Annotated in this window: 43 protein-coding genes (1 of these 43 cut by a window edge); 24 read left to right on the forward strand and 19 right to left on the reverse strand. The window is 71.9% G+C overall.

Going from position 1 to position 57,671, the window contains the following annotated elements:
- Positions 1-7,547: the 5' portion of an amino acid adenylation domain-containing protein gene (locus tag ACIO3P_RS23910; RefSeq protein WP_401852095.1), read on the reverse strand. The gene continues 1,951 nt to the left of window position 1, outside the view; 7,547 of the gene's 9,498 nt are visible here — the first part of the coding sequence; it begins with the start codon at positions 7,545-7,547; the stop codon falls past the left edge of the window.
- Entirely contained in the window at positions 7,544-11,566 is a 4,023-nt protein-coding gene (locus tag ACIO3P_RS23915; RefSeq protein ID WP_401852096.1) for an amino acid adenylation domain-containing protein, read from the reverse strand. Before ACIO3P_RS23915 ends, ACIO3P_RS23910 begins: the two co-directional genes overlap by 4 nt.
- Before the next feature lie 659 nt (positions 11,567-12,225).
- On the opposite strand from ACIO3P_RS23915, the gene ACIO3P_RS23920 reads away from it, so the two are divergent.
- Positions 12,226-13,434 (forward strand): low temperature requirement protein A, encoded by a 1,209-nt coding sequence (locus tag ACIO3P_RS23920; protein ID WP_401789998.1) that lies wholly within the window; start codon positions 12,226-12,228, stop codon positions 13,432-13,434.
- Here the strand turns inward: ACIO3P_RS23920 and ACIO3P_RS23925 are convergent.
- The 3 genes from ACIO3P_RS23925 to ACIO3P_RS23935 are packed head-to-tail and all read right to left on the reverse strand — an operon-like array spanning position 13,431 to position 16,035.
- Complete coding sequence (locus ACIO3P_RS23925) at positions 13,431-14,246, reverse strand: amino acid ABC transporter ATP-binding protein (RefSeq protein WP_329825415.1); 816 nt, start codon at positions 14,244-14,246, stop codon at positions 13,431-13,433. The genes ACIO3P_RS23920 and ACIO3P_RS23925 overlap by 4 nt on opposite strands.
- The gene (locus ACIO3P_RS23930; protein WP_401852098.1) at positions 14,243-15,163 is read right to left on the reverse strand and encodes an amino acid ABC transporter permease; all 921 of its coding nucleotides are present in this window, start codon (positions 15,161-15,163) and stop codon (positions 14,243-14,245) included. The genes ACIO3P_RS23925 and ACIO3P_RS23930 overlap by 4 nt, the downstream gene beginning before the upstream one ends.
- Positions 15,160-16,035: an ABC transporter substrate-binding protein gene (locus tag ACIO3P_RS23935; RefSeq protein WP_401852100.1), complete on the reverse strand. Its 876-nt coding sequence runs from the start codon at positions 16,033-16,035 to the stop codon at positions 15,160-15,162. The genes ACIO3P_RS23930 and ACIO3P_RS23935 overlap by 4 nt, the downstream gene beginning before the upstream one ends.
- Before the next feature lie 123 nt (positions 16,036-16,158).
- Between ACIO3P_RS23935 and ACIO3P_RS23940 the strand changes: the two genes are divergently transcribed.
- From ACIO3P_RS23940 to ACIO3P_RS23960, 5 genes are all read left to right on the forward strand, one after another.
- Positions 16,159-16,689 (forward strand): DinB family protein, encoded by a 531-nt coding sequence (locus ACIO3P_RS23940; RefSeq protein WP_401852103.1) that lies wholly within the window; start codon positions 16,159-16,161, stop codon positions 16,687-16,689.
- Positions 16,690-17,106: 417 nt separating this feature from the next.
- Complete coding sequence (locus ACIO3P_RS23945) at positions 17,107-18,060, forward strand: hypothetical protein (RefSeq protein WP_401852106.1); 954 nt, start codon at positions 17,107-17,109, stop codon at positions 18,058-18,060.
- A gap of 238 nt (positions 18,061-18,298) precedes the next feature.
- Positions 18,299-19,285, forward strand: a complete 987-nt coding sequence (locus tag ACIO3P_RS23950) for a sugar phosphate isomerase/epimerase family protein (RefSeq protein ID WP_401790006.1) — start codon at positions 18,299-18,301, stop codon at positions 19,283-19,285.
- A 37-nt stretch (positions 19,286-19,322) separates the two neighbouring features.
- Positions 19,323-22,622: a PQQ-dependent sugar dehydrogenase gene (locus ACIO3P_RS23955; RefSeq protein WP_401852108.1), complete on the forward strand. Its 3,300-nt coding sequence runs from the start codon at positions 19,323-19,325 to the stop codon at positions 22,620-22,622.
- 119 nt (positions 22,623-22,741) lie between these two features.
- Positions 22,742-23,914, forward strand: a complete 1,173-nt coding sequence (locus ACIO3P_RS23960; protein WP_401790008.1) for an ROK family protein — start codon at positions 22,742-22,744, stop codon at positions 23,912-23,914.
- A gap of 36 nt (positions 23,915-23,950) precedes the next feature.
- Here ACIO3P_RS23960 and ACIO3P_RS23965 read toward each other — a convergent pair whose 3' ends face one another.
- Complete coding sequence (locus tag ACIO3P_RS23965; RefSeq protein ID WP_329825853.1) at positions 23,951-25,417, reverse strand: cation:dicarboxylate symporter family transporter; 1,467 nt, start codon at positions 25,415-25,417, stop codon at positions 23,951-23,953.
- 424 nt (positions 25,418-25,841) lie between these two features.
- Here ACIO3P_RS23965 and ACIO3P_RS23970 point away from each other — a divergent pair, with 424 nt between their 5' ends.
- The 3 genes from ACIO3P_RS23970 (at position 25,842) to ACIO3P_RS23980 (ending at position 29,321) form a co-directional block, all read left to right on the forward strand.
- Positions 25,842-27,077: a Clp protease N-terminal domain-containing protein gene (locus ACIO3P_RS23970; RefSeq protein ID WP_401852109.1), complete on the forward strand. Its 1,236-nt coding sequence runs from the start codon at positions 25,842-25,844 to the stop codon at positions 27,075-27,077.
- An 80-nt stretch (positions 27,078-27,157) separates the two neighbouring features.
- Positions 27,158-28,663 carry a sensor histidine kinase gene (locus ACIO3P_RS23975; protein ID WP_401852111.1) on the forward strand — a complete coding sequence of 502 codons (1,506 nt, stop codon included), beginning with the start codon at positions 27,158-27,160 and terminating at the stop codon, positions 28,661-28,663.
- Between the two features lie 4 nt (positions 28,664-28,667).
- On the forward strand, positions 28,668-29,321 hold the full coding sequence (locus ACIO3P_RS23980) for a response regulator transcription factor (RefSeq protein WP_329825425.1): 654 nt from the start codon (positions 28,668-28,670) through the stop codon (positions 29,319-29,321).
- 43 nt (positions 29,322-29,364) lie between these two features.
- Here ACIO3P_RS23980 and ACIO3P_RS23985 read toward each other — a convergent pair whose 3' ends face one another.
- The 4 genes from ACIO3P_RS23985 to ACIO3P_RS24000 are packed head-to-tail and all read right to left on the reverse strand — an operon-like array spanning position 29,365 to position 32,929.
- Positions 29,365-30,399: a zinc-binding dehydrogenase gene (locus tag ACIO3P_RS23985; RefSeq protein WP_401852113.1), complete on the reverse strand. Its 1,035-nt coding sequence runs from the start codon at positions 30,397-30,399 to the stop codon at positions 29,365-29,367.
- Positions 30,400-30,415: 16 nt separating this feature from the next.
- A complete protein-coding gene (locus ACIO3P_RS23990) occupies positions 30,416-31,186 on the reverse strand; it encodes an SDR family oxidoreductase (protein ID WP_329825427.1) in 771 nt (256 codons plus the stop codon).
- 40 nt (positions 31,187-31,226) lie between these two features.
- Positions 31,227-32,297, reverse strand: a complete 1,071-nt coding sequence (locus ACIO3P_RS23995; RefSeq protein WP_329825428.1) for a D-2-hydroxyacid dehydrogenase — start codon at positions 32,295-32,297, stop codon at positions 31,227-31,229.
- Positions 32,294-32,929 (reverse strand): RraA family protein, encoded by a 636-nt coding sequence (locus ACIO3P_RS24000; RefSeq protein WP_329825429.1) that lies wholly within the window; start codon positions 32,927-32,929, stop codon positions 32,294-32,296. Before ACIO3P_RS24000 ends, ACIO3P_RS23995 begins: the two co-directional genes overlap by 4 nt.
- Positions 32,930-33,628: 699 nt before the next feature.
- Between ACIO3P_RS24000 and ACIO3P_RS24005 the strand changes: the two genes are divergently transcribed.
- The 11 genes from ACIO3P_RS24005 (at position 33,629) to ACIO3P_RS24055 (ending at position 43,506) form a co-directional block, all read left to right on the forward strand.
- On the forward strand, positions 33,629-35,005 hold the full coding sequence (locus ACIO3P_RS24005) for an MFS transporter (protein ID WP_401852115.1): 1,377 nt from the start codon (positions 33,629-33,631) through the stop codon (positions 35,003-35,005).
- 55 nt (positions 35,006-35,060) lie between these two features.
- The gene (locus ACIO3P_RS24010; RefSeq protein WP_329825431.1) at positions 35,061-35,867 is read left to right on the forward strand and encodes a 5-oxoprolinase subunit PxpA; all 807 of its coding nucleotides are present in this window, start codon (positions 35,061-35,063) and stop codon (positions 35,865-35,867) included.
- 21 nt (positions 35,868-35,888) lie between these two features.
- Entirely contained in the window at positions 35,889-36,626 is a 738-nt protein-coding gene (locus ACIO3P_RS24015; RefSeq protein WP_329825432.1) for a carboxyltransferase domain-containing protein, read from the forward strand.
- Positions 36,623-37,627, forward strand: coding sequence for an allophanate hydrolase (locus ACIO3P_RS24020; protein ID WP_329825433.1), 1,005 nt, complete (start codon positions 36,623-36,625; stop codon positions 37,625-37,627). The genes ACIO3P_RS24015 and ACIO3P_RS24020 overlap by 4 nt, the downstream gene beginning before the upstream one ends.
- A gap of 88 nt (positions 37,628-37,715) precedes the next feature.
- Positions 37,716-38,510, forward strand: a complete 795-nt coding sequence (locus tag ACIO3P_RS24025) for an SDR family oxidoreductase (RefSeq protein ID WP_401790022.1) — start codon at positions 37,716-37,718, stop codon at positions 38,508-38,510.
- A gap of 26 nt (positions 38,511-38,536) precedes the next feature.
- Positions 38,537-39,706, forward strand: a complete 1,170-nt coding sequence (locus tag ACIO3P_RS24030) for a pyridoxal phosphate-dependent aminotransferase (protein ID WP_401852117.1) — start codon at positions 38,537-38,539, stop codon at positions 39,704-39,706.
- A 33-nt stretch (positions 39,707-39,739) separates the two neighbouring features.
- On the forward strand, positions 39,740-40,321 hold the full coding sequence (locus tag ACIO3P_RS24035; protein ID WP_329825436.1) for a helix-turn-helix domain-containing protein: 582 nt from the start codon (positions 39,740-39,742) through the stop codon (positions 40,319-40,321).
- 99 nt (positions 40,322-40,420) lie between these two features.
- A complete protein-coding gene (locus tag ACIO3P_RS24040) occupies positions 40,421-41,233 on the forward strand; it encodes an SAM-dependent methyltransferase (protein ID WP_401790026.1) in 813 nt (270 codons plus the stop codon).
- Positions 41,234-41,413: 180 nt separating this feature from the next.
- Positions 41,414-41,578, forward strand: a complete 165-nt coding sequence (locus ACIO3P_RS24045; protein WP_329825873.1) for a hypothetical protein — start codon at positions 41,414-41,416, stop codon at positions 41,576-41,578.
- 282 nt (positions 41,579-41,860) lie between these two features.
- Positions 41,861-42,082 carry a hypothetical protein gene (locus tag ACIO3P_RS24050; RefSeq protein WP_329825438.1) on the forward strand — a complete coding sequence of 74 codons (222 nt, stop codon included), beginning with the start codon at positions 41,861-41,863 and terminating at the stop codon, positions 42,080-42,082.
- A 116-nt stretch (positions 42,083-42,198) separates the two neighbouring features.
- Positions 42,199-43,506, forward strand: a complete 1,308-nt coding sequence (locus ACIO3P_RS24055) for an SPFH domain-containing protein (protein ID WP_401790027.1) — start codon at positions 42,199-42,201, stop codon at positions 43,504-43,506.
- Between the two features lie 35 nt (positions 43,507-43,541).
- Here ACIO3P_RS24055 and ACIO3P_RS24060 read toward each other — a convergent pair whose 3' ends face one another.
- The 7 genes from ACIO3P_RS24060 to ACIO3P_RS24090 all read right to left on the reverse strand — a co-directional run bounded on the left by ACIO3P_RS24060 (position 43,542) and on the right by ACIO3P_RS24090 (position 49,328).
- On the reverse strand, positions 43,542-43,907 hold the full coding sequence (locus tag ACIO3P_RS24060; protein WP_401852119.1) for an ArsR/SmtB family transcription factor: 366 nt from the start codon (positions 43,905-43,907) through the stop codon (positions 43,542-43,544).
- Positions 43,904-44,395, reverse strand: coding sequence for an SRPBCC family protein (locus tag ACIO3P_RS24065; RefSeq protein WP_329825441.1), 492 nt, complete (start codon positions 44,393-44,395; stop codon positions 43,904-43,906). The genes ACIO3P_RS24060 and ACIO3P_RS24065 overlap by 4 nt, the downstream gene beginning before the upstream one ends.
- A gap of 160 nt (positions 44,396-44,555) precedes the next feature.
- The gene (locus tag ACIO3P_RS24070; protein ID WP_329825442.1) at positions 44,556-44,714 is read right to left on the reverse strand and encodes a hypothetical protein; all 159 of its coding nucleotides are present in this window, start codon (positions 44,712-44,714) and stop codon (positions 44,556-44,558) included.
- Positions 44,715-44,775: 61 nt separating this feature from the next.
- Positions 44,776-45,741 carry a cytochrome c oxidase assembly protein gene (locus ACIO3P_RS24075; protein ID WP_401852121.1) on the reverse strand — a complete coding sequence of 322 codons (966 nt, stop codon included), beginning with the start codon at positions 45,739-45,741 and terminating at the stop codon, positions 44,776-44,778.
- 379 nt (positions 45,742-46,120) lie between these two features.
- Positions 46,121-47,146 carry a 6-phosphofructokinase gene (locus tag ACIO3P_RS24080; protein ID WP_401852124.1) on the reverse strand — a complete coding sequence of 342 codons (1,026 nt, stop codon included), beginning with the start codon at positions 47,144-47,146 and terminating at the stop codon, positions 46,121-46,123.
- Positions 47,147-47,311: 165 nt separating this feature from the next.
- Positions 47,312-48,040 (reverse strand): glutamine amidotransferase, encoded by a 729-nt coding sequence (locus ACIO3P_RS24085; protein ID WP_329825445.1) that lies wholly within the window; start codon positions 48,038-48,040, stop codon positions 47,312-47,314.
- 49 nt (positions 48,041-48,089) lie between these two features.
- Positions 48,090-49,328, reverse strand: a complete 1,239-nt coding sequence (locus ACIO3P_RS24090) for a MurT ligase domain-containing protein (RefSeq protein ID WP_329825446.1) — start codon at positions 49,326-49,328, stop codon at positions 48,090-48,092.
- A gap of 115 nt (positions 49,329-49,443) precedes the next feature.
- Between ACIO3P_RS24090 and def the strand changes: the two genes are divergently transcribed.
- Positions 49,444-50,001 (forward strand): peptide deformylase, encoded by a 558-nt coding sequence (def, locus tag ACIO3P_RS24095; protein ID WP_401852126.1) that lies wholly within the window; start codon positions 49,444-49,446, stop codon positions 49,999-50,001.
- A gap of 70 nt (positions 50,002-50,071) precedes the next feature.
- Here the strand turns inward: def and ACIO3P_RS24100 are convergent, their stop codons facing one another.
- Positions 50,072-50,716 (reverse strand): TetR family transcriptional regulator, encoded by a 645-nt coding sequence (locus ACIO3P_RS24100; protein ID WP_329825448.1) that lies wholly within the window; start codon positions 50,714-50,716, stop codon positions 50,072-50,074.
- A gap of 178 nt (positions 50,717-50,894) precedes the next feature.
- Between ACIO3P_RS24100 and ACIO3P_RS24105 the strand changes: the two genes are divergently transcribed.
- Positions 50,895-52,148 (forward strand): acyl-CoA dehydrogenase family protein, encoded by a 1,254-nt coding sequence (locus ACIO3P_RS24105; protein ID WP_401852128.1) that lies wholly within the window; start codon positions 50,895-50,897, stop codon positions 52,146-52,148.
- A 55-nt stretch (positions 52,149-52,203) separates the two neighbouring features.
- Here ACIO3P_RS24105 and ACIO3P_RS24110 read toward each other — a convergent pair whose 3' ends face one another.
- Positions 52,204-52,692, reverse strand: coding sequence for a glutathione peroxidase (locus tag ACIO3P_RS24110; RefSeq protein WP_329825450.1), 489 nt, complete (start codon positions 52,690-52,692; stop codon positions 52,204-52,206).
- A gap of 85 nt (positions 52,693-52,777) precedes the next feature.
- Between ACIO3P_RS24110 and ACIO3P_RS24115 the strand changes: the two genes are divergently transcribed.
- Together ACIO3P_RS24115 and ACIO3P_RS24120 are read left to right on the forward strand one after the other, a co-directional pair.
- Positions 52,778-53,020 (forward strand): DUF6011 domain-containing protein, encoded by a 243-nt coding sequence (locus ACIO3P_RS24115; RefSeq protein WP_401790036.1) that lies wholly within the window; start codon positions 52,778-52,780, stop codon positions 53,018-53,020.
- 305 nt (positions 53,021-53,325) lie between these two features.
- Entirely contained in the window at positions 53,326-57,630 is a 4,305-nt protein-coding gene (locus ACIO3P_RS24120) for a discoidin domain-containing protein (RefSeq protein ID WP_401852130.1), read from the forward strand.
- Positions 57,631-57,671 lie beyond the last annotated feature (41 nt).

Consider the following 57,671-nt stretch of genomic DNA (forward strand, 5'->3'; position numbering starts at 1 on the left):
GCCCAGTCGGCCGGTTCCGCGCTCGGGAGATCCAGCCACCGCCCGGCCGGCGCACCCTCCTGCGGAGCCACCTCCACCGCCCCGGCCAGCAGGTTCGCCTCCGGCCGCCGTACGGGACCGTCCACCGGCCGCGCCCCGTACGACAGCCACCACGGACGCAACCGCGGCGTCCCCGGCGCCTCCGCGACCGCCCGCAGCAGGGCGGCCGGTGTGTCGAGGCAGGCCCAGCGGGCGCGCTCCAGTGTGTCGGAGCCGACCGGCCCTTCGAGCCCGAGCGGCAGTGTGTGCAGCCAGTCGATGCCGTCGCGGCCCGCCTCCGCCAGGGCGTCGAGGAGCGTGCGCAGGGACGCGGGGTCGGCCGGGTCGACCTCGAACCCACCGTCGTCCCGCCGCGCGAACCCACCGGCGGCGACGACCGGCACCACCCGGGCGTGGCCGGCCTCGAAGGCCCGGATCGTCTCCGCCCGTACCGGACCGTCCGTCATCACCACCAAAAGCCGGGAGGTGCGCGCCGCGGTCGTGGTGGCGGCGTGGCGCAGCCGCACCCACTGGGGCTGGTGCAGCCAGGCGGCCTCCGGAAGCCGTCGCGGCCCCTCCTCGACCGCCGGGCCGCTCCCGTCGGTCGGGTGGGTGGCCCGCGCGAAGTCGTACTCCGCCGTCGCGAAGGCGGGCGGCGGGAAGTCCCACGGTGCCTGCGCGGGGCCCGCGGGCCAGTCGACCGGCCGCCCGGCCGTCCACGCCTCGGCCAGCTCCCGCGCCGTACGGCCGGTCGCCGGGAGCGGGTCCCCGGCCGGGTCCACCGCGACCGGGACCGCCGTACGCAGCCACGCCACGGCCTCGGCGGCGTCCTGGCAGACCGCCGCGATCCGCCAGCGGCGCGCGGGCCGGCCCGCCTGCACATGGCGCAGGACCTCTCCGTACGCCTCGGGGTGGTCCGTCAGATAACCGGCGATGCGGGCGGCGTCGGCGCGCAGCGCGCTCTCGCTGCTGCTCGACAGCGTCAGACAGGGCGTGATGGGGGGCGAGGCCGGCCCGAACGCACCGTCCCGCCCGGCCGCTTCGAGGATCACATGGGCGTTGGTGCCGCCGATGCCGAAGCTGCTCACCGCCGCCACCCGGTCCCGCCCGGCGGGCCAGGGCCGTGCCTCGGCCGGGATGTGGAACGGCGTCGGATCCGGGCCGATCCGCGGATTGAGGGCGCGGAAGTCGGAGTGCGGCGGGATGAGACAGTGATGGACGGCGAGGGTGGCCCGGATCAGCCCGACCACCCCGGCCGCCGCGCCGAGATGCCCGATCTGGCTCTTGACCGAACTCAGGGCGCAGCGGCCGGACTCCGTGACGTCGAGGGCCTGGCGCAGGGCGCCTACCTCGACCGGGTCGCCCAGCGTGGTGCCGGTGCCGTGGGCCTCGACATGGCCGAGGTCGGCCCCGGTCCGGCCGGCGCGGCGCAGCGCCGCCCGGATCACCTCACGCTGGCCGGTGAGGGAGGGAGCGCTGTAACTGAGCTTCTCGGAACCGTCGTTGTTGAGGGCGGAGCCGGTGATCACCGAGTAGACCGTGTCGCCGTCGCGCTCGGCCAGGCTGAGCGGTTTGAGCACCACCACCCCGACCCCGCTGGCGCCGACGGTGCCGCTCGCGTCGTCGCTGAAGGGCCGGCAGTGGCCGTCCGCCGAGAAGATGTGCTGCGGCCGGTAGCGGTAGCCGTCGGTCAGCTCCAGGTCGATCAGCACACCGCCCGCCAGCATCACGTCGGCGTCGCCCTGGCGCAGCAGACCGGCCGCGAGATGGACGGCGACCAGGGAGCTGGCGCAGGCGGCCTGGGCGGTGAACGCGGGTCCCGTCAGGCCGAGATGGTAGGCGGCCTTGGTGGCGAGGAAGTCCTTCTCGTGGTGCAGGGCGAGCTGGAAGCCGTCGGGCAGGAGCGCCGGGTCGGCCTCGCGCAGCATGGCCTGGAAGTACGTGTTCTCCCCGGCGCCGGCGACCAGCCCCACGCGCAGGGCGGACGGATCGGCGATGCCCGCGTGGGCCAGCGCGTCGGCGCAGCTCATCAGCAGATGGCGCTGCTGGGGGTCCATCAGCCTGGCCTCCTGCCGGCTGAGGGAGAAGTGATCGGGGTCGAAGGCGAGCGGGCCGTCCAGTTGGCTGCGCGCGCCGACGACACCGTCGGGGGCGTCGAAGTACTCGATCCCGCTGCCGCCCGTCCGCACCATCTCCCAGAACGCGCCGAGATCGGCGGCGCCCGGCAGCCGTACCGCCATGCCGACGACGGCGATGGGCTCACCGGCCGTGGCCCCGGGCCGAGATGTGGCGGGGTCGGTGGCGGGTGTCCGGCCGTCGAGGAAACGGGCCAGCGCGCGGAGGGTGACATGTTCGAAGAGGTCGGCGACGGTGAGGCGCAGGCCCAGTTCGGTGGTGCAGCGCAGATGGAAGCGCATCAGACCGAGGCTCGACGCCCCGGCGTCGAAGAAGGTCTGGTCGGAGCGGATCGGTGAGCCCGTCGCCGCCTCGAACGCCGCGGCCAGCCGTGCCTCCAGCCGTGTTTCCGGCCACGCTTCCAGTCGTGCTTCCGGCCGCGCCTCCCGCCGTGCTTCCGGCCCCGAAGGACCGCCCGCCACCGTCTCCGGGGGTACGGTCGCGATGCCGCCCGGTCCTTCGCTGTCGCGGGGCAGCTCCTCGCCGGGGGCGCGCAGGGCGCCCTCGCGGTCGAGCTTGCCGCTGGGGGTACGGGGCAGGGCGTCCAGCCGGCGGAAGCGGTCGATCCGTACATGCGGCGGCAGCAGCGGCGCGAGATGCGCCGTGAGCGCCCGGACGGTCGGTGTCCCGACCGGCGGTGTCCGGGGCATCGGTGTCCGGGGCGTCGGTGTGTCGGCCGTGGGCGCCTGGCCGCGGAACTGCAGGCATGCCACCAGGCGTTCGCCGTCGCGTACCACCACGGCCTGGACGATCTCCGGGTGGCGCAGCAGGGCCGCCTCGACCTCGCCCAGCTCCAGCCGGTGGCCGCTCAGCTTGATCTGCCGGTCGTCCCGGCCCCGGTAGTGCAGCAGGCCCTCCCGGTCGAAGGAGGCGCGGTCGCCGCTGCGGTAGAAGAGGCCGAGGCCGGGCACCTCCACGAACCGTGTCTCGTTGAGCGCCGGGTCGCCGAGGTAGCAGCGGGTGGCCATCGTGCCGCCGATCAGCAGATCGCCGGTGTGTCCGGGCGGAACCGGCTCGCCCGTCCCGTCCACCACCCGCAGCACGGCGCCCGCCACCGGCCGCCCGATGGCGGGGCGCTCCGGCCAGTGCGCCGGGTCGCCGTCGAGGCGGAGCGCGCTCACCACGTGTGTCTCGGTGGGACCGTAGTGGTTGAACAGCCGGGCGCCCGGCATCCCCGCGAACCACCGTCGGATGGCGTCGGTGCACACGAGTTGCTCGCCCGCGGTCACCACCTCGCGCAGCCGCGTGGGGTACCGGCCGAGGTGGATGGCGTGTTCGGCGAGGAGTTGCAGCGCCACGTACGGCATGAAGACGCGTTCCGCGCCGGACGACTCCAGTTGGGCGAGGAGGGCCGGCGGATCCTGCCGCCAGGCGGGCCGTACGAGATGCAGACGGCCGCCGCCGCAGAGCGTCCCGAAGATCTCCTGGAAGGAGACGTCGAAGGAGAGCATGGAGAACTGCTGGGTGACGGCGGACCCCGCGAGACCGCCGGACTCCGCCTGCCACTGGAGCAGGTTGCACAGCGTACGGTCGGAGACCCGCACCCCCTTCGGGACGCCGGTGGAGCCCGAGGTGAACAGGGTGTAGAGCGGCCGGGCGCCGTGGTGCGGTGGTACGGGCGGGGCCGTGGCCGTGGACAGGGCGACGGTGTGCCGTGCGATGCCACCCGGGTCGACGGTGTCGAACGCGGCCTCCCCGCCCGGCGGGAGCAGGACGCACAGCGGGCGCACCCGCTCCAGGATCCCCCGCAGCAGGGCCGGCGGATAGGACGGGTCGAGCGGTACGACGGTCAGGTTGAGCCGGGCCAGGGCCAGGAGCGCCACCACATGCTCGACGGAGGGTTCGAGGTGGAGCGCGACATGGCAGGGGGCGTCGTCCTCCTCCGGCAGCCGATGGGCGGCGCGCAGCTCGGCCGCGAGGGCCGCCGCGTAGGTGTCGAGTTCGGCGTAACTGACGTCGCGCCCACCGTCGTTGAGGGCGGGCGCGGCGGGCGCCCTGGCGACCTGCCGTGCGAACCCCTCCGCCACCGTCGTCCAGGTCAGGGGCGCCGTCGCCCCGAGGCCCGGCTCGGGCAGGGTGCGGCGGTACGGTGCGGCCAGTTCGGCCGGGGTCGTGGCGGCCCCCTCGGCGAGCAGGTCCAGACCCCGGGTGAACAGGTCGGCCAGCGCCGCCACTTCTGCCGCCTCGAAGTGGTCGTCGGCGTACTCCCACAGGCAGTCGAGACCGTCCGCGCGCTCGACCACGGAGAGGGTCATCGGGCACTTGGCCTCGGCGGGCGCCGACCACACGGGCCGGGAGTCGCACCCCGGCAGGGCCAGCGCGCTGAAATCGGTGTTCTCCAGCACGAAGAGGAAGTCGAACGGTGACGTGCCGACGCCGCCCGTACCGACGCCGCCCGTACGGCCGCTCGCCGTCCCCGGGCCGCTCTCCCGGTCGGCCAGGACATCCGCCAGCGCCACGTCCTGCCGCTCCAGCACCGCCCGCGCAGCGGCGCCCAGGCGTGCCACCTGCGCCCGCAGACCGGCGCGGGGCGCTACGGTCAGCGGCAGCAGAACGGTGTTGGCGAACATCCCCACACTGTCCTCGAACTCCCGCACCGGCCGGTTGGCCACCGGGCCGGCGAGGCGTGGCCGGGTCATGCCCGTCACTCCGTACAGCGAGCACGCGAAGACGCCGTACATCAACTCGAAGCGGGTCAGACCGAGTTCGGCGCAGAGCCGGTCCACGGAGGCGCGGCGTCCCGCGTCGAGCGAGGTGTGCAGCAGCCGCCCGGGGGAGAAGGGGTGGGCGGTGGGCGGTACGGACTGCTGTTCCGCAGTCCCCGCCGGGCCCGCGTAGTGGTCGCGCAGCGCGCGGCGCTGCTCCCGGTAGGCGGGGGCGGCGAACCAGTCGTTCTGCCAGACGGCGTAGTCGAGCGGGGTGGGCGCCCCGGACTCGGGGAGCGGCGCGGGAAGCGGCGCGGGCTCCGCCGGTGTCGGTGTGTCCGCGTCCCGGAGCGCGTCGGCGTAACCGGCGGACAGGTCGGCCAGCAGGACGTTGAGGGACCAGCCGTCGACCGCGATGTGGTGCAGATGGAGCAGAAGCACCCCGCCGCCGTCCGAAGGCAGCCAGCACGCCCGGAACATCCGGGGTTCCGCCGGCTCGAAGGGGTGGCCGAAGAACGCGTCGGTGAACGCATCGACGAAGGCGTCGGTGAAGGCCACGGCGCCCGCCTCGTCGCGGGCCGCGCCGGGACCCGGTTCGCTCCACGGGTCGTACGGCTCGCCCACCACCTGGCGCAGCCCCTCGGGCGCCGCCTCGAAGGCGGTACGCAGCGCCGGGTGACGCTCGACCAGCCCGCGCAGCGCGCGGCGCAGGGCGACCGCGTCGACCGTACCGTCCAGCCGGAACGCCTGGCCCACGTGGTAGGCCCGGGATCCGGGGAAGCGCTGTTGCAGGAACCACAGGCGCTGCTGCTCGCTGGTGGCGGGCGCGGTCCGGGCTCCGGAGGGGGCGGCGGGCACCGGATAGGGCGAACCACCCGCGCCCCCGGCGGCCGGTACCTCCTCCATGCCGTCGGCCGCGCCGTCAGCCATGTCCCCGACCGCCTCGGCGATCCCGGCGAGGTCCGCGTCGAGCACGGCCCGCTGGGGCAGTTCACGGCCCCAGCGCCGCCGTACCTCGAAGCGGAGCCGCAGGGCCTTGAGCGAGTCGCCGCCGAGGGCGATCCAGCGGTCGTCGAGCCGTACGTCCGGTACGCCGAGGATCTCCGAGGCCAGGTCCAGCACCTCACGCTGCCGGGCGGTGGTGACCACGGCCGGATCCTCGCCGCCGTCAGGACGCCAGGGCGGTGTGCCGCGGCGCAGCAGCGCCGCCCGGTCGACCTTGCCGTTGGCGTTGCGGGGGAGGGCGTCGACCCGGTGGAGGTGGTGCGGGCGCATGTAGGCGGGCAGCCCGGCCGCGAGATGACGGTCGAACTCCTCGAAGGACAGCCCCTGTTCGCACACCACGTACGCCAGCAGCTCGTTCGGCCCGTACTCCCCGTCGCGCCGGGTGCACACATACGCCTGGCGCACGGCGGGGTGCGCCACGATCCGCCGCTCCACCTCGCCGGGCTCGATCCGGAAACCACGGACCTTCACCTGGCGGTCGGCGCGCCCGATGTACTCGATGACACCGTCGGCGTCCGCGCGCACGAGGTCACCGGTGCGGTAGTGGCGGGTACGGCCGCCGTCGTGCCAGGGAAGCCGGACGAAGCGGCGCTCCGTCTCCTCGGGGAGACGGCGGTACCCGGCCGCCAACCCGGCGCCGGACAAGAGGAGTTCGGCCGTCTCGCCGGGCTCTGCCGTCCGCTCGGTGCCGGGAACCACCAGCAGGGTCCCGGTCTCCGGCAGCGCCCGCCCGATCGGTACGCGGTCCCCGGCGAAGTCACGCGGGATGGCATGGCACAGGGCGAACGTGGTCGCCTCCGTCGGCCCGTAGACGTTGTGGAGCCGGGTCGCGCTCGACGCGTTGTGCTCGTACCAGCGGCGTATCAGGGCCGCGTTGAGCTGCTCGCCGCCCACCAGGACCTGACCGACCCCGGAGAAGCAGTCGGGCACCGTGTCGACCACCGCGTTGAACAGCGCCGTCGTGACGAACACCGTGTCGATGCGCTCGCGCTCCAGCGCCGCCGCCAGCTCGTGCGGGGTACGCACGGCCTCGTCGCCCAGGATCACGGAGCAGCCGCCGGTCAGCAGCGGCACCCACACCTCGAAACTCATCGCGTCGAAGGCCGGGTTGGCGAGCGCGGCGAAGCGCGCGCCCTCGGCCGTACGGATGTAGCCGGGCATCGCCAGGCGCAGGATGCCCGCGTCCCGTACCTCGACCCCCTTGGGAACACCGGTCGTTCCCGAGGTGTAGAAGAGGAAGGAGACCGGTGCGTCCGCGAAGGGGGCCTCCGGCAGCTCCTGTTCGCCCAGGGCCCCCGTCTCCGTGGCGAGGAGCCCGGCGACGGACAGTGGGCGCACCGGGTCCGGATGCGCGTCAGGGGCGTCCGGAGGCGTCCCGTCGTGGATCACCGCCACAGCGGCCGAGTCGGTCAGGATGTGACGGCGCCGCTCCGGCGGGCTCTGCAGGTCGAGCGGTACGACGCGGGCGCCGAGGCGCAGGACGCCGAGCATGGCGCACACCTGCCGCCAGGAGCGGGGCAGCGCGAGGGCCACCGCCTCGCCGGGGCGGACACCGGCCCGGCGCAGCCCCTCGGCCACCGCCCGTCCGGCGGCGGCGAGTTCACCGTAGTCGAGGCGTCGCTCCCCGTCGGCCACGGCGACGGCGCGCGGGGTGCGCAGCGCCTGCTCGTACACCGCCCGCGCCAGGCCGGTTCCCGGTCTCATCGTGCCTCCAGCGCGACGGAGGCGAGCCGGGTCAGCTCCGCGGTGATCAGCTCGGCCACCCGGGGCACCTCGTCGCTCTCCAGCATGTCCCAGTGGCCGCACTCCACCGGCTCCGTCAACAGCCCCTGCCCGGCCCGTCGTTGCCAGAACTCGCGCACCTCGGCCCCGTCCTCGGCGTCCTCGCCGTCCGCGGTGGCCTGGACGAACACCAGCCGGGCCGCCGACGGCGGCGGCAGATAGTCGCGGGCGGTCATCCGGTTGTGGTTGTAGATACGGAAGTACCGGTCGATCTGGTCGTCCTCGATGCCCGGGTACATCCCGTTGAACCGGACGAGCTTCTCCCGGAACTCGGCCGCGTCCACCGGCTCGATCGCCGTGCGTCGCGCCGTGTCCTCCGTGCCGTGGGTGTCGAGCAGGACCACACTCACCCTGGTGTGTCCGGCCTCCGCCAGCCGCCGCCCCATCTCGTGGGCGACCAGACCGCCGTACGAGAGCCCGCACAGGACCAGGGACTCGCCGGGCCGTGGGTCGACGCGTTTCAGATACTCCTCCGCCATGGCCTCGACGCTCGGCAGCGGCAGCTCGCCCGCGTTGATGCCGGGGGACTGGATGCCCTGGACCCCGACCGCGGCGGGCAGCGCGGCGGCCAGCGACAGGTAGCAGAACGCGGTCCCGCCCGCCGGATGGACACAGACCACCCGCCGCTCCCCGTCCCCCGCGCGGAACTCGATGAGGTGATCGTCCGGGCCGCCGGGACCCGGCCGCCCCGTGGCGCCCTTCCGCACCCGCTCGGCCAGCGCCTCGACGGTCGGATGCAGCAGGATGTCCCGGATCGGCAGCTCCTCGCCGAACTCCTCGTGGATCGCGTGGGCCACCTTGATGGCGGAGATCGACGTGCCGCCCAGGTCGAAGAAGTTGTCGGTGATGCCGATACGGGGATGGAGCAGCAGCCGGCTCCAGATCCGGTGGAGCGCCATCTCGACCTGGTCGCGCGGGGTGGCCGTGTTGACCTGGGACGGCCGCGCGGCCCGGGAGTGCTCCAGCAGCGCCGTACGGTCCAGCTTGCCGCTCCGGTTCAGCGGCAGGGACGGGAGTTCCGCGAACGCGGACGGGATCATGTAGTCGGGCAGCCGCTCCGCGAGCGCCGCCCGCCACATGTGCGGCGGCCGGGGCTCGGCGTCGCCCCGGCCGATGCCCGCCACCAGACGCGGCTCCCCGGGGCCGCTACGGTCGACGAGCACGGCCGCCTCCCGCACGCCGGGCAGCGCCAGCAGCGCCGCCTCCACCTCGCCGGGTTCGATCCGGAAGCCCCGCAGCTTGATCTGGTCGTCCACCCGGCCCGCGTAGGTGGCGTTGCCGTCCGGCAGCCACCGGGCCAGGTCGCCCGTACGGTACATCCGCTCCCCGGGGACGAAGGGGTCGGGCACGAACCGTTCCGCCGTCAGGTCCGGCCGGTGCGCGTACCCCTGGGCCAGGCTGGCCCCCGCGACGCAGACCTCGCCCGCCACCCCCGGCGGCACCGGCCGCAGCCGCTCGTCCAGCAGATAGAGCCGGGTGCCGGGCAGCGGCCTGCCGATCGGGCAGGGCCGCTCCAGCGGCCGGAAGTCGGTGTACGCGGTGGTGTAGAGGGTGGCCTCGGTCGGCCCGTAGCCGTAACAGATCCGCAGCGCGGGCAGGATCTGCCGCATCCGGTACAGCGCCGTCTCGGGCAGGGACTCCACCCCCGTCAGCAACTGCCGCAGGGCCAGCCCCGCCAGGCGCTCCTGCGGATCCTCGTCGATCCACTTGACGTACGCCGGGGGCAGGAACGCCTGGGTGACGCGGTGCTCCCGCAGCCAGCCCATCAGCGCCCGCGGGTCGCCGCGCAGTTCGTCGGGGACCAGATGGAGTACGGCGCCGGTCGTGAGCGGCAGGAGAAGCTCGTGCACCGAGGCGTCGAAGCCGATGCTCGACCAGGCCGACGCCGCCTCGCCGGGGGCGTCCCCGAACCGGGCCAGCCACTGGTCGAACAGGTTGGTCACCGAGCCGTGCGTCACCACGACCCCCTTGGGGCGGCCGGTCGAGCCGGAGGTGTAGATGACATACGCCGGATCCGACGGGCGGACCGCGACCCCGGGGGCGTCGTCACGTCCGCCCTCCGCCTCGACCTCCGTCAGGGAACACCACCGCTCCGGCGGTGCGGCGAGGTCGCTCAGCACCAGCGCGGGTACGGCGTCCTCCACCATGGCCGCCAGCCGCTCGGCGGGCTGGCCGGGGTCGAGCGGCAGATAGGCGGCGCCCGCCGTGAGGATGCCGAGCACCCCCACCACCAGCTCCGCCGACCGCCCGGCGTGCAGGCCCACCACCTGGCCGGGTCCGGCGCCGCGGGCGATCAGAGCGTGGGCCAGCCGGTTGACGCGCCGCTCCAGCGCGGCGTAGTCCAGCCGCGCCCCCTCGGCCACCACGGCGGCGCCGGCGGGGCGGTGGCGGACCTGGGCCTCGAAGCGCTCGACGAGGGAGGGCGCGGGGCCGGCCGGGCCGTCCTCCCCGGTGCTCCAGCCGGCCAGCAGCTCCCGCTCCTCCCGCGCGTCCATGAGGGCGAGGTCCGCGATCTCACGGTCGGGCCGCTCGGCCATCTGCGCCAGCACCCGGGGCAGGTAGCGCGCGTACCGCTCGACCGTCCCCTGGTCGAACAGGGCGCTCGCGTAGTCCAGATCGCCGACGATCCGGCCGTCCTCCTCCGTCAGCGCCAGCACCAGGTCGAACTTGGCGGGCGCGTACGGGATGTCCAGCGGCTCCGTCTCGACGCCGGGCAGCTCCAGCAGGCCCCTCAGCGACGGCACCCAGGCGAACATGGTCTGGAAGAGCGGCGAGTACGCGGGGCTGCGCGGCGGGTTGACCAGCTCCACCACCCGCTCGAACGGCAGGTCGCAGTGGCGCAGGGCGCCGCGGAGCGCGCCGCGCACCCGGTGCAGCATGGCCGCGCCCGTCGGGGTGCCCGAGAGGTCGACCCGTATTGCGAGGGTGTTGACGAAGAAGCCCATCAGCCCGGCGACATCGCCGCGCCGGCGGTTCGCCGTCGGCGCGCCGACAACGATGTCGGACTGCCGGGTCAGATGCGCGAGCACCACGGACCAGCCGGTCAGCAGGGTCGCGTACAGAGTGACGCCCTGCCGCTGCGCGAGGTCCTTCAGGGCCGCCGTGAGCTCCGCGTCGAGGTGGACCCGTACCCGGCCGCCCCGGTGGTCCTGCGCGGGAGGGCGCGGCCGGTCGGTCGGCAGCTCCAGCAGGGGCGGGGCGTCGGCCAGCGTCTCGGCCCAGTAGGCGCTCTGCGCGGCGTACTCCTGCGCGGCGCCGGGCTCCTCGCCGTCCAGCCACCGCCGCTGCCAGGCGGTGTGGTCGGCGTACCGCGAGGTCAGCGGGGACAGTACGGCGTCGGCGCCCCCGGCACCCTCGCCGCGTACGAAAGCCGTGTAGAGCAGGCCCAGTTCGCGGAGCATGATGTCCCGGGACGCCCCGTCGAACACGATGTGATGCACTGTGATGAGCAGGACGTGGTGGTCCTCGCCCAGTACCAGCAGCCGGCCACGGGCCAGCGGGCCCCGGCCGAGATCGAACGGCGCGGCGCACTCCTCGTACCGCCGCGCGGCGAGCCGTTCCTCCGCGTCCGGATGCCCCGTCAGATCCTCCACCACGAGGGCGAACCCCGTGTCCGGCGGGTCGATCCGCTGGTGCGGCTCGCCGCCCGCGGGGACGATCCGGGTACGCAGCGTCTCGTGCCGGGCGACCAGCGCGTCGAGCGCCCGCCGCAGTACGGTACGGTCCAGCGGCCCCCGCAGGGAGAAGGCCACCGGCTCGTTGTACGCCTCGCCGCCCCCCTCCGTCTGCGCCAGTACCCACAACCGCTGCTGCGTCGCGGACAGCGGCGCGGGCGTCCCCCTCTCCGGGTACGCCTCGTCGCCGCCGGGCGTCCGGGGCGGGCGCTGCCGCGCCGTGGCCGTGGTGGGGGAGGTGTGCGAGGAGCTGCGTATCGCCGACAAGATCAGCCCTTTCCCCTGGGGGAAGCTCAATGGGGGAGTTGAGATCGCGCGGTTGGGTGGGTGGGACGGGCACGGCGGACGTCGTCGTCACGCGGGGGAGCGCTTCGCGCCTCCGCGGTGCGTCAACGCACCGGCGGTCGCTCCCTGTTCATGCCCGTGCCCGTGTGAGTGTCGGTGTGCGTACGATGGCGGTGTCGTCAGTGCTGGTGTGCGTGTGTGGGTGCGTGTGCTTGTACGGGTACGTGCGCGCGTGCATGTCGACCGACCGGACGCCGGGCCACCGCCGACCGGTCGGCGTCACTGGCTCGATGATGATTGGACATGATTCTGATCATGTCAATGGCCGCCCTGGGCACGGCAGTTCCCGGCCCGCGGCAGGTGCTGCGGGCCATTGACCCCGGGCGCCGGGCCGGGCGACCGGACGGAACAGCATCTCGCGGAGCGCGCGTCACGCTCCCGCCCCGCGGCGGCGGGACCCCACGGCTGCCCCGCCCCGACCGGTCACGAGGGCCTGAGGTCCGCCCCGTGGTGCCCGTACGTTCCTGCCACCGTGCCCTTCAGGACACCGGTACACCGGCCGGGCGGAGGCGGCGGCGCCGAACGGGACACGGAGCGCGCCTTCCCCGTCCACCCCGTGCCCCTCTGGTGTGCTGGGTTCCATGACGCCGACCACCGCAGCGGGGCCGCCGCGCCGGATGACCGCGCGCAGCCGTACCGAGGCGCACCGCACCGCGACCCCGCTGGAACTCCTCTTCGACCTGTGCTTCGTCGTGGCGGTCGCCCAGGCGGGGGCGCAGCTCGTGCACGCGCTGGCCGAGGGGCACCCGGGCGCCGGGGTCATCGGCTACCTCCTCGTCTTCTGGGGCGTGTGGTGGGCCTGGATGAACTTCACCTGGTTCGCCTCCGCCTACGACTGCGACGACGTCCCGTACCGGATCGCGGTCCTCGTGCAGATCTGCGGGGTGCTCATCTACGCCGCCGGTGTGCCCCGGGCCTTCGTCGACGACGACTGGACCGTCACCGTCCTCGGCTATCTGGTGATGCGGGTGGCCCTGACCGCGCAGTGGCTCAGGGCGGCCCTGTCGGAACCCACCGGCCCGGCCCGGCGCACCGCCGTGCGCTACGCGGCCGGCGTGGTGCTCTGCCAGGCCGCGTGGGTGGCGCTGCTGGCCGCGCCCGAGCCGCTGAAGCGCTGGCTGTTCGTGGCCGTGGTCGCGGCCGAACTGCTGGTGCCGGTGGTCGCGGAGCGGGACCACCGCACGCCCTGGCACCCCCACCACATCGGGGAACGGTACGGGCTGTTCACCCTGATCGTGCTGGGCGAGACGATGTCGGCCCTGACCGTCGCCGTCCAGGAAGCGCTCGACGAGAGCAAGGCGCTGCGGGAGCTGCTGCCCATCGCCGGCGGGGGCGTCCTCATCGTGTTCGCCGCGTGGTGGATCTACTTCGCGGTGCCCGCGCACGAGCGGCTGGCCGGCAACCGGCAGGCGTTCGAGTGGGGATACGGACACTACGTGATCTTCGCGTCGGCCGCCGCGATCGGCGCCGGCCTGGAGGTGGCCGTGGAACACGCGGTCGGCACCGCCCATGTCTCCGCGCTCGCCGCCGCCGCGGCCGTGACCGTACCGGCCGCGCTCTTCCCGTTCACGGTCTGGCTGCTGCACGCACGCCACTTCAAGACCGGCCCGGCCCAGCAACTCGTCCTGCCGGTCTCGGCGGCGGCGACGGCCGCCTGCACCTTCGCCGGAGCCTGGGCCGTACTCGCCGCCGGTCTGGTGGCCGCGGCGACCGTCGCGGTGGGAGTGACGCTCGCCCGCGCTCGTGACACGGGCACGCGAGCCCGGCCGGATCCGGACGAGAGGTCCTAGAGACGCCCCGCCTCGACGATCCGGCGCAGGAACCGCCGCGTACGGTCCTGCTCCGGGGCGCCGAAGACCTCCTGCGGTGTGCCGCGTTCCAGCACCACACCGCCGTCCAGGAAGCACACCTGGTCCGCGACCTCGCGGGCGAACCCCATCTCGTGGGTGGCCAGCACCATCGTCATCCCCTCGCCCTTGAGATCCCGTACGACCGACAGGACCTCGCCCACCAGTTCGGGGTCGAGCGCCGCCGTGATCTCGTCGAGCAGCAGCAGCCGTGGGCGTACCGCGAGGGCGCGGACGATCGCGGCGCGCTGCTGCTGGCCGCCGCTGAGCCGGTCCGGGTACTCCCGCGCCTTGTCGCCGAGGCCGAGCCGTGCCAGGAGTTCCCGGGCGCTCGCCTCCGCCTCCTCGCGGGGGACGCCGAGGACCCGGCGCGGCGCCAGGGTGACGTTCTGGAGAACCGTCATGTGCGGGAAGAGGTTGTACGACTGGAACACCACGCCGATCCGGCGGCGTACCGCGTCGGCGTCGGCCCGTGGGTCGGTGATCTCCGCCCCGTCGAGGAAGATCGCCCCGTCGTCGATCTCCTCCAGCAGGTTCGCGCAGCGCAGCAGGGTCGACTTGCCGGAGCCGGAGGCGCCGATCAGCGCGGTCACCGTGTGCGGGGCCACGTCCAGGGTGACGTCGCGGAGCACGACCCGGTCCCGTCCGAAGGTCTTGCGCACGGACTCCAGACGCAGCACGGGAGGGGCGCCGCCCCCGCTGTCCGGCGGGTCCGGCGCGGGCGCGGGGGTGAGGTCCGGGGCGTCGGCGGTCATACGGTCCCTCCTTGCGCGCGGCGGCGGTCCATCCGGGCGGTGACCCAGTCCGTGAAGCGGGTCATCGGGATCGTCAGCGCGACGAAGACGAGCCCCGCGACCACGTACGGCGTGTAGTTGAAGTACTTTCCGGCGATGATCTGCGCCGCGTACACGGCGTCCACGGCCCCCGCGATCGAGACGAGACCGGTGTCCTTCTGGAGCGACACCAGATCGTTGAGGAGCGGCGGCACCACCCGCCGTACCGCCTGCGGGAGCACCACGTACCGCAGTGTTCTGGAGCTGGACAGCCCCAGCGAACGGGCCGCCGCCCGCTGCGAGGGGTGCACGGACTCGATGCCCGCGCGGAAGACCTCCGCGACATAGGCCGAGTACGTCAGCACGAGCGCGGTGCCGCCGAGGAGCACCGGATCGGTGGTGACGCCCTGGAGCCGCAGCGCCGGCACCCCGAATACGACCATCAACAGGCAGATGATCAGAGGCAGTCCACGGAAGAAGTCGGTGTACGCGGCGGCCAGCGCGCGGACCGGGAAGAAGACCGGGCCGCGCAGGGTGCGGGCGACGGCCAGCAGCAGCCCGAGGACGAGGACACAGATGCCGCAGACCGCCAGCAGCCGCAGATTGAGCAGCAGCCCGTCGAGGACCCGGGGCAGCGCCATCCGGGCGTACTCGGCGCTGAAGAAGGTCTCACGGGTGCGCTGCCAGCCCGGCGACCCGGTGATGACGACGAAGAGGACGGCGCCCGTCACCAGTGTGGAGAGCGCGGCGATCGCGGTGGCGCGACGGGACCGGGCGCGCCTGTACCGTTCGCGGGCGAGCCGCCGCGCCGACGGCGTGTACGCATCCTCCTCCGCCGGGGACGGATCCCCGGCGCCCGGCCCGTCGCCCTTGTCGACGCGTACGCTCCCGCCGGTCACTTGAGGACCGGCGCGTCGACGGCGTCGGAGAGCCACCGCTTCTCCAGCGCGGCGAGGGTGCCGTCCGCGCGGAGCGCGTCGACCGCCCTGGTGACGCACGGGGTCAGCGCACTGCCCTTGTCGAGGACCAGCCCGAACTGCTCGGCCTTCCCCGAGGAGTTGGCGAACTGTCCGACGACCTTCGCGTCGGGGACCTCGGCGGAGGTGATGTAGAACGCGGTCGGCAGATCGACGACGATCGCGTCGACCTGCCCGTTGCGCAGCGCGGACTTGGCGAAGTCGTTCTTCTGGAAGACGGCGGGCTGCCGCGTCGGTTTGATGATCTCGTCGACCGTGTCGAGGCTCGTGGTGCCGACCTGGGCACCGAGCTTCGCGCCCTTCAGCGCCTCGGCGCTCCTCGCCCCGGCGTACGGGGACGACTTCAGCGCGACGACGGCCTGACGGACCTCGTAGTAGCCGGAGGAGAAGTCGACGGCCCGCTCGCGTTCGTCGCTGATGGAGACCTGGTTGAGGTCGAAGTCGAAGTTCTTGGCGCCCGGCGCGAAGGAGTTGTTGAACGGGACGGTCTGCCAGACGACCTGGCTCCTCCCGTAGCCGAGGGCCTTGGCCACGGCGTACGCGACGGCGGACTCGAAGCCCTTGCCGCTCGCCGGGTCGTCGTCCTGGAACCAGGGCGCGTACGCGGGTTTGTCCGTACCGACCGTCAGCTTCCCCTCGGTCTCGGTGGCGAGCCCGCCCGAGGCACAGGCGGACGCGGAGGCGCCGGCCGGCGTACCGGCGGCCGACGGCTCCTCCTGCGGGGCACACCCCGTGGCGGCGGCGACCGTGAGGGCGAGAAGGGTGACGAGAGGACTCCGGGCAGTGAGGCGCATGGCGGGAGAGTGCCACCGTTCGGGGGGACCTGTCGAGATCACAGCGTTGCGGGCGGGTGAATTCCGCGCCGGACGCCGCAAAAGGGTTTGCCGGGCGATCGGGGGGACTGCCAGGCTCCCCGGATGACAGCAGCCCGAGTCGAATTGCTGACCCGCCAACTCGACCTGACCTGGTCCTTGTTCGAGTACTACCTGCGGGAGCTGGACGACACCGCCTGCCTCTGGGAGCCGGCGCCGGGCTGCTGGACCGTGCGCCCCGACGGCCGGGGGAACTGGGTGGCCGACTGGGAGACACCGGAGCCCGACCCCGCCCCGTACACCTCCATCGGATGGCTGACCTGGCACATCGGCTACTGGTGGACGACCACCCACGCCCACTGCTTCGGGTCCGGCGCGCCCGCGCGCGAGGAGATCACCTGGCCGGGCGGTGCCGACACCGCCGCCGACTGGCTGCGCGGGCTGCGGGACGAGTGGCGCGCGGCGCTGCTCCTGCTCACCGACGCCGATCTCGACTCCACCGAGCGGACCGCCGGACTGCCCTGGGGCGAGGGGCTGGCCCTGGTGGACGTGGCGAGCTGGGTCAACTTCGAACTGGCCAAGAACGTCGCGGAGATCGGCCTGACCCAGCGCTTCCACGCGGCACGGACCGACTGACCTACCGGCCCGACCTCTCTCCTGACGGGCTTTCCGGCGGTGCGGCCCCGTACCGCCGGAAAGCCTTTTCTTCTGAGCGGCAGATCTTTTGACGGTTCATAAGAAAGTTTCACGGATTCGTTCCGAACCTCTGGACAGCCCTCACGCGGCGTCCTAATGTCTCGGCCCACCGGACAAGTGTTTCGTCGCGGTAACACCGCAGCCGCCCCGGCGTTCGCGCGAACGCCCTCCACCGCACGAGTCTTTCCACGTCTCTCCCCCCACGGCCGGGTCGGTTCCGACTGAACCCGTCCCGAGGCGCTGCGCGCCCGTCGCCCCGGCGGTCGCACGCTCACGCACTGTGCAGCACCCCCGTCGACGTACGGGGTCACGGCCGCGCCACCGGCGCGGCCGTCACCGCAGCGGAAGGGAAACGACATGAAGGTACGCACGTTCATCGCCACGGCGTCGCTGGTGGCCTCCGGAGGCATCGTCGCCTTCGCCGGCTCCGCGCAGGCCGCGCTCTACACCACCTGCGTCGGGGACGGCGGCGCCGTCACCGTCAGCGGCGACCTGGTCGTACCGGCGGGCAAGTCCTGCACCCTGACCGGTACGAAGGTCAAGGGCGCGGTCACCGTCGAGGACGGGGGCGACCTCGTCGCCGCGGGAGCCACCTTCAACGGCGCCGTCAACGTGGGCGACAACGCCTATCTCGACCTCACCGACACCACCGTCAAGGGCACGCTGACCGCCCGCGCCGCCTTCGGCGCCCACCTCCAGGACAGCACCGTCAAGGCCGGCGTCACCGCCACCGAGGGCTTCGTGTACGCCGTCGACTCCACCCTCGGCGGGACCGTCAGAGCCGAGTCGGGCGAGCTGTACGTGTCGGGCTCCACCCTCAGCGGGGCCCTGACCGGGGACCGTAACCAGTACACCGACGTGTACGACACCACCGTCAAGGGCGCCCTCACCGTCAGCGGGAACACCCTCGGCGGTGTTCTCTGCGCCAGTGAGGTCCAGGGCAACACCGTGTACAAGAACAACGCCGACGCCCTCCAGCTCGGCGGCGAGGGGCTGCTCGGCTCCTGCCGGGGCGCCACCTACCTCGGCGGCGATCTCGCGGTCACCGGCAACACCGCCAACGCCGTACTCGACAACACGATCGTCCGGGGCGCGCTCACCGCCACCGGGAACACGCCCGTGCTCAAGGTCGGTGACCTGGCCCGGGTCCGTGGTGGAATCACCGGCGAGACCGCCCCGGCGGCCTCGTCCGCCCGCTCCGCCAAGGTGGCCGCGCGGGACCGCGGGAACGAGCTCGCCGGGAAGGCGGCGGAGCGCGCGGCCGAGGCACGGGCCGACGCCCACGCGGCGGGCGACTCCCGGCTGAAGTGAGCCCCGGCGGCTCATGACGGCACGCCGGGCACCTCGCCCGGTCCGTACACCTCGCCGGTACGTACGCCCCCGGTGCCCCGCCGGTACGTACACCGCCGCCCGGCGGCCTCGCCCGGTCGGCGCACGTCGCCGGGTCCGCACATCTCGCCCGCTCCGCACGCCCCCCGCACCCGCCTCCCCGCCCCCGCCGCCACCTCCCCGTGACGGACACCCCCCGCCCATCCCCTCAGGAGTGACCATGGGCCATTCTTCGCGCAAGTCCTTCGACCGCAGGGACTTCCTGCGGGCCACCGCCGGCACCACCGTGGCGCTCGCCGCCGCCTCCGTCGCCGGGGCCACGGCCGCCTCCGCTGCCCCGGCCCCGCGCACCGCCGCAGCCGGCGGGCTCACCATTCCCAAGGACCGCATCGGCATCCAGCTCTACAGCATCCGCGACAAGGTCGCCTCCCTCGGTTTCGCCGTCGTCTTCGCGGAGCTGTCCCGGATCGGCTACCGCGAGGTCGAGTTCGCCGGATACACCCAGGACACCGCCATCCTGGGCCGGCAGATCACCCTCCCCGAGATCCGGAAGCTGCTCGACGACAACGGGCTGCGCGCCGTCGGCAGCCACGTCGGCATCGGCAATCTGCGCGCGAACCTCCAGGCCGAGCTGGACGCCGCGCAGATCCTCGGCATGCCGCACGTCGGGACCGCCAACGCGCCCTCGAACCTCAACACCGTCGCGGGTTACCGCGCCGCTGCCGACGAGTTCAACGTCTGGGGCGCGGCGGCCACCGCCCGTGGCCTGAAGCTCTACCAGCACAACCACGCGGGCGAGTTCGCCTTCGCCACGGACCAGCCCTCCGTACGGCTCTACGACGTCTTCCTGAAGAACACCGATCCGCGCCATGTCTATCTGGAGCTGGACATCTACTGGGCGTACGTGGGCCAGTACCGCTTCCCGGGGTTCGACCCGGCCGCGTACGTCCGCAACCAGCCCTACCGCTACCCGCTGTTCCACATGAAGGACGGCGACGCCAACCCGTCCAACGCCAACGGCTTCGACATCGTCGAGTTCGGCGCCGGGGACCTGCCGTACGAGCGGTTCATCCGCGACATCGGCCCGCGCGCCGCCCACATCGGCATCTGGGAGCAGGACACGGCCCCGAACACCCAGCCCAACCCGCCGGGTTCGCTCGGCGCCGCCGCACGCAGCTTCGCGGCGATCGACCAGCTCCTGCGCTGAGACCCCGCCCGCCGACGACAGAGGAGACGCATTCACCGTGCACCGTTCCCTGAGACGTCTGATGGCAGGGGTCCTGCTCACCGCCCTGCCCGCGCTGGGTCTGGTGGGGCTCGCCCCCGCCGCCCAGGCGCACGAGAACCATGAACACGCCCTGGACTGGGCGAACTACGAGAAGGTCACCCTGACCAAGGACACCGGCGAGCCGATCGACCTCGCCGTACTGCCCGACAGCCGGGTGCTGCACACCGCCCGCAACGGCGATCTGCGGCTCACCGACCCCGGCAGCGGGGTGACCAAGGTCGTCAACCACATCGACGTGTACCAGAACTCCGAGATGGGGCTCCAGACCGTCACCCTGGACCCGGACTTCGCCACCAACCAGTGGGTCTACCTCTACTACTCCCCGCCGCTCGACACCCCGGCGGGCTCCGCCCCGCTCCAGCTCCCCGCCGGGCAGACCGACGCGTACTGGAAGCAGTGGGAGGGGTACGACACCCTCACCCGGTTCAAGTGGACCGGCGACAAGCTGGACCTCTCCACCGCCCAGGAGATCATCCGCGTCGACAGCAACCGCGGCCAGTGCTGCCATGTCGCCGGTGACGTGGACTTCGACGCGGACGGCAACCTCTACCTCTCGACCGGCGGGAACACACCGGCGTCCGGACCCAACGTCAACGGGTACACACCGATCAACGACGCGGCCGGCTACAACCCCGGTCTCGACGAGCGCCGCGGCGCGGGCAACACCAACGACCTGCGGGGCAAGATCCTCCGTATCGACGTGCAGGACGACGGGAGTTACACCGTCCCCGACGGCAACCTCTTCGCGGCCGGCACCCCGAAGACCCGCCCCGAGATCTTCGTGATGGGGCTGCGCAACCCCTTCCGGATGACCGTGGACCGGACGACCGGCGCCGTGATGTGGGGCGACTACGGCCCCGACGCGGGCACCGCCGATCCGAACCGCGGTCCTATGGGGTACGTCGAGTGGCAGACCACCACCAAGCCCATGAACGGCGGCTGGCCCTACTGCACCGGTGACAACACGCGCCCTTACCGTGACTTCGACTTCGCCACGCTCACCCCGGGAGCGGCCTTCGACTGCGCCGCCCCCGTCAACGACTCGCGCTGGAACACCGGCGCGAGCGTGCTGCCCCCGGCCACCCCGGCCACCCTCTGGTACGGGGACAAGGACACCGACCAGCCCTGGCCCGAGCTGACCGCGTTCCGCGGTCCCGGCGGCCCCGGCGGCCAGGCCCCGATGGCGGGACCGGTCTACCACTACGACGCGGACAACCCGGCCCCGGGCAAGTTCCCCGCGTACTGGGACGGCAAGGCGTTCTTCGGGGAGTTCTCCCAGGACTACGTCGCCGCGCTCACCCTCGAAGGCCCCGACGGGCCCGTCAGCAAGCTGGAGAACGTCCTCCCCAACAGCGAACGGTCCGCGAACGGCATCCCGCCCTGGGACAACCCGATGGACCTGGAGTTCGGCCCCGACGGCGCGCTCTACGTCCTCGACTACGGTGACGGCTTCTTCCGCCAGAACCCCGACGCGGGCCTCTACCGGATCGACTACGCCGAGGGCAACAAGGCACCCACCGCCGTGATCAAGGCCGACCGGACCTCCGGTCAGGCCCCCCTCGCGGTCAGCTTCAGCGCCACCGGCTCCAGCGACCCGGAGAACGGCGCCCTCACCTACCAGTGGGACCTGGACGGCGACGGTACCTTCGACGCCACCGGACCCACCGCGAGCCGTGTCTACCCGGACAACGGCCAGTTCCAGGCCCGGCTGAAGGTCACAGACCCGCAGGGCAAGACCGGGCTGACCAGCCGCCAGATCACCGTCGGCAACACCGCGCCCACCGTGAAGATCACCTCACCGCCGGACGGTGGCTTCTTCACCTGGGGCGACGCCGTGCCGTACGGGATCTCCGTCGACGACCCGGAGGACGGCGCCACCCCCGACTGCGCCAAGGCCGCCTGGACCTTCGGCCTCGGACACAACCAGCACGGCCACCCGGTCAACAGCGGCACCGGCTGCTCGGGCGCCGTCGTCACCCCGACCGACGCCGGGCACGGAGACACCGAGAACGTCTTCGGCGTCCTCGGCATCACCTACACCGACAAGGGCGCGAACGGCGTCCCGCCCGCCACCGGGGACGCCCAGGTGATCCTCAACCCGGCCCTCATGCAGGCCGAGCACCACGACTCCGCCGAAGGGGTCACCGTCACCGACGACACCACCGCGTCAGGACAGCGCAAGGTCACCTCCTTCGACGCGGGTGACTGGATCGCCTACGATCCGGTCTCCTTCGCCGGCATCACCGGGGTGAAGACGCGGGCCTCCGGAGCCGGAACGCTGGAGCTGCGCTGGAACGCCGTCGACGCCGCGCCGTTCGCCACCGTGACCGTACCGGCGGGGGAGGGCTGGCAGACCGTCACCACCGTGCTGCCGGACGCCCCTTCGGGCAGCGGACAGCTCTACGTCACCACCTCCGGCGGCGTCGATCTCGACTCCCTGGCCTTCCAGGGCGCGGGCGTCGCGGACAGGACCCCGCCGAAGGTCACCGCCACCCTCGACCCGCCCCGGCCGAACGGCGCGGGCGGCTGGTACACGAGCAACGTGTCGCTGAGCGTCACCGCCACCGACAACGGCACGGTCAGCAGCCGCCAGTACTCGGTCGACGGCGGTACGACCTGGCTGTCGGCGAACGCCGCCGTCACCCTGTCGGCGGAGGGCACCACCACCGTCCGCTACCGGGCCACCGACAGCGGCGGCAATGTCTCCGAGACGGGCAGCCTGACCGTACGGATCGACCGCACCGGACCCGCGGTCACCGTCACCGGCCTCGACGCCGACGGGGTGTACGGGGACTCCCAGCGCCCGAAGCCCGTGGTCACCGCCACCGACGCGGTCTCGGGCGGGGTCACCACGACCACCACCCTGGACGGCGCCGCGATCACCCCGGGGCAGCCGCTCGACCTGTGGCGGCTCCCCCTCGGCGGCCATGAGCTCACGGTGAAGGCCGTGGACCGGGCGGGCAACACCACCACGAAGACGGTGCGCTTCACCACCCGTACCTCCTTCGGTGACCTCGCCGCGCTGCTCCCGCGCCTGCACGGCGACGGACTCGTCACGGACCAGGGCCGGCAGCGGCTGACGGTCCGGCTCGACCAGGCACGCGCCCACGCCGACGCGGGCAGGCTCAGCCAGGCCCGCGCCGTGCTGGACGCCTTCGCGACCGCCGCGGGCGACACCGCGCTGGTACCGGACGTGGCGGCGGGCGCGGCCCTCGCCAGGGACGCCCGGGCCGTGAAGGGAGGACTGGCCGGCTGACGGTCGGCAAGCACCGTGGAGCTGCCCCGCCCCGGCGGGGCAGCTCTGTGCGGGTTTCGTCAAGATGTACGCAACTTCTGCCTCGTTGTGGAAAAGTGACGGTCGGAGGAAGTGAGCCTGTGAGCATCCAGTACCGCGTTCTGTCCCTGCTACGGGACAACGGCCCACTGTCCCGTGCCCAGTTGGCGGGCCGGCTGGAGGTGCCACGCCCCCGGCTTCTCGCCGAACTCGACCGGATGCTCGCCGCGGGCAAGGTCCTGGAGGCGGGCCCCGCCGCCTCGCGCGGCGGACGACGCTCCACGCTCGTCCAGCTCGACCCCGGACTCCGGTTCGCCGCCGTGGACCTGGGCGCCAGCTCGCTGGACATCGAGATCACCGACGGCGGGCTCGAACCCGTCGCCTCCTACTCCGAGGCCGCCGACATCCGCTCGGGTCCGGTCGCCGTACTGAACCGGATCAGCGAACTCCTCCACAAACTGGCCGCGCAGGGCCACTGCGCCCGGCTCGACGCCATCGGTATCGGCCTGCCAGGACCGGTCAGCTTCCGGGAGGGCGTCCCCGTCTCCCCGCCGATCATGGTGGGCTGGAACCGTTTCCCCGTACGCGACACCCTCGCCCGTGAGCACGGCTGCCCCGTGGTCGTCGACAACGACGTCAACGTGATGGCCCTCGGGGAGCAGCACAGCGGGGTCGCCCGGTCCGTCGAGCATCTGCTCTTCGTCAAGATCGGCAGCGGTATCGGCTCCGGCATGCAGCACCACGGCCGTATCTACCGGGGCGCCGAGGGGTGCGCCGGCGACATCGGCCACATCCAGGTCGAGGCGGACGGCCCCGTCTGCACCTGCGGCAACACCGGTTGCCTGGAGGCGTACTTCGGCGGGGTCGCCCTCGCCAGGGACGCCACCGAGGCCGCCCGCTCCGGCGACTCCCCGGCCCTCGCCGAACGGCTCGCGGCCCAGGGGACCCTGACCGCCGTCGACGTCGCGGAGTGCGCCGTCGGCGGCGACAGCGCCTGCGTCAACCTCATCAGGGCCGGCGGCCACCGGGTCGGACAGGTCCTCGCCACCCTGGTCAGCTTCATGAACCCGTCGATGATCGTGATCGGCGGCGGACTCTCCGGACTCGGCTATCTGTTACTCGCGGAGATCCGCAGCGTCGTCTACCAGCGCTCACTGCCGCTGGCCACCGGCAATCTGCCGATCGTCATGTCCGAACTCGGCCCGCGCGCCGGGGTCGTCGGCGCCGCGCTCCTGGCGAGTGAACTCGCGTACGGCGAGGACAAGGCGTCCTGAGCGCGGCACCGACGACCCCGGCGTACGGGCGGGACCTCAGCCCTCGGCGGGCCCGGCGGGTACGGACGGCGCCGCGGGCTCGGCGGACTTGGTGAGCCCGGCAGGGGCAGCGGCCTTGACGGGCTCGGCGGGAGCCTCCGCCTGGGGCGGAACCCCGGCGCCTGCCTCCACCGTCTTCGTCTCCGTCTTCGCCGAGACCGGGGCCGCGACCGGCTCCTTCCCGTCGAGTACGCGCACGGCACGCTCGGTGTCCAGCGCGCCCTCCCACCGCGAGACCGCGAAGACCGCCACACAGTTGCCGAGCAGGTTCGTGGTGACGCGCATCGAGTCCATGATCCGGTCCACCCCGAGCAGCAGCGCCACCGCGCCCGCCGGGATGACGCCCAGCGCCGACGCCGTCGCGGAGAGCGCGAGGAACGCCGAGCCCGGCACGCCCGCCATGCCCTTGCTGGTGAGCATCAGGACCAGCACCACGGTGACCTGCTGGCCGAGGCTCAGATCCACCCCGACGGCCTGCGCGATGAACAGCGTGCCGATCGACAGGTAGATCGAGGCGCCGTCGAGGTTGAACGAGTACCCGGTGGGCAGCACCAGCCCGACCGCGTCGTCCCGGCACCCGGCGGCCCGCAGCTTCTGCATCATGCGCGGCATGACGGTCTCGCTGGAGGCGGTGCCCAGCGCGAGCAGCAGCTCCTCACGGGTGTACCGGACGAACTTCCACAGGCTGAGCCCCGTGACCACCTTGAGGGCGACCGCCAGCAGGATCAGGAAGAGCAGCGCCACCCCGTAGCAGAGCGCGATCAGCTTTCCGTACGTCTTCAGCGCGCCGAGTCCGTACTCACCCACGAGATGGGCGGTGGCGCCGAAGACGGCCAGCGGTGCGAGCCGCATGATGAAGCCGACGACCGCGAAGACGACCTGCTGCGCCTGCTCGACGGCCGGGAGGATCGCGGGGACCTTCGTCTTCCCGAGGTGCAGCACCGCCGCGCCGACCAGACAGGCCAGGACGAGGACCTGGAGCAGCGAGTTCTGCGCGAAGGCGCCGACCGCGCTGTCCGGCAGGGCCTCCAGGATGAACTGGGAGGTCGAGGGAAGCTCCCCGCCCCCCGTCTTGCCGTCCACGGCCGACGGGTCGAGCGAGGCGGGATCGACGTTCATGCCCGTGCCGGGACCGACGAGGTTGGCGGCGACCAGACCGAGCAGCAGCGCCGCCGTCGTGGCCACCTCGAACCAGATCAGCGCCTTGACGCCGATCCGTCCGAACCCCTTGAGGTCGCCCGCCCCGGCTATGCCCACCACGACGACGCAGAAGACGAGCGGGGCGATGACAGCCTTGATCAGGCGGATGAATCCGTCGCCCAGCGGCTGGACCGCCGTGGCCGCGTCCGGCCAGAGCCGACCGAGCAGGATGCCCAGTACCAGGGCGCAGACGACCTGCGTGAACAGTGAGGTACGCAGGGATCCGGCCGCGCGCCGGACCAGGGACGGGGACGTGTGCGGCACAGTCACTCTCTCCAGCTCCACTCAGCTCTTCTCAGAGAGCTTCTGTTGCGTTCTGTCATGCGGAAGATCTTTTCCGATCGCTGCTCACTATGGCCGGACCCGTATTTCCGATGGAGGGCCCTGTGTTACGGCCAGGAAAAAATTGCGGATCTTGCCCCCGCGGTACGTCGGGATGTGGTTCGGGAGAAAGATCCGGACGGCCTCGTGCGGGCCGCCCGCCCGGCCGACCGGTTGGCCCGTCCTGCCCGACCGGTTGCCCCGTCCTGGCCGATCGGCCGACGCGAATGGCCGATCGGTCGGCAGGCATGGCCGATCGGCCGGTGGAGATGGCCGGTCGGCCGACGCGCGGACACCGGACCGGGGCCTAGCGTCGGTGGTCACAGGCCGGGCCACCGGCCACCGCACCCGAGGGGGGACCTCTCCGATGACCGAGCCGTCGACACCCACCACAGCCGGTACACCCGCAGACACCGTCCACACCACGGAGTTCGAGAACGACGTCGTCGAACTCCTCACGAAGACCGCGCGCGAGGCCACCTCGTGCGAGAGCCGGACCGCCGGTACCGAACACCTGGTGCACATGCTCGTCATGGGCGATACGACGGCGGGCGAGGCGATCGCCCCCGGCATGCGCCAGGCCGGCGGCCTCGGCGGCATCATCCAGGCCCTCACCTTCCCCGACAGCAAGCGGCCCTGGGCGCACGGCGACACGGCCACCGCCCCCGATCCCCTCCCGGCCCACCCCGGTGACGAGGCCGAGGCCGACGCCGTGTGGCGCGAGGCCACCTGGCGCGCCGCGCAGAAGAAGAAGCGGGGTGGCGACCCCGAGGCGGACGCCCTCCCGCCCGAGCCGTCCGAGGCGCTGCGCGCCTGCCTCCTGCGCGCTCTGCGGCTCGCCCGCCTGGAAGGAACACCGAGCGTCCGGTGCCGGCATGTGGCCCGCGCCCTGCTGCAACTCCCCGACAGCCGCGCGCTGGAGGCGATGACGCTGCAACGGATCGACAAGGCCGCCGCGTCCGCCGCCCTGGACGCCCTGGACCCCCTGGGCGCGGGCGCCGCCGCGGATCCGGACTTCCCGGAGCCTCCGAGCGTCAGGGGCATGCGCGGTTCGGGCGTGGTGGACGGGGGCGGCGGGCTCTCCCGCGTCCTCATGTCCTGGATGTTCCGCAGCGGCCCGGACGGTGACGGGACGCTCACCTCGGTGTTCCTGGAGGCCGAGCGCCAGACCGTACGGCGCGGACACGGCGTGATCGAGCCGACGGACCTGCTGCTGGCCGTCGTGGCGCTGGACCGGGCCCTCGCCGTCACCGGCCGCTCGTTCCCGGAGACGACCGCCGCCGTCAACGAGGCCGCGGCCCTGCTCCGTACGTACGGCGCCGGGCCGGCCTCCCTGGTCCGCGCGGCGAGGGCGGGCGTCGTGGACCCGGCCCCCGGCCCCTTCCCCGCCGCCACCGAGGTGCCGCGCTCGCCCGCCGCCGAACGCGCCCAGTCCGTCGCCCAGCTCACGGCGGCCGAGCAGGGCTCCACCACGACCGGAACCGTACATCTCCTGGCCGCGCTGCTCGCCGACGACGAGGGGGAGGCCGCTCGGCTGCTGCGCGCCGAGGGCGTCGACGTGGCCGCGCTGAAGGACCGGCTGAGCCCGAGCCCCGGCGCGTGAGGACCGGAACCCGCCGTCCCCCGGCCGCTCGGGCGGGCGCTACGGTCCCGGAGGGAAACACGACGAGGAGCGAGGCGAAGGTGTCGGGGACACACATACGGGACCGGGCCCGGAGGGGCCTGCGGACGGCACGCGGCATCGCCCGGCGCGAGGTGGTGGAGTGCACGGCGGCCCTCCGCGCGGCCCGCCGCCGCACCGTCGTCACGGAGGCGCTGGCCTGCGCCCTGGTCGCCGCCCTCGCCCTGATCCCGCTGACCTTCCTGCCCGAGGAACTCTCCCAGGACCGGCCCGTCCTCGCCGCCCTGGAAGGGCTGTGGACGGTTCTCCTGGTGCTCGGGCGCCACCGCCACCCCGCGCTCGTCGTGGCCGCCACGGCGCCGCTGCTCATCGGCTCCAGCGTGTGGATCCTGGTGGCGGTGCCCCTGATCGTGGTGTCCGCCACCCGCCGTGTCACCTCGCGCCAAGCCTGGCAGGCCGTGGGCGCGGCCTGCGCGCTGGCCGTCGTCCTGGCGGTGGCGGACGGCCTGGTCACCGGCGGCCGGATCAGCGGCGACCCGGCGGCCGGATCCCTGACCTGGCCCCAGATACTGGCGGGCGACGCGGTCTCGGTGGTGCTGCTGCTGGGCCTCCCGGCACTGGCCGGGACCCTGCTCGGGCAGCGGCGCCCGCTCGTCAGCCTGCTGCGGGAACGCAACGCCTATCTGGAGCAGGCCCGTTCGCTGACCGCCGTGGCGGCGCGGATGGAGGAGCGGAACCGGATCGCGGGGGAGATGCACGATCTGCTCGGCCACAAACTGAGCCTGATCTCGGTGCACGCGGGCGCGCTGGAAATGGCCGCGGCCCGGCAGGCGCCGCCGCTGGCCGGGCAGGCCGAACTGCTGCGTACCACCGCCGGTACGGCGATGGAGGAACTGCGCGAGATCCTGGGGGTGTTGCGCCGGGCGGAGCTTCAGGACCCCACCGCGGACCCCGGGAGCCGCCGGGGCACCCGCGAGGACATCACGGCTCTCGTGGCCGAGTCCGGGCGGACGGGCATGGCCGTCACGCTCGACTGGTCCGGACCCGACACCACCGACGCCGCCCCGCAGGCCCGTCAGGCGCTGCACCGGGTGGTGCGCGAATCGCTGACCAACGCGCTCAAGCACGCGTCCGGCGCGCCCACCCGGGTGGAGGTCCGCCACGCGGACGGCCGGATCGCGGTCGCCATCACCAACGAGCGCCCCCGGGTGGCCCGTCGGCCGCAGCCCGGCAACCGCAGCGGGCTGGTCGGCCTGGACGAGCGGATCGCGCTGCTCGGCGGCTCGTTCGGCGCGGGCCCCGTCGCGCTCGGCGGATTCCGCGTCGAGGCGCTGCTGCCCGCACACCCGGAACAGCCCGCTCATCCGGACCCGTTCGCGCACCGGGAGCCGTCCGGGCGAGCGACGCGGCCCACGCACCCGCAGGAGAGCGCCGGGGCGTACCCCCCGCTCTCGACCGCCGTGCTGACCTGGCCGCGGGTGCTGGGCGCCGGATGCGCGGCGGCGTTCGTCATCCTTCCCACCGTGGCCTTCCTCGTGATTCTGCTGGTGGTGGCGGTCGTAGGATGAGGCGATGATCCGAGTCCTCATCGCCGACGACGAGACCCTGATGCGCGCCGGCATCCGACTGATCCTGGAGAACGCGGAGGACATCGAGGTGACCGCCGAGGCCGCCGACGGCCGTGCGGCGGTCACCGCCTGCCGGGGCCAGGACATCGACGTGGCGCTGCTCGACATCCAGATGCCCGGCACGGACGGCATCACCGCCGCCGAGGAGATCGCCAGGACCTCGCCCCGTACCCACGTGGTGATGCTGACGGCCTTCGGCGAGGAGCGGAGCGTCACCCGGGCGCTGCGCGTCGGCGCGACCGGCTTCCTGCTCAAGGACACGGGCCCGACCGAGCTGATCCGTTCGGTACGGCTCGCCGCGACCGGCGAACCCGTACTGGCGCCCCGGATCACCCGGCGGCTACTGGAACGGCACGTACGCTCCGGCCACGAGACCGAGGCCGCCCTGCGCAGGACCGACGGACTGACGGCGGCCGAGCGCGACGTCCTGCGGCTGCTCGGTACGGGACTGTCGAACGCGGAGATAGCCGATCAACTCCATCTGAGCGCCAGTACGGTCAAGGCGCACATCAGCCGCATCCTGACCCGCACCGGCTGCGCCAACCGCGTACAGGCCGCCGTCCTGGCCCACGACGCGGGCCTCCTCACCGACGGCTGACACTCCCTCCGGCCCTCCGGCCCTCCCACTCCGGACCGGGTGGTCAGAAGGCGAGGAGCACCTTGCCCGACACCGACGCGTCGGCGGCGACGGCGAACGCGTCCAGCGCCTCGTCGACGGGGAAGGTGTGGGTGACGACCGGGCCGATGGCCAGGGAACCGTCGGCGATCGCCGCGATCACCTCGTCGATCTCGTCGTTGAACCGGAACGAGCCGACCAGCCGCAGTTCGCGGGTGATGGCGTGAGCGATCTGCACCGGCTGGTCACCCTTGGGCAGCAGACCGACCATGACCACCGTGCCGCCCCGGGTGGCCCCGGCGAGGGCGGAGGCGAGACCACGGTGGTTGCCCGAGGACTCGATCACCACGTCCGCGTCCACCGCGGCGATGGCCTCGGTGTCGGTGGCGTCGAGCGTCCGTGTCGCTCCGACGGCGGTCGCGATGGAGCGGGGTTTCGCGTGGAGGTCGACCGCCACGATCTCCGCGGCGCCGGCGCGTGCGGCCACGGCGACGGCGAGCGCGCCGATGGGACCGCTGCCGACGACGAGGACGCGCTTGCCGCCGAGGTCACCGGCGTGCGACACGGCGTGCCAGGCGACGGCGGCCGGCTCGGCCAGCGCCGCGACGCGGAGGTCGATCCCGGCGGGCAGCGCGCGGAGCATCCCCACGGGCAGCACGATCTCGCGGGCGAAGGCCCCCTCGGTGTGGGGGAAGCGGGCGGCCGAGCCGAGGTAGCGCACCCCGGGGGAGAGGTTGGGGCGGTCCTCAGGGAAGCGGACGTCGGTGTGTTCGTGCGTCGCCGGATGGACCGCGACCGGGGTACCCGCGGCGGGGCCCGAGCCGTCCGACGCCTCCCGTACGACCGTACCGACCACCTCGTGCCCGAGGATCATCGGTGCCCGCAGGACGGACTCCCCGACGGCGCCGTGCCGCCAGTAGTGGAGGTCGGAGCCGCAGATGCCGCCGTAGGCGACGGCGACGACCGCCTCGCCGGGCCCGGGGGACCGCACGGCGACGGGCTCGACGCGCAGGTCGTCCGCACCGTGGGCGACGACAGCCGTGGTGGTGTGCGGTGTCATGAACGATTTCCCTTTCTCAGACGACGACGGTCATGCCGCCGTCGACGAAGATGACCTGGCCGTTGACGTACGCGGACGCGCTGGACGAGAGCCATACGGCGGGGCCGACCAGATCGGCCACCGTCCCCCAGCGCCGGGCCGGGGTGCGGCCGAGGATCCACGCGTTGAACTCCTCGTCGTCCACGAGTTTCTGCGTCATCTCGGTGTGGATGTATCCGGGTGCGATCCCGTTGATCTGCAGCCCTTCACCGGCCCATTCCGCGGTCATGGCCCGGGTGAGGTTGCGCAGGGCCCCCTTGGCCGCCGTGTAGGGGCCGATGGTCGGGCGGGCGAGGTCGGTCTGGACCGAGCAGATGTTGACGATCTTGCCCGCCCGGCGCGGCAGCATCCGCCGGGCGACCTGGCGGCCCACCACGAAGGCGCCGGTGAGGTCGGTGTCGACCACCCGCCGCCAGTCGTCGAGGCTCACGTCGACGAGGGGTTCGCGGTGCTGGACGCCGGCGTTGTTCACCAGGATGTCGAGGGCGCCCACCTCGGACTCGATCGAGTCCACGGCCCTGGCCACCGCGTCCTCGTCGACGATGTCGAAGGCCCGGGCCGCGATCCGGTCGTCGCCGTACCGCCCGGCGAGCGCCGCGCGCGTCGCTTCGAGACGGGCCGGATCGACGCCGTTGAGGACGATCGTGGCCCCGGCGTCCGCGAGTCCCTCGGCGAGGGCGAGTCCGATGCCGCGGCTCGAACCGGTGACCAGGGCGACGCGGCCGGTCAGATCGAAGGCTGAGGTCATGTTGCTTGCTCGTCTTCCTGGTGCGTGGAACGCGACCTGGTCAGTAGAACTCGACGGTGTTCACGCGGTTGAGCAGGTCCTGTCCGTCCAGGAGCCGGGTGGCGTTGGCCGCGAAGAGCTCGGCGATGAGACGGTCCTCCGCGGGGTCGAGCGCGGCGGTGTGCGGGCTCACCAGCACGCGCTCGTGGTCCCAGAGCGGGCTGTGGGCCGGCAGCGGTTCCGTCTCGAAGACGTCCAGCGCGGCGAAACCCACCTGGCCGGAGTCGAGCGCGCCGATCAGGGCGGCCTCGTCGACGACGGTTCCCCGGCCGACACTGACGACGGTGGCCCCGGGGCGGAGGGCGTCGAAGAACCGCGTGCCGAGGAGGTGCTCGGTCGCCGCGGTGCCGGGGAGCGTGTTCACGACGGCGTCCACCGTCGCTGCCACCTCGACGATACGGTCGGGATGCACCACGGCGGAGACACCGGGAACGTCGGTGTCCCTCCTGCTCGTGCCGATGACGGTCGCGCCCAGCGCGTGCAGCTTCGCGGCGACGATCCGGCCGATCCCCCCGAGGCCGAGCACGAGCACGGTCTGCTCGCTGACCTGCCGCATCGTCCAGCGTCCGCTCCACTCGTGGTCGCGCTGCTGGCGGTTCAGCCGGGGCAGGTCCTTGGCGCCCGCGAGCACCCCGAGGACGGCGAACTCGGCGAGCGGCCCGCCGTGCACACCGGCCGAGGTGGTGAACCGGACCCGGTCGAGCTCGTCACCGCTGAGCCCGGCGGCCTTGACCTGGCTCCCCCCGCCCGCGGCCATCGTGTGCACCCAGCGCAGCCGCGGGTTGGCGCGGACCGTTCGCGCCAGGGCGGACGGGGCCACGTCGGGGATGCCGTACAGGGCGTCCGCCGAATCGACGGCCGCCTCGTAGGAACGCTGCTGGTCGGGGGTGCGCCGCCAGGACGGATCGCCGGCGAAGTCGGCGGGCCAGCGCATCGGGGGGAGCAGCGCGTGGTCGACGACGAGGTCGATCCGGGGTTCCAGCTCCCGGACACGGGCGCAGTTCTCCTCGGACAGCGGCGCGGCGACCACGACCCTGAGCCGGTCCTCCGACCGGTGTGCGCCCGTACTCACGCGAGCCTGTTCCGTGTCGCCTCGACCTCGGCGTCCAGCTCGGCCTCGCGGGCGACGATCGCCTTGACCGCCGTGAGCGCTTCCTCGGCGCGGTGCGGCGGAATGACGATGACGCCGTCCTCGTCGGCGGCGACGATGTCACCGGGGTTCACCACGACACCGCCGATGGCGACCGCCTCGCCGATCGTGCCCGGCCCGTTCTTGAACGGACCGGCGGGGGTGAGCCCGCGCGCGAAGATCGGGACGCCGAGCTTCTCGATGATCGCTCCGTCGCGCGCGTAGCCGTCGATGACCGCGCCGGCGGCACCGAACAGGGCGAACCGCTGGGCGAGGTTGTCGCCGACGATGGCGCGGCCGTCGTAGCCGAAGGCGTTGATGACGAGGATGTCGCCGGGGCGGATGTGGTCGAGCGCGGCGATCACGGCTTTGTTGTCGCCCGCGACGGTGAGGACAGGGAGCGCCGTGCCCACGGCCCTGGCACCGCTCCAGATCGGCGCGATGCCCCCGTCGACGATGTTCAGCCGGTCGAGGGCGTCACCCAGGTTGGCCACGGAGTGTTCGCGGAACTGATCGAGCACCTGGGGGTCGACCCGGTCCCAGGTGGTGTTCACGCGAACGTTGTCCTCGGGCATCACGGTCTCCTTCGGAGGATGGGGAGGCGGGGGAGGCCCGCGGGTGGATGCGGTGCATGGCGTCACCCAACCGGCTTACGTCTCAAGGAAGTTGCCTGGTTCCGAGAGATGAAGCCGTTCTCGGGAGGGCCGGGGGCATCCCGTCGATCCATAAAGTGCGAAACCTTTCGCGTTTCGCAAGAGACAGTGTGCATCGATCCGTGTCCCTAGGCAAGGGTCGAAGGGGGGTATCCCCCTGGTCGGAGTGGTGCTTCGGTGAGGTGGCGCGGTCTCGCGGCCGCCGGAAATTCGCGCGACGGCACCGGAAGATCCCCTGGTGGCCGGGGTGGAAGCCTGATGGAAGCGCAAGGTTAACGTCGGGGCAACGCAAGTCCTTGACCGGCCAGGAATGCGAATCTATTCTCATTCGCGATTCAAGTCTCAACTTGGCTCCGGCACTTTTCCACGGCGCCGTGCCGTGAATGTCTTCCCCCGGCCTACTCGGACAGGGGACGGTGGCCCGAGCCGGTGAACGGGTCCCCGAACGGGGCCGAAGCCGCACAACTCCGCCGAGACACCGTCGTCGCCTTCCCACGAGGACCCGGAAAACCGACGGAACCGCCTCGGCACAGGGGCGACTGCCGACAGCGACAGCGACCACGTTCAGCGCACGCTTCTCAGGACACCGTTCCAGGAGTCCGCGACACCGAAAGTGAACGTATGACAACGTCAGATCGACTCGACATCACGTCAGATCGGCACGAGACCGCGTCGGAGCAGCCCGACGCGACAGAGGTCGACGTCGTCACCGCGAACGGCAAGGTCGTCCGCAAGGCCACCGTCGCCGGCGCGGTCGGCTCTTTCGTGGAGTGGTACGACTACGGCATCTACGGCCTGCTCGTCACCTATCTCGCGATCAACATCATGGGCGAGGCCGAGGCCGGAGGGCTCTTCCTCACCAACGTCGGCTTCCTGGTCAGCTTCATCGCGCGCCCCTTCGGCAGTGTCATCTGCGGATACCTCGGGGACAAGATCGGGCGCAAATCCCTCCTGGCCACCCTCCTGGTGCTCATCTCCGCCGCGACAGCGGCCATCGGCCTCATCCCCTCCTCCGCCGCCATCGGTGTCTTCGCGCCCATCCTCCTGGTCCTGCTCCGGGTGCTGCAGGGCTTCTCGGCGGGCGGCGAGGTGGCCGGCGCGATGTCCTTCGTGGGCGAGTACGCCCCGGACGCGCGCCGCAACTACATGATGAGCTTCATCGCCGTCGGCTCGTTCGTCGCCCTCATGTTCGGCAGCGCCTTCTCCGCCGTCCTCATCACGACACTCGGCGACGACGCGATGACCTCCTGGGCCTGGCGGGTCCCGTTCCTCCTCGCCGTCCCGCTCGGCTACATCGGCTTCTACATCCGCCGCCAGTTGGAGGAGACCCCGCACTTCACGGCGCTGCGCGAACAGAACATCGTCGTACGCAACCCGCTGAAGGCCGCGCTGACCTCCCCGCGCCACCTGAAGGCGATCGCGCTCACGATCTTCCTGCCCGCGCTCAACGGCCCCGGCTACTACCTGCTGTTCGTCTACATGCCGACCTACTTGAAGACCTCGCTCGGCGAACACAACTTCACGATGCTGCGGGCGCTCATGGTCACCGCGGTCAGCCTGATCGCCATCGTGATCTGTATCCCGCTCATGGCCCGGCTGTCGGACCGTATCGGCCGCAAGCCCGTGCTCGTCTCCTCCGCGGTCGCGATGGCCGTGGTCTCGTACCCGATGTTCCTGCTCATCACCACCGGCGAGTTCGCCCTCGCGTGCATCGGCACCACCGTGCTCGCGATCGCGTTCTCCGGCCACGCCGCGGTGGTGCACACCGTGCTCGCCGAGCTGTTCCCGACCACCGTGCGCTACTCCGCGTACAGCATCGGGTTCAGCATCTCGACGATCATCTTCGGCGGCAGCGCCCCGCTCCTGATGACTACGCTGATCGAGTCGACCGGATCCAACCTGATCCCGGCGTTCGCCTCCATCATCACCGCCGTGATCACCCTGATCACCCTCGCGTTCCTCCGCGAGACCAAGGGCCGGCCGCTCGCCACCCACTGACTCGAATCCCACCGACTCGCGTCCCACCGAACCGCCACCACTCCCGGGAGACACCATGGGAATCAACTCGGTAGCCGTCGTCGCCGACCTCGGCGAGAGCTTCGGCAACTACACGATCGGCGACGACGACGCCCTGCTCGGCCTCGTCACCTCGTCGAACATCGCCTGCGGCTTCCACGCCGGTGACCCGCGCATCATCGACAGGACCGTCGCCGAATGCGTCGCCCGCGGCATCGAGCTCGGCGCCCACCCCGGATACCCCGACCTCGTCGGGTTCGGCCGCCGGCTCATCGAGGCGTCGGAGGAGGAGATCCGTACCGACGTCCTCTACCAGCTCGGTGCGCTCGACGCCTTCGCACGCGTCCACGGCGGCACGATCAGCCATGTCGCCCCGCACGGCCGGATGGGCTCGATCGCGCAGACCGACGCCAAACACGCCCGCGCCATCACGGACGCGATCGCCGCGTACAACACCGACTACATCGTCATCTGCCAGCGCGGCCTGCTCGCCGAGGAGTCCCGCAAGCGGGACCTGGAGGTCGGCTACGTGTTCCTGGCGGACCGCGGATACGGCGACGACGGCATGCCCGTCCCGCGCTCGCACGAGCAGGGCCTGGTCCACGACCCCGCGCTCATCGGCGAGCGGGGCGTCCAGGTCGTACGGGAGGGCACGGTGCGCTCGGTCAACGGCAACGTCGTACCGCTCGGCCACGACGCCGATGTGCTGCTGCTGCACGGCGACCACCCCACGGTGCTGGAGAACGGCACCGCGCTGCGTGCCGCGCTCGAAGCGGCGGACGTCCGGGTCACGGGCCTGCGGGACGTCCTGGCGGAGAAGGCGGAGGTGGCGCTCGCCCGTTGAGGGACGAGCGCGCGATCTTCCATGACCACCGCACAGTTCGCCACCGTCGCCATCACCGTCGAACCCTTCGGGGACTCGGCGGTGATGGTGACCGTTCCCGACGCCGACCAGGCGATCCGCAGGGCCGCCGTCGTCGCCTTCCGCGACCGGTTCCTCGCGTACCGCCCGCACGGCGTGCTCGACGTCGTCTCCGGTCTGGAGTCGCTGCTCATCGAGTTCGACCCGCTGGAGACCGCGCTCCAGCACGTCACGTACGCGGCCCGGCTCCTGGCCGAGCACATGCCGGCCGGTGAGCAGGCGCAGCCGCGTCCGGTCCACCGGTTCGCCATCCCGGTGGTCTTCGACGAGGAGACCGGACCCGATCTGGCGTCCGTCGCCGAGGAAGTGGGTCTGGCCCCGGCCGAAGTGGTCGAGGCGATCGCGGAGTCCACGTTCACCATCTCCCTCCTGGGCGCGGCGATGGCCCCGATGATGGACGGGCTCAGGGTGCCGGGTCCGGTGCGCCGGCGCGCCGAGCCGCGTACCGATGTCGCGCCGGGAGCGATCATGATCGCCGGCACCAACGCGATCATCCAGCCGTTCCCGGGACCGACCGGCTGGCGGGTGGTCGGGCGTACTCCGCACACCATCGTCGACATCTCCCGCCCGGACCCGGTCTCGTTCGGTACGGGGGACCTCGTACGGTTCGTCCCCGTCACCAGGGACGAGGCGGCGGCGCTGGACGCGGGCTTCCTGCTCCCGGTGGAGGTGCCGGCATGACGACCGTGGGCCTCGACCTCACCGCCACGGGGTGGATCACGACGTTCCAGGACCTCGGCCGCCGGGACGCCGAACGCCGCGGTGTCCCCACTGGCGGCGCGGCCGACCAGCACTCCGCGGTCGTCGCGAACGTCCTCGTGGGCAACGCGCGCGGCGCGACGCTGATCGAGAACCTCGGAGGCGAGTTGGCGCTCGTTCCCGACGCGGACGTCCTGGTCGCCGTGACCGGCGCCCCCGCCCAAGTGACCGTCGGCGACGTACCGGTCGACAGTTGGTCGCCCGTGGTGGTGCCGGCGGGCCACGAGATCCGGGTCCGCTGCGACATCGGCCGGGGAACCCGCACCTACCTGGCCGTGAACGGCGCGATCGCCGCTGAGACCTTCCTCGGCAGCGCCGCCCCGGACGCGCGGATGGGGTTCGGGCAGATCCTCACCCGGGGATCGAAGACGCTGCTGGAGACGGAGTTCCGGGGTTTCCCGCGCGGGGTCTTCGCACCGCCGCTGTTCCGGCTCCCCGTCCCGGTCCTGCGCTGCGCGGAGGGGCCCTGGGACATCGATGTCGTCGAGAGCCACGGGATCCACGCGATCCCCGGGGTCCGCGAGGTGATCGAGGCGTCGCCCTATGTCGTCACCGCCCGCTCCAACCACGTCGGCCTGCGGCTCGACGGACCGGTGCTCCACCCGGACACCGACACCGAGATCGTGTCGCACGGGGTACCGATCGGGGCCCTGCAGATTCCGCACGCGGACGAGCTGATCGTCCTCGGCAGATACCGGAGCCTGACGGCCGGTTACCCGATCGTCGGGGTCGCCTCACGGGTGTCGCTGCCTCTGCTGGGTCAGGCCGGGCCGGGCCGGGAGCTGCGGTTCCGCTGGGTCGACCGGGAGACCTCGCTCCGTACCCACGCCGAACGGGAGGGCGAGGTGCGCGTGCTGGAGCGCGCCGTCGCCCGGGCGTTCGGCGCGCTGGGCTGCGCGGCACCCTTGCCCAGCCATAGATGAGAAGATATTCTCATTTGGTATTCGCATCTCACGTATCGCACGCATCTCGCTATCTCGCGTATCCCAAGCATTTCGTGGAGGAGGAACGGTGACGTTGACCGGCAGGACCGCGCTCATCACAGGGGCCGGCAGCGGTATGGGGCTGGAGACCGCTCGGCTCCTCGCCCGGGACGGCGCCACCGTCGTACTCGTCGGCCGCCGGCAGGAGGCGCTGGACGAGGTCAGGGACACGATCCACGCCGAAGGTGGAACCGCCCTCGCGATCGCGGCGGACATCACCGACACGGACGACGTGAACCGCCTCATCGACCGCGTCCACGCCGAACTCGGCCCGGTCGACGTGCTGATCAACAACGCGGGAAGCGCCTCGACGGTGCTCAACCCGCAGTGGCTGCCGCACGAGGAGTGGCGCCACGTTCTCGACGTGAACCTCACGGCGGTCTTCCAGCTCACCCAGGCCGTGCTCCCCGACATGCTCGGCCGCGGCACCGGAACGATCGTCACGGTCTCCTCGCTCGCCGCCGTCAACCCCAACCTGCTCGGCGGGGCCGCCTACGGCGCGGCCAAGGCCGGGGTCCGCAACTTCATGACCTTCCTGCACAACACCTTCCGCAACCAGGGGCTGCGGGCCATCACCGTACTGCCCGGCGAGGCGGACACCCCGATCCTCGACAACCGGGCCCGGCCGCCGGCCGCCGAGGAGCGCGCCCACATGGTGCGCCCCGAGGACGTGGCGGAGGCCGTCCGCCTCGCGGTCACGCTGCCCCAGCGCGTCGTCCTCCAGGAGATCGTCGTGGCCCCCACCCGGCAGCGCGACACCTCGGCCGACCTCGAGATCAGCCGCTGGGCGGGCGCTCCCGCCGACGCCTCACGCCAAGTCTGACCAACTCTCGCCTCCAGGAGGACCGTATGCCGCCCACCGTCACCACCTCGCTGCCCCCCTTCGCGCCCGCCGAAGCCGTCGCCCGGATCGCCGCGGCCTCCCGCCGGACGCAGCAGCCGCAGTCCGGAGGCGACCTCGTCTCCCTCGCCATGGGCGAGCCCGACTTCGACACGCCCGAGCAGGTGGTCGAGGCGGCCCACGCCGCGATCCGCGCCGGACGCACCCACTACTCGCCGCTGCTCGGCGAACCGGCGCTGCGCGAGGCGCTCGCCGAGAAGCTCGCCGGGATCGCCGGGACACCGGTCTCCGCCGCCGACATCCTGATCACCCAGGGCGGAACGGCCGGGCTCGCCGCGTCGATCCTCGGCATCGTCGACCCCGGCGACAAGGTGGTCATACCCGACCCCACGTACTCCCTCTACGCCGACCTGGTCAGCATGGCCGGCGGCGTCGTCGTACCCGTCCCGCTCGCGCCGGACCTGCACTGGGACCTCGACCGGCTGGCCGACGCCCTCACGGACGCGAAGCTCTTCGTCTTCTGCAACCCGAGCAACCCGACCGGGATCGTGCACAGCCGCGAGGAACTCGACGCGCTCGCCGCCCTGCTGGAGGGCACGTCCACGATCGTCATCTCGGACGAGGCGTACTCCGACCTGGACTACACCGGCCGGCCCTTCACCTCCGCGATCTCGCTCGAAGGACTGCGCGACCGTACGGTCTACTGCCAGACCTTCTCCAAGAGTTACGCGATGACCGGCTGGCGCGTCGGCTACCTCTGGGGCCCGGCACCGCTCATCCAGGCGGCCGCCCGTATCCACAACACCTTCAACGGGTCCGTGAACACGGTCGTCCAGGACGCCGCCCTCGTCGCGGTGCGGACCTGCGACCCCGACATCGCCAGGATGCGCTCCGCGTACGAGCGGCGCGGCGAGATCATGCGCGCCGAACTGGCCGCGATCCCCGGCCTCACCCTGAGCACGCAGGAAGGCGCGTTCTACCAGTTCCCGCGGTACGACCTCGACCTGCCCTCGGCACAGGTCGTCGCCGAGCTGCGCTCGCACGGCGTCGCCGTCCGGCCGGGAAGCGAGTTCGGCGCCCAGGGCGAGGGCCATCTGCGGTTGTCGTACGCTGCCAGCCCGGAGTCCATCACCGAGGGCGTCCGCCGACTGGGCCGCGGCCTCTCGGCCCTTCAGTGACCGCCGTCCCACATGCAACGGGGGAGTCGTCCCATGCGCAGCGACACCGAGCGCAACCGCAGGCACCTCATCAAGGCCGCCGCGCTGCTGTTCGAGAACTCGCCGACGCCGGTCAGTCTGGCCGAGATCGCCAAGCACGCCGAGGTGTCCACCGCGACGGCCTACCGGCACTTCTCCTCCGTCGAGGAGATCCTGCACGCCTTCCGGGCCCAAGTCGGCTCCGAACTGAGTGACTTCAGCGCGCGGCAGACCACCCGGGGCATGGCGAGGCTGGAGGAGGTGTCCCGCTACTGGGTGTCGCTCGTCCTCGAACACGGCGGGGCGATGGCGCAGATGCGCTCGCACCGCGGCTACCTCGAACGGCTGCGGGAGGGCACCGGCTATCTCACCCCGCAGGCCGAGGCGCTCGCCGAGCCCCTGCGGCAGACCGCCGAGGAACTCGGGCTCGGGGACCTCGGGGACGAGGCCCTCTTCCTGTGGAACGCGCTGTTCGACCCCCGGGACATCCTCGACCTCATCAAGAGCGGCCGCCCCGAGGAGGAGGCCGCCACCCGTCTGGTGGCCGCTCTGCGCGGCGCTCTGATCGGCTGGTCCGCGGCGGCACAAGGTCACTGAGCGTCTAAGCTCTGGGCCAAGGCTTCAGTTTGGGACGGGACCGGTACCGGTACGCGCGCCCCGGCGTCGTGCCGGCCGCCGTACCTGGGAGGAGCGAAGATGGCACCGCAGAACTCTCCAGAAGATCGTTTCAACACCGGGGAGGCGCATTCCGCGCGGGTGTACGACTACATCCTGGGGGGCAAGGACAACTACCAGGTCGACCAGGAGGCCGGCGACTCGATGTGCCGGGAGTGGCCCGCACTCCCGATCCACATGCGGGCCAACCGCGAGTTCATGCACCGCGCGGCGCGCTACCTCGCCGAGGAGAAGGGCATCCGGCAGTTCCTGGACATCGGTACGGGTCTGCCCACCCAGCCCAACATGCACGAGGTCGCGCAGAAGGTCGCCCCCGACTCCCGGGTCGTCTACGTCGACAACGACCCGATCGTCCTCGCGCACGCCCGCGCCCTGCTGACCAGCGCTCCCGAGGGCCGTACGGCCTACATCGACGCCGATATGCGGGACCCCGACGCGATCATCGGCTCGCCCCAGTTCCAGGAGCTGCTGGACCTGCGCAAGCCGGTCGGCCTCATGATCATCGGGATTCTCCACTTCATCCTGGAGAACGACGACGACCACGGCCTCGTCCAGCGGCTGCTCGACCCGCTGCCGTCCGGCAGCTATCTGGCGATGACCATCGGCACCGCAGACTTCGCCCCGGTGGAGGTCGGCCATGTGGCCGAGGAGTATGCGAAGCGCGGCATGCCCATGCAGCTCCGTACGCTGGCCGAGGCCACCACGTTCTTCGACGGCCTGGAGCTGATCGAGCCGGGCGTGACCCAGGTCCACAAGTGGCGTCCGGACGTCGGCCAGGAGGTCATGGACGACCGCGACATCGCGATGTACGGCGCCATCGCCCGCAAGGCGTAGCGTCCTCTCCCGGGAATCTCGGAAGTCTCGGGAATCCCGGGATCCCGGGAAGGTTTGCGCCGCTCCGGCCGGGCAATCATTACAGGTCGAGGCGCTGGCCTGGTGGGTCGTGCCCGTGGGCTCCGAAGTAGAGTGCACCGCCGGACGATCGACGACTGGAAGACCTGACAGACCATGAACGTGTCATCGAACCCCCCGATCTACGAGCAGCTTCTCCGGGAGCACGGCGACGTCGTCACCGAAGCTCGCGAGGCGGCCCACCAGACGACCCGGCAGGCGGAACACGTACTGGACTGGAGCGGGCTGCACCGGCGGTTCCCCACCGAGCAGGCGCGCCACGACTGACCCCGTCCCGACCGGGCCGTCCGCCGGGTCGCCCCCTCGCCGGGTCGCCCCCACCGGGTCGCCTCGCCGGGACGACAGCGTCACCACCGAGCCGCCCCGCGCCGACCGCGCGGGGCGGCTCGGTCGCGTCACCCCGAGGGCTTCCCGACGCTCCGCGGAGTACTGTGAAGACATCGAGGGTATGTCGCCGTCGGCCGCTTCGCCGAGGGCGTTCTCGATGAGGAACGAGGTCGGAGGCGCGGCTTCCGGGAGGCGTGGTCGACATGATCGCGGCAGCGACGTATGTCCGTGGCGGATGAGTTCTCACAGAGCCCGGTCGGGGCCATCGGCAGAGTCACCGTCCCGATCCCGGCGGACGGGCCCGGTGAGGTGCTGGTGGCCGTACGGGGCGGCTCCGAGGCGTACGCGGCCTGGGCGCACCGCCCGATCGGCCGGGACCTGCGCGTGGTCGTGGTCGAGTCGATCTCGGCGCGCTCGGTGATCGTGGAACCCCTCCCCTCCTGAACCCCTAACCCCCAACGACGCACTCCAGTACGAGGAAGCGGTAGCGAGCAGTACCAGCAGGACCCAGCAGGACCGAGCGGTACCGGCGCACACACGCGGTACGACAGGAGCACACCATGCTGTTCTGGCATGTCCCCGCGCCCAACGAGGCGATGCTCATCTCCGGCTCCAAACGGCAGGCGCAGGACACTCAGTTCCGGATCGTCACGGGACACGGCAGTTTCGTGATGCCGGTCAAGCACAAGGTACGGATGCTCTCCCTGGCGCTCCGCGAGGCGGAGATCGTCGAGGACTGCGTCACCCAGCAGGGAATCCGTCTCAACGTCCGTGCCGTGGCCGTGTTCAAGGTCGGCGACGACACGGTGTCGATCGCCAACGCGGCCCGCCGCTTCCTGGCCGAACAGGACCGGATGGAGGAGCTGGTGGGCCGGATCTTCGCCGGTCACCTCCGCTCCATCATCGGCGGACTGACGGTGGAACAGATCATCCGGGAGCGCGACCGGGTCGCCCAGGAGGTCAAGCAGGGCAGCCACAGCGAGATGGAGAAGCTCGGCATCGTCGTGGACGCGCTCCAGATCCAGGAGATCGACGACGCCACCGGCTACATCGAGAACCTCGCCGCCCCGCACGCGGCGGCCGTCGCCAGCCAGGCGCGGATCGCCCAGGCCAAGTCGGACCAGGAGGCGAGCGAGCGCGAGCAGCAGGCCGCCGCGCTGAAGGCCGAGTACGAACGGGACACCGCGATCAAGCGGGCGGGGTTCCACGCCGAGACGGAGCAGGTCAACGCCCGCGCCGCGCAGGCGGGACCGCTGGCCGAGGCGCGGGCCTCCCAGGAGACCATCGAACAGCAGACGGCCCTGGCGCAGCGGCAGGCCGATCTGGCCGCGCAGCGGCTGGAGGCCGAGGTACGGCGCCCCGCGGACGCCGAGGCGTACCGTCAGCGCACCCTGGCGGAGGCCGCCAGGGACCGGGTGAAGTTCGAGGCGGACGCCTCCGCGTACAGCGAGCGCACCCTCGCCCAGGCCCAGGCCGACGCGAACACCGCGCGCGCCGAGTCCCTGAAGAACGGCAACCAGGAGCTCATCGCCGCCAACCGCACCGTCGAGAACCTGCCGACGCTGGCCGACGCGGCGGCCCGGGGCATGGCGGGCGCCCATCTGACCGTCCTGAACGGCACCGGCGGCGTCAACGACGTGGCGGCCGGACTGGTCGGACAGGGCATGGCCATCCTCAACTCGCTGAAGAACGCGTCCGGCGCGTCCGGCGCGTCCGGCGCGTCCGGCGCATCCAAGGACGGCGGGGACGCCAAGGCCGACACCGGCACCGACACCAAGGCCCCGAGCGCGAACGGGAAGCCCACGCTCCGTGCCACCGAGACACGGCGTGAGGAGCGGCCGAGGAGCGAGAGCGCTGACGTGACGTGACGTGACGTGCCAGGCGTCCGTCAGCCGCCCGCAGGTCAGCCGCCCGCCGGCCGGCCGTCGCCGGCCGGCTCCGCCGCTTCGGCGAGCCGCTTGATGACGGCGAGCCGGGCGTCCCAGTCGGCCGCGACCCGGTCCATCCAGCGCGCGGTGACCGTGAGCCGGTCCGGCCGCACCGCGTACCGCGCCTCGCGGCCCTCCCGGTACCCGGTGACCAGGCCGGCCCGGTCCAGGACGGCGAGGTGCTTGACGATGGCCTGACGGCTCACCGGCAGCTCCCCGGCCAGCACGGTCGCGGTCGCCTCGCCGTGCGCCGCCAGGGCGTCGAGTATCCGGCGCCGGGTCGGGTCCGCGAGCGCGGACAGCACCGCCGCCACCGCGTCCTGACCGGGGTCCGTCGTCATGCTTCGCGCTGCTCCGCGTAGTCCCGGATGACGCCGACCATCTCCGTCCAGCCCTCCGTGTGGCTCTCCTTGGAGGCGGTGTCCCGCCGCTCCTCGGGGATCACGATATCGGCGAAGCCGCTCTCCACGACACGCAGCCTGGTGCCCTCGCCCTCGGGCGTGAGCGTGAACTCGACCAGGGTGGAGTTCCCCTCCTCGGCCACCTCGCCGGGGTACGCGCTCGCCCAGCGGTACGAGAAGTGGTGCGGCGGATCGACCTTCACGATCGTCGTACGGAACTGCCCGTACTGACCGTGGTCCAGGAACATGATGCCGCCGGGCCGCAGGTCGACGGAGGTCGGCTCGCCCTGCCCGAACCACGAGCCGACGTGCTCCGGTTCGGTCAGGACGGCCCAGACGCGCTCCGGGGGCGCCGCGATGGAGACCTCGCGCTCGACGCGGTCCTCGGAAGGGGAAGGGGAAGCGGAGGTGGATGAGGACGTGGACATGAGGAACCTCCCGGCAGGAATCGGCCATGACGTGCAACTCAAGAGTTGCACTCATCTCCGTCTCGTGCAACCGATAGGTTGCACGATCTCCTGGGAAGGTCCCCGGGAGGTCCGCAGGAGGTCCCCGGAAGGTGCTCGAAGGTCCTCGAAAGGTCGGAGATCAGTGGCCGCGGGCCGCCGCCATGCCGATCGTCACCAGCCCCAGGATCACCCACCCGAACCACAGCCAGCCGTTGCTGCCGAGCGCCGCGGTGTACCCCGTGACCACCACCAGCGCGCCGACGGTGACCACACCCATCGTCTTCGTGGAACCGGACATGTATGTCCTCCTCCAGGCCGGGGCCGTGACGCCCATCGTCGCCCGGCGACCCCGGTTCGCGCTACCGTCCCCGGGCCTGGAGCGAGGCCAGGTAGGCGTTGTACTCCGCCAGCTCCCTGTCGCCGTCCCGGTCCGCGGCCCGGTCGGAGCGCTTCGCCTGCCGTTGCTCCGAGTGGTACCACTGGTAGACCAGCGCGACCAGCACCAGCACGGACGGGATCTCGCTGAACGCCCAGGCGATACCGCCGGCCGCGTTCTGGTCGGTGAGGGCGTCGATCCCGAGCGAGGCCGACGGGTTCCCGTACGTCTTGACCATCGGCTCGCTCGCCATCATCAGCGCGATCCCGAAGAACGCGTGGAACGGCATCCCGGCGAACAGCTCCAGCATCCGGATCACGTAGTTCGGCCGGTGCGGCCCCGGGTCGATGCCCATGATCGGCCAGAAGAAGATCAGCCCGACGCCGAGGAAGTGCACCATCATCGCGATGTGCCCCGGCTTGGACGACATCAGGAAGTCGAAGAGAGGCGTGAAGTAGAGCCCGTACAGGCTCGCGATGAAGAGCGGGATGGTGAAGGCGGGGTGCGTGATGATCTGTACGTAGCGGCTGTGCAGCAGCGCCAGCAGCAGCTCGCGCGGCCCCTTCCGGCTCCTGCCGTCGCTGTCCCGGCCCGCGACCGGCAGGGCGCGCAGGGCCAGGGTCACCGGGGCGCCGAGCAGCAGCAGGATCGGCGAGACCATGCTGATCACCATGTGCTGGACCATGTGCACACTGAACATGACCATGCCGTAGTCGTTCAGCTTGGTGCACATCACCAGCGCGATGGTCAGCACGCCGAGGACGAAGGCGACGACGCGGCCGACCCCCCAGCCGTCCCCGCGCCGGCGCAGCCGGACGACACCCCAGCCGTACAGGGCGAGCGCGACCAGGCAGCCGATCAGGAAGAAGAGGTCGGGGGAGTACTCAAGCCCTCGTCCCAGCGTGAACGGCGGCAGATCCATGGTCATGCCGTGCCCGCTGTGATCCATCCGTGTGCTCCCGGTGCTTCCCGTGGCGGGGACCACGGCGTCCGCCGTGCCCGCCGTCCACCGGCGGTGGTTTTCGCGCCGGTTGTCCGCTTGTCCGGACCAGACTAGATGAGTGAGTCCGAAGTCCCGTCTGCGGGGAGGCGCCATGCACGCACATCCGCGGCGTTGTCGTCACTCGACGACGCTCCGCGTCGCCTCGCTCCTCCGCCTTGCGGCTGCACGCACCTGACACCTCCCCGCCCGCCCCAAGGGGCGGACGACGCTACTTCGGACTCACTCATCCAGAACCGCCCCCGCCCCCGGTCGCGATCGCGACCGGGGGCGGTCCGTCCCGTACCGGAGGCCGGGGGAGGAGCAGGGCGGGAGGGTCAGGCAGGGGTCAGAGCACGCACTCCGCCTCGGCGTACCGCTCCGGCGGCACCGTCTTGAGCGTCTCCACGGCCTCGCTCAGCGGCACCATCACGATGTCCGTGCCGCGCAGCGCCGTCAGCATGCCGAACTCGGCGCGGTGCGCCGCCTCGACGGCGTGCCAGCCGAACCGGGTCGCCAGCACCCTGTCGTACGCGGTGGGCGTGCCACCGCGCTGGACGTGCCCGAGTATGACCGCCCTGGCCTCCTTGCCCAGGCGCTCCTCCAGCTCGATCGAGAGCTGCCGGGCGACGCCCGCGAAGCGCTCGTGGCCGTAGATGTCCTTGCCGCCGGCGTCGAACTCCATCGAGCCCTCGCGGGGCTTCGCGCCCTCCGCGACCACGACGATCGCGAACCGCTTGCCCGCCGAGAACCGCTTGCCGACCACCTCGGTCAGCTCACCGATGTCGAAGGGCCGCTCGGGCACGACGATGGCGTGCGCGCCCGCCGCCATGCCGGAGTGCAGGGCGATCCAGCCGGTGTGCCGGCCCATGACCTCGACGATCAGTACGCGCTGGTGCGACTCCGCGGTCGTCTTGAGCCGGTCCAGCGCCTCGGTGGCGACCCCGACGGCCGTGTCGAAGCCGAAGGTCACATCGGTCGAGGCGATGTCGTTGTCGATGGTCTTCGGTACGCCGACGATCGGCAGCCCGGCCTCGGAGAGCAGGTGCGCGGCCTTGAGCGTGCCCTCACCGCCGATCGGGATGATCGCGTCGAGCCCCAGGTCGGCGACGTGGCCCCGCGCCCGCTCCACCCCGTCGCGCAGATGCGCGGGCTGGACCCGGGAGGAGCCGAGTATCGTGCCGCCGCGGGCCAGGATGCCGGCCACCGCGTCGAGGTCGAGCTTGCGGTAGTCGCACTCCAGGAGGCCCTTCCAGCCGTCGTGGAAGCCGATCACCTCGTCGCCGTGGTCGACGACGGCACGGTGCACGACGGACCTGATCACGGCGTTGAGGCCGGGACAGTCGCCGCCTGAGGTGAGCACACCAATTCGCATAGCCCGGATTACCTTTGCAACGTGGGCCGACGGCCGGACACCGTTGTCAGGCCAGATCCTCGCCAGCCTACCGGCGGTCGCCGGGGGTACCGAAACCCCGCGTCCGCCTGCTGGACAGGCGGACGCGGGGCGGGAGGGCGCCGGACGGGGCGCCCGGGGAGTCGATCAGGCGGGCTGGGTCGCCGCGGCGACCCGCTCGGCGCGCAGCGCCTCGTACCACCGGTCGTCCGTCGGCGGCAGCGCGTTCACATCGAGGGCCAGCTTCAGCAGCAGGTCCGCGATCTGCGGGTTGCGCGCCATCACCGGGCCGTGCATGTACGTACCGAAGACGGTGTCGTTGTACGCGCCCTCCGTGCCGTCGCCCGTGCCGTTGCCCCGGCCGAGCTGGACCCGCGCGAACGGCCGTGCCGCCGGGCCGAGGTGGGTGATGCCCTGGTGGTTCTCGAAGCCGGTGAGCTGCGGCAGGTTCAGCCGCGGGTCGATGTCCGCCAGTACGTCGCCGACGCACCGCGCGCCCTCGCCACGGGTGGAGACCACGTCGAGCAGCCCGAGACCGGCCTCGCGCTCGCCCAGGTCGTTGACGAACTCGTGGCCCAGGATCTGGTAGCCGGCGCAGACCGAGAACACGATGGCGCCGTTGGAGACGGCCCTGCTGAGCCCGCCGTCGCGGCGCAGCCGCTCCGCCGCCAGCCGCTGGGGCCGGTCCTCGCCGCCGCCGATCAGATAGATGTCGCCGGAGGTCGGCACCGGCTGGTCGCTGCGTACGTCCACCCGCGTGACCCCGAGGCCGCGCTGGCGCGCCCTGCGCTCCACCACGAGAGCGTTGCCCTGGTCACCGTAGGTGCTCAGCAGGTCCGGGTAGATCCACACCAGCCGCAGGCTGTTGTCGCTCATTCTGGCTCGTCCTTCCGGGTTCCGGGGAGTCATGTATCCCGACATGGCTTCAGTTGCCCACCCGTCTGCGCAGATCCTGGAACGACGTGTAATTGGCGATCGCCTCGATACGGCCGGGCGGTGCCATCCGCACGGCCTCGTCGGGCGTCTCGCAGACCCGGAAGTCCAGGCCCGCGACCTCCAGACGTACGGCGAGGTCCAGCTTGCGGTCGCCGATCACGAAGATCGGGTGGCCCGCGAGCCGGGTGTAGTCCACGTCCCACAGCCACGAGGTGTCCGTACCGTCGGCGCCACGGGCGTTGACGGCGAGGATGACCGGGGTGGGCGGCGGGTCGATGAGGGAGAACGTCTCCAGCCAGCCCGCCGGGTTCTTGGCGAGCAGCAGCCGCAGATCACGGCCGAGGAAGGAGACCACGTCGTACCGTCCCGCGACGGCCTGCACCTGGTACATCCGCTCCAGGGCCACCTGCGGCGGCACCCCGAAGGTCGCGGCGACGGCTGCGGACGTCGCCGCGTTGGCCTTGTTGGCGCGGCCCGGGAGCTGGAGGTGGATCGGCCAGGCGGAGCCGTGCGGGTCGAGTACGTGGTCGCCGTGGAGCGCCCAGCTCGGCGGCGGCCTGCGGAAGCCGCACTCGCCGCAGAACCAGTCGTCGCCGGGGCGCTGCATCACACCGCCGCAGGAGGGGCACGACCAGGCGTCGTCCTTCCACTCCTGGCCCGCAGCGACCCACACCACGTTGGGCGAGGAGGAGGCGGCCCAGACGATCAGCGGGTCGTCCGCGTTGGCGATGACGACGGCCTTCGTGCCGGCCAGTCCCTCCCGCCACTTCTCGGCGAGCATGCGGGTCTCCGCGGCGCGGTCGAGCTGGTCGCGGGAGAGGTTGAGCAGCGCGATCGCCTTGGGCGTGGTGTCCCTGGCGACCCCGGCGAGATACTTCTCGTCGACCTCGATCACGCCGAACCGGGCGTCGGAGCCGCCCGCGAGGGCCGAGGTGATGCCGGCCGGCATGTTGGCGCCGAGCGCGTTCGACACCACGGGCCCGGCGGCCCGCAGCGCCTCGGCGATCAGCCGGGTGGTGGTGGTCTTCCCGTTGGTCGCCGACACGAGGATGACGTCGAGATGCTGCGCCAGCCGGCCCAGCAGATCCGGGTCGAGCCTGAGCGCCACCTTCCCGCCGATCACCGATCCGCTGCCGCGCCCTGCGGCGCGCGACACCGCCGCCGCGGCTTTGCCCGCCGTCACGGCCAGCTTGGCCCGCGGCGTCAGCGGGTCCGTGTTGCCTGACATCGCCTTGATCCTCCTTGCGTCGGTCCGTGGGCCAGCCTATCGAGATCCGGCCAGGGCCCCGAACCGTGGCACCGGGCAGAAGGCGGCGTTCACCGTGGACCGTACCCTGACCGTCATGCGAAACCGTCCGATCCCCGGCAGTACCGGGCGAGTACGAGCCATGAGATTGCTCGGAGATCCCGTCCTCCACGCGCCCTGTGAACCCGTCACCGACTTCGGTCCCGCGCTCGGCGCGCTGATCGAGGATCTGTTCGCGACGATGTACGCCGCCCGGGGTGTCGGGCTGGCCGCGAATCAGATCGGCGTGCCCCAGCGGGTGTTCGTGTACGACTGCCCCGACGACGAGGACGTCCGCCATCTCGGACACCTCGTCAATCCCCGGCTCGTCCAGGCCGACGACATCGTGGTGCGCGGACCCGAGGGCTGTCTGTCCCTGCCGGGCATCGAGGCGGGTACGGAGCGGTACGACCATGCCGTGGTGGAGGGCTTCACCAAGGACGGCGCACCGGCCCGGGTGGAGGGCCGGGGTTTCTTCGCCCGCTGTCTCCAGCACGAGTGCGACCATCTGGAGGGCATGCTCTACTCCGACCGGCTCACCGGGTGGCGGCGCTCCAGGACGCTGCGCGCGGCGCGCCGGGCGCCCTGGGCGACGGGTCGCCCGTCCGCCCCGTAGCGACGCCGTACGCCCCGTGCGCCGTCCCGGCTCGGAATGCTCGTCCCGGCTCGGAACGCGCCGTCCGGGTTCAGAAGCCGGGGCCGCCCGCGCGGTCGTCGACCGCCGCCAGCCTGCCCCACAGGAGGTCCGCCAGGCTGCGCACCAACTGGGCGCGCGGACAGGGGCGTTCTCCGAGCCACCAGTCACCGGCGCCGTGCATCATGCCGACGATGCCGTGGCCCCAGACCCGGGCGAGCTGTTCGCTGCCGGGTCCCAGGTCGACCCGTTCCTCTATGACCTTGGCCAGTTCCTCACCCAGCCGGCGCAGCAGCGGCGCCGAGTGGCGGCCGACGTCGAAGCCCTGCTCGGGGAGCGGGGTGTCCTCGGCCGGGTGCATCAGGAACCGGTAGACCTGGGGCCTCGCCTCGATCGCGGCGAGATACGTGTCCAGCGTGGCCTCCACGCGCTCGCGCCGCCCCGCGGGCGCGTCCAGCGCGGTCCGCAACGCGTCGAGCAGCGCGTCCGTGTGGCGCTTGGCCAGCGCCCGGTACAGCCCGCCCTTGTCGCCGAAGTGCCGGTAGAGGATCGGCTTGGTGATGCCCGCCTCCGCGGCGATGGCGTTCATGGAGGCTCCCGGGCCGTCCCTGAGCACCACCCGGTCGGCCGCCTCCAGGAGCTGTCGGCGCCGTTGCCGGGCCGAGCGCTGCTGCTCGGCCTGCTGTGTGCTCTCCATAGCTGTGTCTCCCCGCCCGTGCGATTGCGTGACGCCACCGCAACGTAACACCCTGTCCGCCGTCGATGCTGGTCAGAAGGTGGCCGGTTGACATCCCCTACTTATCGGTAACAGACTGGTGTTACCGCTAGTAACATCAGGGAGCGACACCGTGGGTCACGCGGTGCTGGAGGGGAACATGACCGAGTTCACGCTCGATCTCAACGACGACCAGAAGCAGGTCCGCGACTGGCTGCACGGCTTCGCCGCCGATGTCATCCGCCCCGCCGCCGCCGAGTGGGACGAGCGTGAGGAGACCCCCTGGCCGGTCATCCAGGAGGCCGCCAAACTCGGCATCTACTCCCTGGACTTCTACGCCCAGCAGTTCTTCGACCCTACGGGGCTGGGGATCCCGATGGTCATGGAGGAGCTGTTCTGGGGCGACGCGGGCATCGCCCTGTCCATCGTCGGTACGGGGCTGGCGGCCGTCGGCGTCCTCGCCAACGGCACCGAGGAGCAGGTCGGCACCTGGATCCCGCAGATGTACGGGGACCCGGACGACGTGAAGGTCGCCGCCTTCTGCTCCTCGGAGCCCGACGCGGGCTCCGACGTCGGCGCCATGCGCACCCGGGCGCTCTACGACGCGGCCAAGGACGAGTGGGTGCTCAACGGCACCAAGACCTGGGCCACCAACGGCGGTATCGCGAACGTCCATGTCGTGGTCGCCGTCGTCGACGCCGGGCTCGGCACGAAGGGCCACGCCTCCTTCATCGTCCCGCCGGGCACCCCCGGGCTCTCCCAGGGCCAGAAGTTCAAGAAGCACGGCATCCGCGCCTCCCACACCGCCGAGGTCGTCCTGGAGGACGTACGGGTCCCCGGCCACTGCCTGCTCGGCGGGAAGGAGAAGCTGGACGAACGCCTCGCGCGGGCGCGCGAGCGGGCCAGGGCCGCCGAGGGCACGGGCGGCGGCAAGGGCGACAGGGAGCGCGTGAAGAACGCCGCCATGGCGACCTTCGAGGCGTCCCGCCCGGCCGTCGGCGCCATGGCGGTGGGCACGGCGCGCGCCGCGTACGAGGTCGCCCTCGACTACGCGAGGACCCGCAGCCAGTTCGGCCGCCCGATCATCGACAACCAGGGCATCGCCTTCCAACTGGCCGACATGCGCACCCGTATCGACGCCTCCCGGCTGCTGGTCTGGCGGGCCTCCTGGATGGCGACCACGGGCAGGCCCTTCACCTCCGCCGAGGGCTCGATGTCCAAGCTGTACGCGAGCGAGACGGCGAAGCAGGTCACGGCGCAGGCCGTGCAGATACTCGGCGGCAACGGCTTCACCCGCGAGTACCCGGTGGAGCGGATGCACCGGGATGCAGCGATTTATACGATCTTCGAGGGCACGAGCGAGATCCAGCGCCTGGTCATCGCCCGCACCCTGTCGGGCATGCCCATCCGCTAGTGGTGGGGGAGCGCCGGGCCCTCGTACGGTGATCGAGGACCCGGCCGACGGGGTGTCAGGCGGGGAGCTGCGCCTCGATGGCCGCGACGACCTCGGGGGCCTCCGGCTCCGTACGCGGCCGGATCCGGGCGACGACCTCGCCCTTCGGGGAGATCAGGAACTTCTCGAAGTTCCACTGCACGTCCCCGGCGTCGCCCGCCGCGTCGGCCGTCTTCGTCAGCTCGGCGTACAGCGGGTGCTGGGTCTCCCCGTTCACGTCCGTCTTCGCGAGCAGCGGGAAGCTGACGCCGTACGTGGCCGAGCAGAACGTCCGGATCTCGTCCGCGCTGCCGGGCTCCTGCCCCGCGAACTGGTTGCAGGGCACGCCCAGGACGGTGAAGCCCCGGTCGCCGTAACTCTGCTGGAGCCGCTCCAGACCGGCGTACTGCGGGGTGAGACCGCACTTGGACGCCACGTTCACCAGCAGCACGGCCTGGCCCGCGTAGGCGGCCAGGGAGGTCGGCTCGCCGGTCAGAGTGGTCAGCGGGATGTCGTACAGGGTCATCGGGATCTCCTCGGTCGACGGCGAACTGTCCTCATTGTGGACCCGTGACCGAGGTGACCGGCGGCCGGGCTGGTAGAGGTGGACCGTGGACGAAACACCGCTCGACCCCTCGCACCCCGCCGACGACGGCCGGCTCCCCGGCTCCGCGCCGGACGCCGCCGCCGACGCGCGGCTCGTCCGGTGCCGCATGTGCGGCAGGCCGCTGACCGGCACAGGCTCGCGCCGTACCGGCCTCGGCCCCGCCTGCGACGCCAAACTCCACCCGCCCGCGCCGGACATCAGGACCCGGCGGCGCGAGGCCGAACAGGACCCGCTGCCCGGCATCTGACGCCCGCGCGCATTTTCTGGAACGCAGCAAAATATCTGCAAGTTTTGCAGATCACTTACGTTTTCCTGTTCACGGCCATCGGGCGCCGAAAATCGAGTCGTTCGCAAGGGGAAGCGGCCAACTCGGGTATGCCGTACGACGATTTCGTTCGGTCGGGCCGATGGACGCACTCGCATTTCTCTGCAACTCTCTCACGGCAAAACGCAAAATCCTCCGTTCATCAGTGCAGAAACGCATGCCGTGCAGGCGTGCTGCCGGAGCCGCGCCCTCGCCGCCCTCGCGCCGAGGCCGAAGATCGGGGAACCATGAGATCGTTACGCCGGAGATGGCGAGTCCTCGCCGCCACCCTCGCCAGCAGCCTGTTGATCGCCGGCTGGCCGACGCTCACCGCCGCGGCGGCCGACGGCCCCCGGGCCAAGGGCCCCGATGTCGCCGCGGGCCGGACCGCGACGGCGAGCGCGACCGCGGGCGGAAAGGCCGCCCGGAACGTCACGGACGGCGACCCGTCGACGTACTGGGAAGGCGGCGGGAAGAAGTTCCCCCAGTGGGTGCAGTCCGATCTGGGCGCCACCCGGCGTGTCGACCAGGTGGTGCTGAGACTCCCCACCGGATGGGCGACCAGGAAGCAGACCCTGTCCCTCCAGGGCAGCGCCGACGGCACCAGCTTCTCGACCCTGAAGACCTCGGCCACGTACACCTTCAGCCCCGGGACGGGCAATACGGTGACGGTGAGCTTCCCGGCCACCAGGGCACGCTTCGTACGGGCCGACTTCACCGCCAACACGGCGGGGAAGAAGGCCCAGCTCGCCGAGTTGGAGGTCCACGCGGCAGCCGCCGCCTCGGTCAACCTCGCCCTCGGCAGGACCCTGACATCGAGCAGCTTCACCGAGGTCTACGGGCCCGGCAACGCCAACGACGGCAACAGGGCGACCTACTGGGAGAGCAGGAACAACGACTTCCCGCAGTGGATCCAGGCCGACCTGGGATCCTCGGTCCGGGTCGACCAGGTGGTGCTGCGGCTGCCCGACGGCTGGGGCGCCAGGGACCAGACCCTGAAGGTCCAGGGCTCCACCGACAACACCGCCTTCACCGATCTGACGGCCTCCAAGGCGTACCGGTTCAACGCGGCGGGCAGCCAGTCGGTGACGATCGCCTTCGACGCCACCACCACGCGGTACCTCCGGGTGCTGATCACCGCCAACACCGCCCAACCCGGCGGCCAGCTCTCCGAGTTGGAGATCTACGGCCCCGAGACCGGTGACACCGAGGCGCCCACCGCGCCCACCGGGCTGTCGTACACCGAACCCGCCACCGGCCGGATCGTGCTCGCCTGGCAGGCGTCCACCGACAACACCGGTGTGACGGGCTACGACATCTACGCCGACAACGAGCTGCGCAGCAGCGTCCCGGGCACCGTGACCACCTTCACGGACACCCAGCCCACCGGGACGACGGTCTCGTACTACGTACGGGCGAAGGACGCGGCGGGCAACGCGTCGGCCAACAGCAACACCGTCACCCGGCGCGGCGACAACGGGGACACCCAGGCGCCGACGGCCCCCGCCGACCTCGCCTTCACCGAACCGTCGGCCGACGAGATCAAGCTGACCTGGGGCGCCTCGACCGACAACAAGGGGGTGACCGGCTACGACATCTACGCCAACAACGTCCTGCGCAAGAGCGTGGCCGGCGAGGTCACCACGTACACGGACACCCAGCCGGCCGGGACGACGGTCTCGTACCACGTACGGGCGAAGGACGCGGCCGGAAACACCTCGGTCAACAGCAACACCGTGACGCGGAACGGCAGTTCGGGCTCCGCGTCGAACCTCGCCGTCGGTCGGCCGATCGCCGCCTCCTCCGTGGTCCACACCTACGTCGCGGAGAACGCCAACGACAACAGCCTCACCACCTACTGGGAGGGCGCGGGCAGCAGCTACCCCAACACACTCACCGTGAAGCTGGGCGCCAACGCCGACACCCGGAGCGTCGTCGTCAAGCTCAACCCGGACAGCTCCTGGGGAGCGCGCACGCAGAACATCCAGGTGCTCGGCCGCGAGCAGAGCGCTTCCGGCCTCACCAGCCTGGTGGCGGCCAAGGAGTACGCCTTCACCCCGGCGACCGGCAACGCGGTGACCATCCCGGTCGCCGCGCGCGTCGCCGACGTCCAGCTCAGGTTCACCTCCAACACCGGCTCGGGCGCCGGACAGGTCGCGGAGTTCCAGGTGCTCGGCGCCCCGGCGCCCAACCCGGACCTCACCGTGACCGCGCTGAGCGCCTCACCCTCGGCGCCGGTCGAGTCCGACGCGATCACCCTGTCGGCGACCGTACGCAACACCGGGCGCGCCGCCGCGCCGGCCGGACCGGTCGAATTCCGGCTCGGCGGCACCAAGGTGGCCACCGCGTCGGTGGGCGCGCTCGCGGCCGGGGCCTCGGCCACGGTCACGGCGGACATCGGGGCGCGGGACGCGGGTTCGTACCAGCTCGGCGCCGTCGTCGACCCGGGCGGCCTGGTCATGGAGGAGAACGAGACCGACAACGCCTACACCAGTCCCACCCCGCTCGTGGTGCGGGCCGTCGACAGCTCCGACCTGGTCGCCGCGACGGTCGCCACCTCCCCGTCCTCCCCTTCAGCCGGTGACACCGTCACCTTCTCCCTCGCGATCAGGAACCAGGGCAACGTGGCGTCGGCGGCCGGGGCGCACGGCATCACACTCTCCCTGCTCGACGCCAAGGGCGCCACCGTCAAGACCCTGACCGGCACGTACAACGGCACCATCGCCCCGGGGGCGACCACGGCGCCGGTCGGCCTCGGTACCTGGACGGCGGTCAACGGCTCGTACACCCTCAAGGCGGTCCTCGCCGCCGACGCCAACGAACTGCCGGTGAAGCGCGACAACAACACCAGCACCCGGCCGCTCTTCGTCGGCCGCGGCGCCGACATGCCGTACGACATGTACGAGGCGGAGGACGGCACCACCGGCGGCGGCGCGCGGGTCGTCGGGCCCAACAGGACCATCGGCGACATCGCGGGCGAGGCGTCGGGCCGCAAGGCCGTCACCCTCGACGACACCGGCAGCTATGTCGAGTTCACCACCAAGGCCAGCACCAACACCCTGGTCACCCGGTTCTCCATCCCGGACGCAGCGGGCGGCGGTGGCATCGACTCCACCCTGAACATCTACGTGGACGGCACCTTCCTCAAGGCCGTCGACCTCACCTCGAAGTACGCCTGGTTGTACGGGGCGGAGGCCGCCCCCGGCAACTCGCCGAGCTCCGGCGCGCCCCGCCACATCTACGACGAGGCCAGCGTCCTGCTGGGCAGAACCGTCGCGGCGGGCAGCAGGATCAGGCTCCAGAAGGACGCGGCCAACACCTCGAAGTACGCGATCGACTTCGTCAGCCTGGAGCAGGCCACGCCGATCGCCAACCCGGACCCGGCCACGTACACGGTGCCGGCCGGACTCACCCACCAGGACGTGCAGAACGCGCTGGACAAGGTCCGGATGGACACCACCGGGAAGCTGGTGGGCGTCTACCTGCCCGCCGGTGACTACCAGACCTCCAGCAAGTTCCAGGTGTACGGAAAGCCGGTGCGGGTCGTCGGCGCCGGGCCCTGGTTCACTCGCTTCCGCGCCCCGGCGTCCCAGGAGAACACCGACATCGGCTTCCGTGCCGAGGCCGCGGCGAACGGATCGGCCTTCAGCGGCTTCGCGTACTTCGGCAACTACACCTCACGCATCGACGGCCCCGGCAAGGTGTTCGACTTCGCCAATGTCGCCGACATGGTGATCGACAACATCTGGAACGAGCACATGGTGTGCCTCTACTGGGGCGCCAACACGGACCGGATCACCATCAGGAACTCCCGGATCCGCGACATGTTCGCCGACGGCGTCAACATGACCAACGGCTCCACGGACAACCACGTCGTCAACAACGAGGCACGGGCCACCGGCGACGACAGCTTCGCGCTGTTCTCGGCGATCGACGCCGGGGGCGCGGACATGAAGAACAACGTCTACGAGAACCTGACGACGATCCTGACCTGGCGCGCCGCGGGCATCGCCGTGTACGGCGGGTACGACAACACCTTCCGCAACATCCATGTCGCGGACACCCTGGTGTACTCGGGCATCACGGTCAGCTCGCTGGACTTCGGGTATCCGATGAACGGCTTCGGGACCGGTCCGACGACGATCGAGAACGTGTCGGTCGTACGGTCAGGGGGCCATTTCTGGAACGGGCAGACCTTCCCCGGGATCTGGCTGTTCTCCGCGTCCAAGGTGTTCCAGGGGATCCGGATCAACGACGTCGACATCGTCGATCCGACCTACAGCGGCATCATGTTCCAGACCAACTACGTGGGCGGGCAGCCGCAGTTCCCGGTGAAGGACACCATCCTCAACGACATCTCGATCACCGGAGCCCGCAAGAGCGGTGACGCCTTCGACGCCAAGTCCGGCTTCGGGGTGTGGGCCAACGAGATGCCGGAGGCGGGGCAGGGACCGGCCGTCGGCGAGGTCACCTTCAACCGCCTGAAGCTCGACAACAACGCCGTGGACATCAGGAACACGACGCCCAACTTCAAGATCAACATCAATCCGTAGCGCCTGATCCATCGGGGACGGTGCCGACCGGTCCGCTCGGC

The sequence above is a fragment of the Streptomyces sp. NPDC087310 genome (genome assembly GCF_044744405.1).
Classification (GTDB): domain Bacteria; phylum Actinomycetota; class Actinomycetes; order Streptomycetales; family Streptomycetaceae; genus Streptomyces.

Excerpts from the sequence above, each read along its gene's own strand:
- ACIO3P_RS24030 (WP_401852117.1), top strand. The coding sequence starts at position 38,537 with ATGCCGCCCACCGTCACCACCTCGCTGCCCCCCTTCGCGCCCGCCGAA.
- ACIO3P_RS23935 (WP_401852100.1), bottom strand. The coding sequence starts at position 16,035 with ATGCGCCTCACTGCCCGGAGTCCTCTCGTCACCCTTCTCGCCCTCACG.
- ACIO3P_RS23985 (WP_401852113.1), bottom strand. The coding sequence starts at position 30,399 with ATGACACCGCACACCACCACGGCTGTCGTCGCCCACGGTGCGGACGAC.
- ACIO3P_RS24065 (WP_329825441.1), bottom strand. The coding sequence starts at position 44,395 with ATGTCCACGTCCTCATCCACCTCCGCTTCCCCTTCCCCTTCCGAGGAC.
- ACIO3P_RS23980 (WP_329825425.1), top strand. The coding sequence starts at position 28,668 with ATGATCCGAGTCCTCATCGCCGACGACGAGACCCTGATGCGCGCCGGC.
- def (WP_401852126.1), top strand. The coding sequence starts at position 49,444 with ATGCGAAACCGTCCGATCCCCGGCAGTACCGGGCGAGTACGAGCCATG.
- ACIO3P_RS24105 (WP_401852128.1), top strand. The coding sequence starts at position 50,895 with ATGACCGAGTTCACGCTCGATCTCAACGACGACCAGAAGCAGGTCCGC.
- ACIO3P_RS23940 (WP_401852103.1), top strand. The coding sequence starts at position 16,159 with ATGACAGCAGCCCGAGTCGAATTGCTGACCCGCCAACTCGACCTGACC.
- ACIO3P_RS23920 (WP_401789998.1), top strand. The coding sequence starts at position 12,226 with ATGACGCCGACCACCGCAGCGGGGCCGCCGCGCCGGATGACCGCGCGC.
- ACIO3P_RS23970 (WP_401852109.1), top strand. The coding sequence starts at position 25,842 with ATGACCGAGCCGTCGACACCCACCACAGCCGGTACACCCGCAGACACC.
- ACIO3P_RS24005 (WP_401852115.1), top strand. The coding sequence starts at position 33,629 with ATGACAACGTCAGATCGACTCGACATCACGTCAGATCGGCACGAGACC.
- ACIO3P_RS24090 (WP_329825446.1), bottom strand. The coding sequence starts at position 49,328 with ATGTCAGGCAACACGGACCCGCTGACGCCGCGGGCCAAGCTGGCCGTG.
- ACIO3P_RS24010 (WP_329825431.1), top strand. The coding sequence starts at position 35,061 with ATGGGAATCAACTCGGTAGCCGTCGTCGCCGACCTCGGCGAGAGCTTC.
- ACIO3P_RS24000 (WP_329825429.1), bottom strand. The coding sequence starts at position 32,929 with ATGCCCGAGGACAACGTTCGCGTGAACACCACCTGGGACCGGGTCGAC.
- ACIO3P_RS24085 (WP_329825445.1), bottom strand. The coding sequence starts at position 48,040 with ATGAGCGACAACAGCCTGCGGCTGGTGTGGATCTACCCGGACCTGCTG.
- ACIO3P_RS24120 (WP_401852130.1), top strand. The coding sequence starts at position 53,326 with ATGAGATCGTTACGCCGGAGATGGCGAGTCCTCGCCGCCACCCTCGCC.
- ACIO3P_RS24110 (WP_329825450.1), bottom strand. The coding sequence starts at position 52,692 with ATGACCCTGTACGACATCCCGCTGACCACTCTGACCGGCGAGCCGACC.
- ACIO3P_RS24080 (WP_401852124.1), bottom strand. The coding sequence starts at position 47,146 with ATGCGAATTGGTGTGCTCACCTCAGGCGGCGACTGTCCCGGCCTCAAC.
- ACIO3P_RS24075 (WP_401852121.1), bottom strand. The coding sequence starts at position 45,741 with ATGGATCACAGCGGGCACGGCATGACCATGGATCTGCCGCCGTTCACG.
- ACIO3P_RS24070 (WP_329825442.1), bottom strand. The coding sequence starts at position 44,714 with ATGTCCGGTTCCACGAAGACGATGGGTGTGGTCACCGTCGGCGCGCTG.
- ACIO3P_RS24100 (WP_329825448.1), bottom strand. The coding sequence starts at position 50,716 with ATGGAGAGCACACAGCAGGCCGAGCAGCAGCGCTCGGCCCGGCAACGG.
- ACIO3P_RS24055 (WP_401790027.1), top strand. The coding sequence starts at position 42,199 with ATGCTGTTCTGGCATGTCCCCGCGCCCAACGAGGCGATGCTCATCTCC.
- ACIO3P_RS23925 (WP_329825415.1), bottom strand. The coding sequence starts at position 14,246 with ATGACCGCCGACGCCCCGGACCTCACCCCCGCGCCCGCGCCGGACCCG.
- ACIO3P_RS24060 (WP_401852119.1), bottom strand. The coding sequence starts at position 43,907 with ATGACGACGGACCCCGGTCAGGACGCGGTGGCGGCGGTGCTGTCCGCG.
- ACIO3P_RS24035 (WP_329825436.1), top strand. The coding sequence starts at position 39,740 with ATGCGCAGCGACACCGAGCGCAACCGCAGGCACCTCATCAAGGCCGCC.
- ACIO3P_RS24050 (WP_329825438.1), top strand. The coding sequence starts at position 41,861 with ATGTCCGTGGCGGATGAGTTCTCACAGAGCCCGGTCGGGGCCATCGGC.
- ACIO3P_RS24015 (WP_329825432.1), top strand. The coding sequence starts at position 35,889 with ATGACCACCGCACAGTTCGCCACCGTCGCCATCACCGTCGAACCCTTC.
- ACIO3P_RS24040 (WP_401790026.1), top strand. The coding sequence starts at position 40,421 with ATGGCACCGCAGAACTCTCCAGAAGATCGTTTCAACACCGGGGAGGCG.
- ACIO3P_RS23950 (WP_401790006.1), top strand. The coding sequence starts at position 18,299 with ATGGGCCATTCTTCGCGCAAGTCCTTCGACCGCAGGGACTTCCTGCGG.
- ACIO3P_RS24020 (WP_329825433.1), top strand. The coding sequence starts at position 36,623 with ATGACGACCGTGGGCCTCGACCTCACCGCCACGGGGTGGATCACGACG.
- ACIO3P_RS23990 (WP_329825427.1), bottom strand. The coding sequence starts at position 31,186 with ATGACCTCAGCCTTCGATCTGACCGGCCGCGTCGCCCTGGTCACCGGT.
- ACIO3P_RS23945 (WP_401852106.1), top strand. The coding sequence starts at position 17,107 with ATGAAGGTACGCACGTTCATCGCCACGGCGTCGCTGGTGGCCTCCGGA.